Source organism: Micromonospora sp. NPDC048909 (assembly GCF_040649635.1).
Classification (GTDB): domain Bacteria; phylum Actinomycetota; class Actinomycetes; order Mycobacteriales; family Micromonosporaceae; genus Micromonospora.
Map to the genome: position 1 here is coordinate 57,286 of NZ_JBEZFU010000016.1, position 48,112 is coordinate 105,397.

The window sequence follows — 48,112 nt, forward strand, 5'->3', positions numbered from 1 at the left end:
TCCACAGCTCACCGTCGATCTTGACCATGCCGTGCTCGGCGTCCACCCGTTCCAGCACCAGCGCGGTGGAGCCCTCGATCGCCTCCACCCCGAACGGCTGCTCGCCGCTCTCCAGCGCCGAGCGACGATGCCGCTGGATGATCGGCCGCACCCCCACCACGGTCAGCGTGGAGACCACGGCGAAGACCAACGCCTGCACGGCCGACGGCGCGCCGAGCGCGGCCGCGCCGGCGGCAGCGAACGCGCCGGTGGCGAACATGATCAGGAACAGCGTCGTCGTGAAGACCTCGGCGACGGCCAGCACCACACCCAACACGATCCACAACACGGCGTCCACCCCACGATCGTGACACGCAAATGCACGCGCGGCCGCCCCGCGATGATCGATAAGCTCGGCGGCACCCGCCGCCCGCCCCCGACGGGCCGGCACGGCACCGCACCACACCGAGGAGAGGACGCCCGTGTCCCTGCTGCCCGAGACCGCCCGCCAGGTCGACGCCCTGGTCGCGCAGGCACAGTCCGCCGGCCGTACGCCGTCACTCGTGATGGGCGTGGTCCGGGCCGGCGAGCTGGCCCACCTCGCCACCGCGGGCGAGCACCCGCGACCCGACGCGGACCTGCAGTACCGGCTCGGCTCGATCAGCAAGACGATGACCGCGACCCTGGTGATGCAGCAGCGCGACGCCGGCCGGCTGGCCCTGGACGACCCGCTGGAGCGGCACCTGCCCGGCACCAGCGTCGGCACGCTCACCCTGCGCCAACTGCTCGGGCACGCCAGCGGCCTGCAACGGGAGCCGGAGGGCGAGTGGTGGGAGCGGGCCGAGGGCTCCGACCTGGCCACCCTGCTGGGCGCGGTGACCGCGGACAAGATCGCCTACCCGGCGCACCGGACGTACCACTACTCGAACCTGGCGTACGGGCTGCTCGGCGGGGTGCTCGAGCGGATCACCGGGACGCCCTGGGCCGAGCTGCTCCGGGAGCGGATCTTCGAACCGCTGGGCATGCGCCGCACCACGTACGCGGCCACCGAGCCGTTCGCCCGGGGCTACGTGGTGCACCCGTGGCACGGCACGCTGCGCGAGGAGCCGCGGACCGACACCGGCGCGATGGCGCCCGCCGGGCAGCTGTGGGCGAGCATCGAGGACCTGGTTCGGTGGGCGGCCTTCCTGGCCGAGCCGGCGCCGCGGGTGCTCGCCGCCGACACGCTGACCGAGATGTGCGCGCCGGTGGTGATCAGCGACCTCGACTCGTGGAGCGGCGGGCACGGCCTCGGGGTGGAGCTCTACCGGGCAGGCGAGCGGGTGTACGTCGGGCACGGCGGCTCGATGCCCGGCTACGTGGCCGCCCTGGCGGTGCACCGACCCACCCGCACCGCCGTGGTCGGCTTCGCCAACTCGTACGGCTTCGGCATCGGCCGCGTCGGGCAGCGGATCCTCACCACCGTGCTCGACGCCGAGCCGGCACTTCCGCAGCCCTGGCGCCCGACCGCCACCGCCCCGCCCACCGAGATCGCCGAGCTGACCGGCCGCTGGTGGTGGATGGGGGTCCCGCTCGACGTGACCTGGGACGCGGCCGGCGGTGAGCTGGCCGCCCTGCTGCGCGGCGAGCGGGCGAGCCGGTTCAGCCCGGAGGGCCCGGACCGCTGGCGCGGCCGGTCCGGTCCGGAGAACGGCGAGATCCTCTCGGTGCTGCGCGACGAGGCGGGCGGCGTACGGGCGCTCGACATCGCCACGTTCGTCTTCACCCGCACTCCGGACCAGGAGCCCTGACCGCCGGGCGGCGTTCTAGCCCGCGGGCTCGGTGACGAAGTCGATCAGGCGTTCCATCGCGTTGATCAGCGGGGTCTCCACGTCGGCGAAGCTGTCCACCCGGGACAGGATCCGTCGCCACAGGTCGGCCGGCTCGGCCACCCCGAGCGCCGCGCAGACCCCCTCCTTCCACGGCCGTCCCGGGGGCACCACCGGCCAGGCCGCGATGCCGAGCGCCGCCGGCTTCACCGCCTGCCACACGTCCACGTAGGGGTGCCCGGTGACCAGCACGTGCGGGGAGGTGACCCCGGCCACGATCCGGCTCTCCTTGCTGCCCGGCACCAGGTGGTCGACGAGCACGCCCAGCCGTCGTCCCGGCCCGGGCCCGAAGGTGCGCACCTCCGCGGCCAGCGCGTCGATGCCGTCCAGCGGCTCCACCACCACGCCCTCGATCCGCAGGTCGTCGCCCCAGATCCGTTCGACCAGCGCGGCGTCGTGCACCCCTTCAACCCAGATCCGGCTCGCCTTGGCGACCTGGGCGCGTACCCCCTGCACGGCGATCGAACCGGAGGCGGTCCGGCGGCGCGGCGCCGGCGCCGTGGTCCGGGTCGGGCGGCGCAGCGTCACCGGCCGGCCGTCGAGCAGGAACGCCGCCGGCAGCAGCGGGAAGTTGCGCCGCCGGCCGTGCCGGTCCTCCAGCACCACCGCACCCTGCTCGAAACCCACCACCGCGCCGCAGAAGCCGGAGTCCGCGTCCTCGACCACCAGGTCGGGCTCGGCATCGACCTCCGGCACGGCCTTGCGCCGCCGCCAGTCCCCCGCCAACACGTCGTTCTCGTACCGCCGCCCCATGTAGATCAAGCTAACCGCCGTCGCCTCCCCCGACACCCCGACGCGCCGCCGACCCGCTGTGTCGATCACGCAGGTGTGGTGCCTCACGAACCGTCACGATCTGCCGAGAACGCCCACCACGACTGCATGATCGACGCTGGGCTGGGTAGCGCGACGGGGGCGAAGCGGGCAGTTGGGGGCACGCGGCGCGGCCGGGGCGGCAGCCGAGACACGGCCGGTGGTGACCACGTACCCTTTCGGCATGTCCACCCCCGCAACGGGCGCGGCGACGCTGGCGCCCCGCCGGTCGAGCCGGTTCGTTGCCTGGATACGCGCATGGCGCGCCGGGCTGGTGCCCTACGACGAGGTCGCCGACGCGATCGCCGGCGACGAGGAGCACCTGGTCGCCGACGCCCCCGGCACCTGGACCGACGTCCCGCTCGGCGACGCGCTGCCCACCCTGGCCAAGCTCTCGCCCGACGAGATCCGCCTGGTGCTGCCCGCCCCGGGCGACCCGCGCGGGCTGCCCGGCCCCGGCGACTTCGCCGGCGCGGCGCTGCTCGCCGGTGAAGCGGTGGTGGCCGGCACCCTGGGCCTGATCCCGCAGGTCCGCATGCACACCTCCGGCTCCGGCGACACCTTCGAGACGGTGCTCTGGCGGGTCTACCCACTGCCCCCGAACGCCCCGGCGGCCTCGCTGACCCTGCCCGGCGCCGCCGAGGCGGAGGCGGAGCTGGCCGCCGCGCTGGCCGAGACGACGGCAGCACTGACCCGGCTCGACGTCGCCCAGTGGCGGCCCGAGTTGGCCGGGGCGCTGGAGGCGCTGCGCCGCCCGGACGGCGCCACCGACCTTCCGCCCGGCTTCGACCCGCGGGCCCGCCGGCTCTTCGCCCGGGCCGCCGTGCTGGATCGGGTGCTCGCGCTGGCCGGGCACGCCGCACCCGGCGGCGCGATCAACAACTACGAGGCCCAGCAGCGCGACGCGGCGCTGCGGCCACTCACCACGGCGTGCCGGCAGGCGCTGGTCGCGGCCTGCAACGCCCCGCTGCGCCCCTGACGGGAGGCACCGCGATGCGGGCCGCGCTCGCCTGGGCCCTCGCCGTCGTCGAGGTCCTGCTCCTCGGCTGGATGATCAGGCGCCGGCAGAGGCCGAACCGGTAGCGACAGGCGCTGGTACGCGCGCCAAACCTTGGGCTGCCGGAAGGGCGCGTCAGTCCACGATCGAAAGTCTCCGAGCTGCCGGGAAACCCTCAGCGGCCAACGCCTGTCCGCCCAGAGGAGGCGGGCCAGGTCACCCGACCGGGTTCCGTGACAAGGTCTCACAAACTCGGACAAACCTCTCGTATTACCGTCGGTAGCGCGCCGGCTGGAAGACAAGAGTCCTCTTGGTCGCAGACCGGCGAAACCCGATCGAGAGGATGCGGACCATGCACGACCTTTCTCGTCGCGAGCTGCTCAAGGCGACGGCAGCCGTTGGCGCCGGAGCGGTCGTTCTCCCGGGCCTGGTGTCCGGAGGCACTCCGGCCATTGCGGACGGACCAGGCTGGTCCTCCACCGAGAAATGCCCACCGGCGCAGTTGACCGGCCGCATCGTCCGGCCGACCGACCCTGGATATGCGCGGGCGAGCCTCGGCTGGGACGAACTCTTCGTCCGCTATCCGCTGGTCATCGTCTTCGCCCAGGAGACCCAGGACGTGGTCAACGCCCTCACCTGGGCGCGGCAGAACGACGTGGCGCTGCGGGTACGGAGCGGCCGGCACAGCCTGGAAGGCTGGTCGAATGTGGACAACGGCATCGTCATCGACGTCAGCGAGCTGAAGTCGGCCCAGATCGACCCTCCCAGCCGCACCGCGAAGGTCGGCGCCGGGCTCAACCAGCTGGAGGCGGTGACCGCGCTCAGCGATCAGGGTTTCGCGGTGACGACCGGAACGGAAGGCAGCGTGGGCCTGTCCGGTGCCACCCTCGGCGGCGGCTTCGGCTTCCTCACCCGCTACCTCGGCATGGCCTGCGACAACCTCATCGGGGCGGAGATCGTCGTCGCGTGGGGAGCCGACGGCGCGCGGGCGACCGAGGTGGACCTCGGCAATCACTCGGACCTGCTGTGGGCGCTCCGCGGAGCGGGAAACGGCAACTTCGGGATCGTCACCTCACTCACCTACAAGGTGGCTCCACTGAAAGAGGTCGCCTACCTGCAGGCGACCTGGGAAGGCCTCGACAACCTGCACGAGGTCTTCGACACCTGGCAGCGCACCGCACCGTTCAGCGATTACCGCCTCGGCACCCAGCTCGAGATCCACAAATCCCAGATCCTGCTCTTCGGCGTCCTCGCGGACGGACGGGACGCAGAGGTGCGAGAACTACTGGAACCGCTGCTCTCGATCGGCAACCCCGCCGTCACGCTGCAGACCGGGGCCTGGGGCGACGTATATGCCGGATTCCAGATCCCGACCGAGGACGAGCCGGCGAACTGGAAGTTCTTCTCGCAGTTCACCAACGAGCCCTTCCCGAAGCAGGCGATCAGCCTGATCCGCGAATTCATGGAGAAGGCCCCCTCGGAGGACAGCAACTTCTTCACCCAGGCCTTCGGCACCGGGGCCCAGACGAGGGAACCGCGCGGCGGCGCGGCGTTCCCGCACCGCGACGCGCTCTTCTACTCCGAGCCCGGCGCCGGCTGGGGCACCCGCGGAGAGCCGGACAGCGGCGACGCCCTCACCCCGATCGCCCAGACCTGGATCGCCGAGTTCAGCCAGGCGCTGCGACCCTATGTGGACGGGGCCTACGTCAATGTGCCGAACATCGGCATGGCGGAATGGGAAACCGCCTACTGGGGATCCAACTACGACCGGCTGCGCAAGATCAAGGGCAAGTACGACCCGCACAACGTCTTCCAGTACGAGCAGAGCATCCCACCGGCGTCGTGCTGACCCGCCGTCACCCTCGACACCCGGTCCTGGCCAGGGCGCGAGCCTCGTGAACTGGCCAGGCCGGAGACCGACCGACGGCCCGGCCGTGGCCGCCGGCGCGCCGCGTCACGACGGTCGAGCCACGTACGCCGTCTTGACGTCGTCGGAGAACCCGCAGGCTTTGTAGAAGGCGTGCGTCGCCGGCCTGCGCGAGCCGGTCATCAGCATCGCCTTGTAACAGCCCGCATCCCACGCGGCTTGAAGCGTGCCTGCCATGATCTCCCGACCCAGGCCTGTTCCTCGCCGCGATTCCTCGACGACGACGTTCTCGATGACGGCGTAGGGCGACGCCGACCGGGTGATGTTGGGGATCACGTTGAGGTACGTCGTGGCGACGACGGCCCCATCCCGTTCGAGCACGAAGAGATGCAGCGCTGGAGAGCCCAGGATCTGCTGGAAGGCCGCCGCATCAGAGCCGTCCTTGAGAACCGGATCGTCGGGCTGCAGTTGCCGGTAGAGGCGGATGATCTGCTCGAAGTCGCCAGGCCGAGCCGCACGGAACATGCCTGCAGCGTAAGCGCAGACCCTAGGCGGCCTGAGCCAGGGCAGCTCGGGCCGCCGTGACGAACGAGTCCCTGCGCCTTGTCCGCTCCTCGATCGCGGTGAGCCGCTCCGGCGGGAACAGGGCGGACAAGGGAGCATCCGCCGAATCGGAACGCGCATCGCGGATCAGTCGGAGTTGTAGCCGCCACTCGTCGTTGATGCTTCTCATGACAAGCTCCGCTTCCCGGGCGAGTTCGTCCGGCCCCTCGAGGAGGACGAGGTTGTAGGCCTCGTCAAGGGTCCGCAGGGCCAGATACGTCTCGCTGGGCGTCGACCGGATCGCATCGTGATCCTGCTGCAGCCAGTTCCCGTCGAGACGTCGATAGGCCTGATCACAGGCGCTGAGAAAGCCCACGTACGAATCCCGGCGAAGTTGGTCCCTGCGCGCCGTGCGCTGCTCCGCTCGCTCGGCACGAGCGACGGCGAGGCTGTTGGCCATCTGCAGCCGCGAGGCCCACACACCGATCAGCCCGGTGATGGCGGCTGCGGCAAGCGTGGACAGGGATGCGACCAGCGCGACGGCGACGGTGTCCTGCATGCGATACATCATCGCCAAGAGCGGCAAGCCCTCTGTAGCCCGGAACGTCCTAACTGGACGGCTCGACAACAGGCTGCCGTGGCCGGTCCGCCCGTCCGCGAGCGGGGCAGTGCCGACATCCAACGGATGCCATAGTGGCGCCATGAAGGAAGACCTGCACAGTTACCTGAAGGGTGGCCGCGACGCGCTGCTGTGGAAGCTCGACGGGCTCAGCGAATACGACATCCGCCGCCCGCTGACCCGGACCGCCACCAACCTGCTCGGTCTGGTGAAACACTCGGCGGCCTGCGAGATCCTCTACTTCGGCGTCGTGTTCGGCCGGCCGTTCGGGCAGGAGCTGCCGTACGTCGGCGAGGAAGCGGAAACCAATGCCGACATGTGGGCGACCGCGGATGAGACCCGCGAGGAGATCGTCGCTCTGTACCGTCGCGCGAGCGCCCACGCCGACGCCACCATCGAAGCCCTCGCGCTGAATGATGTCGGCCGCGTGCCGTGGTGGGGCGATCCGGCGGTCACCTTGCACCACGTCCTGGTCCACGTCATCGCGGAAACACAACGGCACGCCGGCCACGCCGACATCGTGCGCGAACTCATCGACGGCGCGGCCGGGCTGCTGCCCAGGAACGACAACCTGCCCCCCGCCGACGAGTCATGGTGGCTGGACTACCGCCAGCGCGTGGAGCAGGCCGCCCTCGACGCCAGCAAACGCAGCAATTAGGTTTCTGTCGATCATCGCCGTGCCGCCGTCGACGAACGTAGGTCGTCGACCAGCACGATCCGCGACAGGTCCTCGGTGACCACCACGCTCATCCTTCGGCCGGCGCCTCGGGCCGGGTCAGAGCTCGTCGATCAGGTCGGCGACGGAGTCGACGATCCGCGACGGGCGGTACGGGTAGCGCTCCGCCTCGGTCCGGGTGCTGATCCCGGTGAGCACCAGGATGGTCTCCAGCCCGGCCTCCAGGCCGCAGAGGATGTCGGTGTCCATCCGGTCGCCGATCATCGCGGTGCTCTCCGAGTGCGCGTTGATGGTGTTCAACGCGGATCGCATCATCATCGGGTTGGGCTTGCCGACGAAGTACGGCTCGACGCCGGTCGCCTTGGAGATCATCGCGGCCACCGAACCGGCAGCGGGCAGCGCGCCCTCGACGGAGGGGCCGGTCACGTCCGGGTTGGTGCAGATGAAGCGGGCCCCGTCGTTGATCAGCCGGATCGCCTTGGTGATCGCCTCGAAGCTGTAGGTGCGGGTCTCCCCCAGCACCACGTAGTCGGGGGCGAAGTCGGTCAGCACGTAGCCGACCGCGTGCAGGGCCGTGGTGAGCCCGGCCTCGCCGATGACGTACGCGGTGCCGCCCGGCCGCTGGTCGCCGAGGAACTGCGCGGTGGCCAGCGCGGACGACCAGATCGCCTGCTCCGGCACGTCCAGCCCCATCCGGCTGAGCCGGGCCTGGAGGTCGCGCGGCGTGTAGATCGAGTTGTTGGTGAGCACCAGGAACGGCTTGCCGGAGGCGCGCATCCGCTTGATGAACTCGGGCGCGCCGGGAACCGGCTGCCCCTCGTGCACCAGGACGCCGTCCATGTCGGTGAGCCAGCTCTCCACGGGCTTGCGGTCATGCATCGGTCATCCCAAGGGGTCTGAGGGTCGGGTCGGTGTCACGGGCGGCGGGGCGGCACGCAGCAGACCGCCGGGCAGGTGTCCCAGAGCGGCAACTCGCCGAGGCGTCGGCGCAGCCGTACCCCGTCCGGGTCGGTCCGTTCGGTGACCAGTTCCCGGACCATCGCCACGAAGCGCGGGTCGGTGCCGGGAGTGCCCGCCCGGACGAAGTCCAGGCCGAGCTGCTTGGCCGTCTCCAACGCCTCGGTGTCCAGGTCCCAGACCACCTCCAGATGGTCGGAGACGAACCCGATCGGGCTGACCACGACGCTGGTGGTGGCGCCCGCCTGGGCCAGCGCCGCCAGGTGGTCGTTGACGTCGGGCTCCAGCCACGGCACGTGCGACGGGCCGGAGCGGCTCTGCCAGACCAGGTCGTACGGCAGGTCGGGCGCCGCCGCGGCGGCCACCAGCCGGGCCGTCTCGCGCAGCTGCGCCTCGTAGCGGCCGCCGTGCGGGCCGGCGCTGGCGGCCATCGAGGTGGGCACCGAGTGGGCGGTGAAGACCAGCCGGGTGCTGTCCCGCTTCGCCGGGTCGAGCTGCTCCAGCGCCGCCCGCACCGCGTCAACGTGCGGCTCGACGAAGCCCGGGTGGTCCCAGAACTGGCGGAGCTTCTCGATCATCGGAGCGTCCGGGCCGACCGCGGCCCGGGCGGCGGCGATGTCCTCCTGGTACTGGCGGCACGAGGAGTAGCCGCCGTAGGCGCTGGTGACGAAGGCGAGCGCGTTGGTCACCCCGTCGTCGCGCATCTGCGTCACCGTGTCGGCGAGCATCGGGTGCCAGTTCCGGTTGCCCCAGTAGACCGGCAGGTCGAGGCCGTGCGCGGCGAAGTCGGCCCGGATCGCGGCGAGCAGCTCCCGGCTCTGCTGGTTGATCGGGGAGACCCCACCGAAGTGCTGGTAGTGCTGGGCGACCTCGGCCAGCCGCTCCGGCGGCACGCCGCGTCCCCGGGTGACGTTCTGCAGGAACGGCATCACGTCCTCGGGCCGCTCCGGCCCTCCGAAGCTCACCAGCACCACCGCGTCGTACGCCATGGCCTCATTCTTCCCCGCGGCCGATGCCGACCCGGCGACGGCCCCCGGATTGCCCGGGGGCCGTCGACGGGCGCGGCTCAGGCGCCGAGGGCGTGGTAGCCGCCGTCGACGTGCACGATCTCGCCGGTGGTGGCCGGGAACCAGTCGGAGAGCAGGGCCAGGCAGGCCCGGGCGGCCGGCTCCTGGTCGGTGAGGCTCCAGCCCAGCGGGGCCCGCTCGGTCCAGGCCTCCTCGAACTGGTCGAAGCCGGGGATCGACCTCGCGGCCATGGTCCGCAGCGGACCGGCGGAGACCAGGTTGCTGCGGATGCCCTGCTTGCCCAGGTGCAGCGCCAGGTAGCGGGAGGCCGACTCCAGCCCGGCCTTGGCCACGCCCATCCAGTCGTAGACCGGCCACGCCTTTGTCGCGTCGAAGGTGAGCCCGACCACCGCGCCGCCGGCGGACATCAGCGGCAGCGCGGCCACCGCGAGGGACTTGTACGAGTACGTCGAGACGTGCAGGGCAGTGGCGACGTCCTCCCACGGGGCGTCGAGGAAGCCGCCGCCGAGGCAGCTCTGCGGCGCGAAGCCGATCGAGTGGACCAGCCCGTCGAGCCCGTCGACGTGCTCGCGGACCTTGTCGGCGAGCCCGGCGAGGTGCTCCGGGTTGGTCACGTCGAGCTCGATCACCGGGGCGGGCTCGGGCAGCCGCTTGGCGATCCGCTCCACCAGGGAGAGCCGCCCGAAGCCGGTCAGCACGACCTGCGCCCCGTTCTCCTGGGCGAGCTTCGCCACCGAGAAGGCGATCGAGGCGTCGGTGATGACGCCGGTGACCAGCAGCCGCTTACCGGCCAGGAGTCCGGACATGCAGGAGTTCCTCCGTCTGAGTCGTGGTGATCTGCGTCAGTGGCCCATGCCGAGGCCGCCGTCGACCGGGATGACGGCGCCGGAGATGTAGCCTGCGGTGTCGCCGGCCAGCCAGGTGACCACGCCGGCCACCTCGTCCGGGGTCGCCATCCGGCCCGCCGGGATCGACTTGCGGATCTCCGCCTTGCGCTCGTCCGTCAGCACGGCGGTCATGTCCGTGTCGATGAAGCCCGGCGCGACCACGTTGGCAGTGATGTTGCGGCTGCCCAGCTCCCGGGTGATCGAGCGGGCCACACCGACCAGGCCGGCCTTGCTGGCGGCGTAGTTGACCTGACCGGCGCCGCCGGACAGCGCGACCACCGAGGAGACGAAGATCATGCGGCCCCACCGGGCCCGGAGCATCTTGGCCGAGGCGCGCTTGGCGCAGCGGAACGCGCCGGTCAGGTTCGTGTCCAGCACCCGGGTGAACTGCTCCTCCGACATCCGCAGCAGCAGCGTGTCGTCGGTGACCCCGGCGTTGGAGACCAGGACCTCGACCGGCCCCAGCTCCCCCTCGATCGCGGTGAACGCCGCGTCCAGCGACTCGGCGTCGGTCACGTCACACCGGACGCCGAAGAAGCCCTCGGGGGCCTCGCCGCTGCGGTACGTGACCGCTACCCGGTCGCCCTGCTTGGCGAAGGCCTGCGCGATGGCCAGGCCGATCCCCCGGTTACCTCCGGTAACCAGCACTGTACGAGCCACGGTGGTTCCTCTCCAGAGATCGCTGCGGCTTGGAGACTAGGCGTTACCGCAGGGTAATCACTAACCACCCCGACGTCGTACCGTGGTACGACCCGCGGGATGTCCGGAGCCGGCCGGCACGGGGGGGCCTCGGCCACCGGGAGGGGGCGCGGTAGGCCGGTCGGCCGAGTGCGCGGCGGGGCATCCCCGGGTGTACGATCATCAACGTTCCGGGCCCCGCCGACCGCAGGAGGTGATCGCTGTGCGAGATAGCGATCCTCCTAGTCGTGGCCGGGCCGATCGTCAGCCCCGCTGAGCCACGGCTCCAGCAGGTGAGCTGACTCAGCTCCGCTCCCGCCCGTTCCGCTCCCCGGCCCTGCGCCGGGGATCGTGAGCTGCGCCGCCCACACCCCGGGCGGCCCCGGGAGCCGCCCGGTCACGACTTCGTGTGCGCGTCCTGATCCATTCAACGGACCGCCCCTGCCCATGGGCCGTCCAGTCGCCACCCGGAGCCCCCTCATGAGCCGCTACATCGCCCCGCTCGGATTCACCCTCGCCGCCGTCTGGGTGGCCATCGTCTTCGTCCTCGCCGGTCACTGACCCGCACACCGCGCCGTTCCCCGACACCGACCCGCCGCCCTCGCGGTCGACCGAGTTCAACCCGGCCGGCCACGAGGACGGCCGGCCGTCACAGCATCCGGGACGACCAGAGCAGGCTGAGCGCGCCGGCGCAGAGCGCGAGCAGCAGCGCCACCCCGGCGTACCACTGGGTGACCTCCCGAGGTTCGGTACGGAACCCGATCGAGCTGCCCATGTCCTGGTAGACCTGCTTCAGCTCGCTCACCGACGCCGCCTCGTAGAAGAACCCCTCGGTGGTCTCGGCCAGCTCCGCCAGGGCCAGCCGGTCCACCGGGACGCGTTGCAACTGCCCGCCGATGTCGACCTGCCCGCCGTCGGTGCCGAACGCGATGGTGGAGACCGGCACGTTGGCCGCCTGCGCGGCGGCAGCCGCCTCCTCCACCGCGCGGCCGGAGGTCCGGTAGCCGTCGGAGAGCAGCACGATCCGCGCCGGCGGGATCTCGGCCGCGCCGTCGGCGGGCACCGACCGGATCGCCTCCAGGCAGGTGAAGACGGCCTCCCCGGTCGCGGTCGCCTCGGCCAGCACCAGCCCGTCGATCGCGCTGGTCACCGCACCCCGGTCCTTGGTCGGCGGCACCAGCACGTTCGCCGACTTCGCGAACGAGACCAGCCCCAGGTTGTAGCTCTCCGGCAGCTCGCCGACGAACTGCTTGGCCGCCTCCTGGGCGGCCTCCAGCCGGTTCGGCGCCACGTCGTCGGCCTGCATGGAGAGCGACACGTCGATGGCGAGCATCACGGTGGCCCGTTCCAGTGGCTCCCGGGTGTCCACCGCCGGACGGGCCAGGGCGGTGGCCAGCACCAGCAGGCAGAGCAGGAACGCGGTGGCCGGCACGTGCCGGCGCCAGCCCAGCCCCTTCGGGGCGAGGGTGCGCAGCAGGTCCACGTTGGTGAACCGCATCGCGTACGCCCGGCGGTGCAGCTGCCGCCACACGTAGAGCGCGGCGAGGGCGAGCACCGGCAGCACGGCCAGCAGCCACCACGGTTGCAAGAAACGGATCATCGTGTCGTCCCCCTGGTGCGGGCGTGCCGCTGCGCGGCCACGAAGCGCACCATGTCCAGCAGCCAGTCTCGGTCGGTACGCAGGCGCAGATGCGCGGCGCCGGCGGCGCGCAGCGCGGCGGAGATCGCGGCCCGCTGGGCCGTCGCCGCCTCGGCGTAGCGGCGGCGCAGCGCCGGGTCGCCGGTCTGCACCTCGTGCAGCTCGCCGGTCTCCGGGTCGACCACCGGCAGCACCCCGACGTCGGGCAGCTCCAGCTCGCGCGGGTCGACCACCTCGATGGCCAGCACGTCGTGACGCACCCGCAGCTTGCGCAGCGGTCGGGCCCACTGCTCCGGTGGGGCGAGGAAGTCGGAGATGACCACCGCCACGCCGCGTCGCCGGGGCGGCCGGTTGAGCATGTCGACCAGGGCGCCCAGGTCGCTGCGGCCGGGCCGCACGTCGGTGCCGGCGATCGCGCGCAGCAGGCCCTGCGCCTCCTTGCGGCCGTTGCGGGCGGCGAGCCGGGTCAGCACGCCCGGCCCGGCCGCCGGCGGTACGCCACGGCGGCGGCCGGTCGGTGGGGCGGCGCCGCCGCCGGTGCCGACCACCGCGCCGATCCGGTTGCCGCCGCGGACGGTCAGGTGGGTGATCGCGGCCACGGCGGCCACCACCACCTCCCGCTTGAGCCACTGCCCGGTGCCGAAGTCCAGGCTGGCCGAGAGGTCCACCGCCAGCCACGTCTCCAGCTCCCGGTCGGCGACCGTCCGCCGGACGTGCGGCATGGTGGTACGCGCGGTCACCGGCCAGTCCATCCGGCGCACGTCGTCGCCGGGCCGGTACTCGCGCGACTCTCCCGCCTCGCTGCCCGGGCCGGGCAGCAGGCCGGCGTAGTCGCCCTGGAGCAGGCCGTCGAGCTTCCGGGTGACCAGCAGTTGGAGCCGGGAGAGCACGACCTCGGACCGGTCGCCGGTGGCGGGGCGAGGGGTGGCTGAGGTCACGGGCGCGGCCCGGGCCACCCGGCGCCCGGCGGCGCGACGGTCGGCGTCGGCGTGGCCTGCTGCCGGGGCGCGACCGAGGGCAGCGGGATGGTGGACATCACCCGGTGCACGATGTGGTCGGCCGGCACGTCGTCGGCGAGCGCGTCATAGCTGAGAACCAGGCGGTGGCGCAGGATGTCCGGGGCGATGTCCTGGACGTCCTGCGGCAGCGCGTAGTCCCGGCCGCGCAGCAGCGCCAGCGCCCGGGTGGCCCGGACCAGCCCGAGCGAGGCGCGCGGGCTCGCGCCGTACTGGATCAGCTGCGCGACGTCCGGCATGCCGTGCTCGGCCGGGGCGCGGGTGGCCAGCACCAGCCGGACCGCGTAGTCGACCAGCGCGTTGTGCACGAAGACCTGGTCGGCCTTGCGTTGCAGCGCGATCAGGTCGGGGGTGCTGAACACCGCCGACGGTTCCGGCGCGGCGACGCCCATCCGGTAGACGATCTCCCGTTCCTCGGCGTCGGTCGGGTAGCCGACGACGATCTTCATGAGGAAGCGGTCCCGCTGCGCCTCCGGCAGCGGGTAGACACCCTCCTGCTCGATCGGGTTCTGGGTGGCCATCACCAGGAACGGGTCCGGCACCCGGTGGGTCTCCCCGCCGATGGAGACCTGCCGCTCGCTCATCACCTCCAGCAGCGCCGACTGGACCTTGGCCGGCGCGCGGTTGATCTCGTCCGCGAGCAGGAAGTTGACGAAGACGGGACCGAGCTCCACGTCGAACTTCTCGCTGGACTGCCGGTAGATCCGGGTGCCCATGATGTCGGCCGGCACCAGGTCCGGGGTGAACTGCACCCGGGCGAACGAGCCGCCGACCACCTTGGCGAGGGTCTCCACGGCCAGCGTCTTGGCCACCCCGGGGACCCCCTCCAGCAGGCAGTGACCGCGGGCGAGCAGGGCGACGACCATCCGCTCCACCATCCGGTCCTGCCCGACGATCACCCGCTTGATCTCGAAGAGCGCCCGTTCCAGCAGGGTCGCGTCCTCGGCGGGAGTGGTCGCCGGCGCGGGCGGCTGCGGTGCCGCCCCGTTCGGTGTCGGGGCGTCGGGCGTGGTCGGCTGGGCCACCGGTCCTCCACAGCATGATCGGTTGTCGCGGCGTGGTGCGTATCAAGACTCGCATGCCCGGCTGAGTGCCGAGGTGGGGAGAAGCCGATTTTCGCCACGCCGTCCCAGCCGGTCGAGTCGCCATTCTCGGGGTGGACAGGTACCGGTTGACCGCGTGTACGATTCACCCCGTCGCCGGGCGGCTCCCCCCGTGGCCGCCCGGCGCTCAACTTCTCTCCCCGCCGACCTAGACTGGCCGGGATGAGCTCCCCCTCACCCGCCGACGAGCCGCTGATCTGCTCGGCCAAGGGATGTCGCGCACCGGCTGTCTGGGCGTTGCGGTGGAACAATCCCCGCCTGCACGACGCCGACCGGCGCAAGACCTGGCTCGCCTGCGCCACCCACCGCGAGACGCTCGGCGACTTTCTCGACGCCCGGGGCTTCCTGCGTGCGGTCGCACCGCTGTCCGGATCGCCTACGCTCGAAGCGTGAGCGCGCAGAACGGATCTCTCCGGTGACCGGAGCGGAGTCCACCGGGCGGCCGGCCGCCGCCGGACCGCCGCCAACGTCGACGCCCGGCCCGCCGTCCGGCCCGCCGGGGCCGGTCCCCGGGCCGCTGGAACCCTGGCCGGAGACCGTCCGGTGGCAACCGATCTCCCGGGACCTGATCTGGGTGGAGCTGGTCCGGCTCGCCGTGGTGCTGGCCGTCGTGGTGCTGGTGGCGGTGATCGGCTGGGCGCTCAGCGGGCACTGGCTGTTCGGCGTGGGCCTCGCCGTCGCCCTGCTGCTCGGCGCCGTCCGGGCCTTCTCCATCGTCCGGGCGGTCCGCGCCTGGGGCTACGCCGAACGCGACGACGACCTGCTGGTCCGGCACGGGCTGCTGGTCCGCCGGCTCTCCATCGTGCCGTACGCCCGGATGCAGTTCGTCGACGTCAGCGCCGGGCCGCTGGAGCGCGCCTTCGACCTGGCCACCGTTCAGTTGCACACCGCAGCGGCGGCCAGCGACGCCCGGGTGCCCGGGCTGCGGCCGGCCGAGGCGTCCCGGCTGCGCGACCGGCTCACCGCCCTGGGCGAAGACCGGGCGGAGGGGCTGTGACCGGCCGGCCCGGCTCGCCGCCGGTGACCGTGGGGCCGCCCCGATGAGCGACGCTCCGGCCGAGCCGGGTCCCCGTCCGTCGGCACCGGACCCCGGGACGCCCCGCGAGCCGGGCGCCGCACCGTACCCGGCGGTCCCGTACCCCGGGCCGCCGCCGTACCCCGGGCCGGGGTACGCCGGGCCGCCGCCGCACCCCGGGCCGTCGTACGGCGGCGCGCCGCCGTACCCGGTGGTGGCGTATCCGCCGGGCGGGGCGTCGCAGCCGGCGGGACCGTACGCACCGCCCGCGCCCGGTACGCCGGGTGGCCCCGAGGAGCCGCGGCGGCGGTTGCACCCGCTGAGCCCGGCGCTGCACGGGGCCAAGTCACTGGTCGTGGTGATCGCCGGGCTCTCCTGGTCGACGCTGTCCCGGGTGGGCTTCGGCTGGTTCGCCGCGATGGTCGCCGTCCTGGCGTTGGGTGCGACGGTGCTCTCGGTGATCAGCTGGTACAACACCGGCTACCACGTGGTCGGCCGGGAACTGCGGGTCCACGAGGGGCTGCTCTGGCGGCGGACCCGGGCCATCCCGCTGGAACGGTTGCAGGCCGTGGAGGTGGTCCGGCCACTGCTCGCGCAGCTCACCGGGCTCGCCGAGCTGCGCCTCGAGGTGGTCGGCGGCGGCAAGACCGAGGCGCCGCTGGCGTACCTCAGCGTGGCCGACGCCGCCGCGCTGCGGGAACGGCTGCTGATCCTGGCCGGCCGGGCCGGGCAGCCGGGCGCCGCCCCGGCCGCCGCAGCTGGGACCGCCGCCCCGACGCACCCGCCGTCCGTCGCGGCGGGTGCAGCGGCCGGGCCGGCGGCGGTGCCGCCCGGCCGGCCGCTGCACGCGGTGCGCAACCAGGACCTGCTGGTCAGCCAGCTGCTCACCCCGCAGGCGTTCCTGCTGCCGTTCGGCGTGGCCTTCGTGGTGGCGCAGTTCCTCTCCGAGGACTCCTGGTCGTTCATCGCGGTGGCGAGCACCCTCACCGCGATGGCCGGTGTGCTGCTGCAACCGGTGCGCCGGGTGCTCGACGACTGGAACTTCCGACTGGCCCGCGACGAGGGGACGCTGCGGGTGCGCAACGGCCTGCTGGAGACCCGGGCGCAGACCGTCCCGCTGGACCGGGTGCAGACGCTGCGGGCCACCTGGCCGCTGCTCTGGCGGATGAAGGGCTGGCTCCGGCTGCGCCTGGAGGTGGCCGGCTACTCGATCGGCGAGGCCGACGAGCGCAACCGCCCGGACCGGCTGCTGCCGGTCGGTGGGCTGCCCACCGCCGAGATGATCGTCGCCGAGGTGCTGCCCGGGGTACAGCTGGCCGGGCTGCCGTTCAGCCCGCCCCCGCCGCGGGCACGCTGGCTGCACCCGCTCAGTCGCGGCGCGCTCGGCGCGGGGCTGCACGAGCGGGTCTTCGCGGTCCGGTCCGGGCTGCTCACCCGCCAGGCCGCCGTCGTGCCGTACGCCCGGATCCAGAGCGTGCGGGTGGTGCAGGGGCCGCTGCAACGGCGGCTCGGCCTGGCCACGGTGCACGCGGACACCGCGGGCGGCCCGGGCGCGGCCGCCGAGGACCGCGACGTCGCCGAGGCCTGGGCGATCGCCGCCGAGCTGACGAGGCGGAGCCACGCCGCCCGCCGGGCCGGCTGACCCGACCGGCGCGCTCGGCAGGTCGCCGGCCGGCCCGTCAGCGGGTGGTCGCCGGCCGGCCCGTCAGCGGGTGGTCGCGGAGACCGTCGGTGCGTCGCCGGCCGAAACCGCGTCGCCGGCTGGGGCCGGATCGGTCGCCGCCGCGCTCACCGGGGTCGGGTCGTCGGGCGGCCCACGGCGGGCCCGGCGGGCGGCCCACCAGCGCTCGGCCAGGCCGACCACCAGGAAGGTCATCCCGACGTACGCCCAGCCGACCAGCACGTCGATCACGTAGTGCTCGCCCGAGTAGACGAGGGTGAAGGTCATCGCCAGCGGATAGGCCAGCAGCAGCGGCCACCAGCGCCGACGGGTCGTGTTGAAGAAGAAGAGCACCACGAACAGCGCCCAGGCGGTGTGCAGCGACGGCATCGCGGCCACCGGGTTCGACGCGATCTGACCGGCGTTGAGCAGGTTGCCGGCGCCGTGCATGCCGAACTCCTTCCAACCCCGGGTGGAGATCCGGGCGACCTCCTCGATCAACCCGTTCTGCGCTGCCCACCAGGGTGGGGCCGCCGGGTAGACGAAGTAGGTGACCAGGCCGGCGGCGCAGAGGAAACCCCACCGGCGCATGTACGCCCCCCAGCGCGCCCGGTTACGCAGCCAGAGCACCGCGGCGGCGGCGAGCGCCACCACGAAGTGCGAGAAGTAGACCCAGCTGACGAGCACGTCCCACCAGTGCACCTCCGGCCGGTAGAGGTGCTGCTGCAACCAGATGGTGGGCACCTGCCCGCCGGTCGCCCAGCCGAACATGAACCGGTCGGCGACGACCAGCTCGTAGGCGTGCGGGGTGGCGCCGTTGTCGGCGAAGCCGCGGGAGAGGTTGTAGACCGCGAAGAGCAGCACCACCGGCACCCAGTCCCGGGCGAAGCGCAGATGACTGCGCCACGGCCGGGACGAGTTCCAGGCGATGGTGCCGGCCCAGATCCAGAGGAACGCGTACGCCGGGTCGGTGGGCAGGCCGATGGCCAGCCATCCGACGACGAAGGCGACTCCCCAGATCGCCATGGCGACCAGACGGCGACGCCCGCCGTCGGGCGACGCGGGCGGGTCGGTCCGGGCGGGGGGCTGGGGGTCAGTCACGACGGCCATCGCGGTCAAGGTTAGCGGCGGCCCGGGCATCGACCGACGCCGACCACCAGCGCGGCCGGGCAGCGCCTAGGCTGTGGGCCATGCAGGAGCAGCCGGAGCCCGCGCTCGCCCCGGGGCTGACCGCCGTGGTGGAGTTGACCGTCACCGACGCCGACACCGCGCAGGCGCTCGGCTCGGGCGACGTGCCGGTGCTGGGCACGCCCCGCGTCCTGGCACTCGCCGAGGCCGCGACGGTCGCGGCGACCGCCGCCCGGCTGGCGGCCGGCACCACCACCGTCGGGCTGCGGGTCGAGCTGGAGCATCGGGCCGCCACCCCGATCGGGCGCACGGTCCGGGCGCAGGCCCGGCTGGCCGAGGTCGACGGCCGGCGGCTGGCCTTCGAGGTGACCGTCACCGACGGCGATGGCATCGTTGCCGACGGTCGGGTGGAGCGGATGGTGGTCGACCGCCGACGGTTCGTGGAGCGCGCCGCGCGGCACGCATGACCGGCCGGTTCGTCGAGGTCGCCGACCGGGTGCACGTGCTGCGTGAGCCGCTGCTCGCGGTGAACGTCACGCTGGTGGTCGGCGACGGCGCCGCGCTACTGGTGGACACCCTCTCCACCGCCGGGCAGGCCGCCGAGCTGGCCGCCGCCGCCCGCGCGGTCACCGCCGCGCCGTGGACGGTGGTGAACACGCACCACCACTTCGATCACTGCTTCGGCAACGCCACCCTCGCCGCCGACCCGCCCCGTCCGGTCTACGCGCACGAGCGGGTCGCGGCCCTGCTGCGCGAGCACCCCGAGCGGCTGCGCCGGGAGGCGTACGCCGAGGTGCGTGCCGGGTGGCCGGCGCTCGCCCCCGCGCTGGCCGCCACCGAGCTGCTCGCGCCCACCCACCCGGTACGCGGCGAGACGGTGCTCGACGTCGGCGGCCGGCGGGTGCTGTTGCGTCACCCCGGCCCCGGGCACACCGACGGCGACCTGGTGGTGCACGTGCCGGACGCGGACGTGCTGGTCGCCGGTGACCTGGTCGAGCAGGGCGCACCGCCGGCCTTCGAGGACTCCTACCCGCTGCGGTGGCCGGACGCCGTCGCCGACCTGCTCCGGTTCACCACCCCCGGCACGGTGGTGATCCCCGGGCACGGCACCCCGGTGGGCGCGGAGTTCGTCCGGGCCCAGCACCGGCAGCTGGTCGAGCTGGGCGGGCTGATCCGGTCCGCGCACCGTGCCGGCACCCCGGCGGAACAGATCGCCGCCGGCGCACCGTTCGGTCCCCAGGCTGCCCTGGTCGCCGCCCGCCGCGGCTTCGCCGAACTCGACGGCACCCTCTGACGCCGACCGCTCAGGTGGGTCCGCCCAGCAGCACGGCGAGCCGGTCCAGGTGCGGAACGGCTGCGTTCAGCGCGTCCCGGGCGGCCGGGTCGAGCTCGGACAGCGCCTCGGTGAGCAGCTCGGTGCGGTGCCGTTCGTAGTCGGCCATCCGGTTCCGGGCCGCCGGAGTGAGCCGGAGTCGCACCACGCGGCCGTCCGCCGGGTCGCGCTCGCGCTCCAACAGCCCGGCGGTGGCGAGGTCGCCCACCAGCGTGCTGACCGTGTTCGGCGCCGCGCGCAGCCGCCCGGCCGCCTCCTTGACGCTCACGCCCGGATGGGCGCGGATCACCAAGAGCAGTTCCACCTGCGCCAGCGGCAGCGCGGCGCGGTTGGCCCGCTGGTTCGCCGACCGGCGCAGCAACCGGTAGAGCTCGCCCACGGCAGCACCGAGCCGCGCCGCGTCCTGGCCGTTCGACATGACCTCACCCACTTCGGCGGGAAATACCTCTGAATACAGAGCTAAGGTACCCGAGACGATCATTGTGGGGAGATCTCTCGTGGCACAGACGACCCAACCGACCATGCCGTCGGCGCCGGCCGGGCAACCGGCCACCGGCCCGGCGCGGACCGGCCCGGGCCTGCTGGCGCTGCTCGGCCTGCTGACCGCGTTCGGGCCGCTGTCGCTGGACATGTACCTGCCGGCGTTCCCTGAGATGACCCGGGAGCTCGGGGCCGACCAGGCGCAGATCCAGCTCTCGCTCACCACCTGCCTGATCGGGATGGCCCTCGGCCAACTGGTCACCGGCCCGCTGAGCGACCGGTGGGGACGCCGCCGGCCGGTGCTGGCCGGCGGCGCCGCGTACGCAGTGCTGTCGCTGGTCTGCGCCATCGCGCCGAACGCCCCGGCGCTGGCCGCGGCGCGTTTCGCCCAGGGCTTCGCCGGCGGGATGGGTGTGGTGGTCGCCCGAGCCGTGGTCCGCGACCTGCACTCCGGGCGGGCTGCCGCGAAGTACTTCTCCCGGCTCACCCTCGTCTTCGGGGTGGCCCCGGTGGCCGCGCCCGGCGTCGGCAGCCTGGTGCTGCGGTTCGGCTCCTGGCGGGCGGTCTTCGTGGTCCTCGCGGTGATCGGCCTGCTGCTCGCCGCCGCGGTGGCCTGGCGGCTGCCCGAGACCCTCCCGGTCGAGCGGCGCAACAGCGGCGGTCTGGCCGCCACCGCCCGGACGATGCGATCGCTGGCCGGCGACCGGGTCTACCTCGGCTACGCCCTGACCCAGGGCCTGGCCTTCGCCGGCCTCTTCGCCTACATCTCCGGATCGTCCTTCGTCTTCCAGGACGTGTTCGGCGTCTCCGGCGCCCTCTTCAGCCTGATCTTCGGGCTCAACGCGCTGGCCCTGGTCGCCGCCGGGCAGGCCAACGCACGGCTGCTCGACCGGTCGAGCCCACGCAGTCTGCTGATCCGCGCCCTGACGGTCGGCACGGTGGCCGCGGCCGGCCTGCTGGTCGGCGCGGTGGCCGGCAGCCCGTGGGTGGTGGCGGCGTGCCTCTTCCTCTTCGTCGGCTCGCTCGGCATGGTGACACCGAACAGCACCGCGCTGGGGCTGGACCGGCATCCTCGCCACGCCGGCACGGCGGCGGCCCTGATGGGTACGGTCCAGTCGGTGATCGGCGCGCTCGCCGCCCCGCTCGCCGGGCTCGGCGGCGAGGGCAGCGCGGTGCCGATGGCCGCGGTGGTGGCGGGGGCGGTCCTTCTCTCGCTCACCGCCGTCCGCACCCTCGCGGCGAGCGGGCCGACGGTCAGCGGGTGAAGCGCTGCAGGACGTCGGCGCGGGTGGGCATGGCGGTGGCGCCGCCGGGAGACTCGCAGACCAGGCCGGCCACGCGCAGCGCGAACGCCACCCGCTCGATCCAGCCGGCCGGCTCGGTCGGCTCGCCGTCGACCAGCAGGTCGGCGATGAGCGCGGCCATCACCGAGTCGCCGGCCCCGGTGGTGTCCACCGGGTTGACCCGGGGCGCCGGCACCAGGACCGGGTCGGCCCCGGCGGTGGCGAGCACCGCGCCGTCACCGCCGAGCGTGACGACCACCGTCGCGGCGCCGAGTTCGCGCAGGTACGCGGCGACGCCCTCGACCGGCTCGCCGGGATAGAGCAGCTCGGCATCGGCGCCACTCAGCTTGACCAGGTGCGCCCCGGCGGCGAACTCGGCCACCACGTCACGCAACCCGACGAGCGCGGCCGGACCGTCCAGCAGCCGGGGCCGGACGTTCGGGTCGAAGACCCGCAGGCCGGTCGCGAGCGACCAGGCCCGGCGCGCGGCGGCGAGCACGGGCGGTTGAAGCAGCACGATCGAACCGCAGTAGAGCACGTCGGCACCGTCCACCAGGGCGACGTTCAGGTCCTCGGCGGTGAGCAGGCCGTACGCGGGCGGCTCACCGTAGAAGCGGAAGTCGGGTTCCGCCCCGGCGAAGGTGGCCACCGCGAGCGCGGTGGGCGCCGGCACGGTGACCGCGCCGTCCAGCCCCACGCCGGCGGCGGTCAGGAAGGCGCGGATCCGCCCGGCCAGCGCGTCGTCGCCGAACGACCCGACGAACTGCGCCGCGCCGCCGAGCCGGGCCACCCCGACCGCGACGTTGAGCGGCCCACCGCCGATCGCCTGGCGGTAGACCGGCGCGCCACCGCACTCGGTGTCGAGCAGGTCGACCAGTGCCTCGCCGAGCACCACGGTGTATCCCATCCCGGTCCTTTCTTCGTCGGCGGCTGCCGCGCCGCCCGGTCGCGACGGTCACGAACCCGTCGTCGCGCCTAAAGAGATCCTGTCGCATCTGGCCGGCACGGCGCGCGACAGAACGAGCATCCGCCGTCCCGGCCGCGAGCAGTCGTCGGTCGCTACCCGCCCGGCTGGTCCGGCCCCGACGCGACGGGGTGGTGGATGGGCCCGGCCAGCTCGGCCAGCGGCCGGGCGGTGCCGCCCCAGCGACCCGCGACGATCTGCGCCGCCACGCTCACCGCGGTCTCCTCCGGGGTGCGCCCGCCCAGATCCAGCCCGATCGGTGAGGCGAGCCGGGCCAGCTGGGCCAGGCTGGTCCCCGCCTCGCGCAGGCGTTTGCGCCGCTCGTCGTGGGTGCGTCGCGATCCCATCGCCCCGACGTACGCCAGCGGGTGGCGTAGCGCCAGCGCGAGCACCGGCACGTCGAACTTCGGGTCGTGGGTGAGCACGCAGACCACCGTCCGCCCGTCGACCCGGCCGGCGTCCAACTCGGCCTGCAGGTAGCGGTGCGGCCAGTCGACCACCACCTCGTCCGCGTCCGGGAAGCGCCGGGCGGTGGCGAAGACTCCTCGGGCGTCGCAGACGGTCACCCGGTAGCCGAGGAACGTCCCCATCCGGGCCACCGCCGCGGCGAAGTCGATGGCCCCGAAGACGATCATCCGTGGTGCGGTGGCGTACGCGGCGACGAAGAGGCTGACGCCGCTGCCGCGACGCTCTCCGTGGTAGCCGTACCGGAGCACCCCGCTCTGCCCGGCGGCGAGCAGGCCCAGCGCGTCGTCGGCGGCCGCGGCGTCCAGCCGGTCGCTGCCGAGCGACCCGGTCACCCGGCCGTCGGCCAGCACCAGCCGCCGGCCGAGCCGTCTGGCCGGGTCGGCGGGTGCCGCCGCGCCGGGCGGGTCTCCGGCGTCCGCCTCGACGCAGGTGACCACGGCCGTCGGGCGGCCGGCACGGCGGGTGGCGGCGACCGCGTCGAGCTGTGGGAAGCCGGCGGCCTCGATCCGCTCCACGAAGACGTCCAGCACTCCACCGCAGGTCAGGCCGACCGCGTACGCGTCATCGTCGGTGACGCCGTAGCGGGTCAGCTCGGGGACGCCGGTGTCGAGCACCGCCCGCGCCCGCTCGTAGAGGTCGGCCTCGACGCAGCCGCCGGAGACGCTGCCGGTGACCGTGCCGTCGGCGGCCACCAGCATCGCGGCGCCGGGTGGCTGCGGCGCCGACCGCCAGGTCGCCACCACCGTGGCCATTGCGACCGGCTCGCCGGCCCGCCAGTGGCGGTGCAGCTCGTCGAAGACGTCCCGCACGCGTCCCGCCCCCCGTTCCGGCGCGTCGTCCGGCCGGGCGTTCCCGGCCGAGGCAAGTCCGACCATATGCCGTAAGGCGCGACGATTCGGAATATATGGTCGGGCCGAACACGAGGGGGTGCGAGGTGGCGAAGTCGTTCCAGGCGACGCGGACCGCGCCGGCCCCGGACAGCGCGGTGGTCCGGGGGCCGGGCGAGGTGGAGGTCCGGCTACGGGTCAACGGGGCGGCCCGCAGGATGCTCGTCGAGCCCCGGGTCAGCCTCCTGGACGCCCTGCGGGACCGACTCGATCTGACCGGCACCAAGAAGGGGTGCAACCAGGGGGCCTGCGGAGCCTGCACGGTCTGGGTGGACCGACGCCGGGTGCTGGCCTGCCTCACGCTCGCGATCAGCTGCGAGAACCGCGAGGTGACCACGATCGAGGGACTGTCCGACGGGGACACGCTGCACCCGATGCAGCAGGCGTTCCTGGACGCGGACGCCTTCCAGTGCGGCTACTGCACCCCGGGGCAGATCATGTCGGCGGTGGCGCTGCTGGACGAGGGGCACGCCGGCGACGACGCGGAGATCCGGGAGTGGATGAGCGGCAACATCTGCCGCTGCGCCGCGTACCCGCACATCCGCACCGCGATCCGGCGGGTCCGCGACGAGGAGCGCAGCCGTGCGGCCGATTAGCTACTCGCGGGTCTCCGACGTCGGCACCGCGATCGGCACGGTCGCCGCCGACCCGGAGAGCGCCTTCCTGGCCGGCGGCACGACCCAGGTCGACCTGCTGCGGATCTACGTCGAGCAGCCCCGCCGCCTGGTCGACATCAACGACCTGCCGTTGAACCAGATCGAGGAACTACCGGACGGCGGGCTGCGGCTCGGCGGACTGGCCCGGATGAGCGACGTGGCCGAGCAGCCGGCGGTGGCCCGGCGCTACCCGGTGGTGGCCGAGGCGCTGGTGCTCGGCGCCTCCCCGCAACTGCGGCACATGGGCACCCTCGGCGGCAACCTCCTGCAACGGGTGCGCTGCAGCTACTTCCGGGACACCGAGGCGCCCTGCAACAAACGCGCCCCCGGTACGGGGTGCAGCGCCCTGGACGGGGTCAACCGGGGACACGCCGTGCTGGGCACCAGCGACTGCTGCATCGCCACCCATCCGTCCGACCTGGCGGTGGCGCTGGTGGCGTTGGACGCGGTGGTACGCACCGAGGGGCCGGGCGGGTCACGCGGCATCCCGATCGACGACTTCTACCTGCTCCCGGGGCAGACCCCGGAACGGGAGCACCCGCTGAGCCACGGCGAGCTGATCACCGGCATCGACCTGCCGGCGCTCCCGGTGGCGGCCACCTCCCGCTACATCAAGATCCGTGATCGTGAGTCGTACGAGTTCGCGCTCGCCTCCGTCGCGGTGGCCATGTCGGTGGCCGGCGGTCGCATCGCGGAGATCCGGCTGGCCCTGGGCGGGGTGGCCACCAAGCCGTGGCGCGCCCGCGCGGCCGAGCAGGTGCTCGACGGCGCCCCGGCGACCGTCGAATCGTTCACCCGCGCCGCCGAGGCCGAGCTGGCCGGGGCGGTGCCGCACGGCATGAACGCGTTCAAGATCGAACTTGCCCGGCGGACCATGGTCCGCGCCCTGACGGCGATGGCGCAACGGGAGGAAACGGCATGAGCCCGGCGATCGGCGCCACCCTGAACCGGGTGGACGGCCGCTTCAAGGTACGCGGCGAGTCGCGCTACTCCGCCGAGGTGCCGGTGCCCAACCTGACCCACGCGGTGCTGGTCAACGCGAAGATCGCCAGTGGTCGGATCACCACGATCGACACCAGCGAGGCGGAGCGGGCCGAGGGGGTGCTGGCCGTGCTCACCCACCGCACCCTGGACCGGGTCGCCACCGTGCCCCGGCTGCTGCCGTCGCTGGCCGGGTTGGCCGCACCCGGGCAGACCTTCTTCCCGATGCAGGACGAGACGATCCACTACGCCGGCCAGCCGATCGCCGTCGTGGTCGCCGACACCATCGAGCGCGCCGACCACGCCGGCACCCTGGTCCGCGTCGAGTACGAGACCAGCACCCCGACCACCCTGCTCGACCAGGGCCGTGACCGCGCGTACGTGCCGGAGCGGATCTTCGGTGGCCTGCTGCCGGGGCAGGCGTCGCGCGGCGACGTGACCAAGGCGCTGGCCGACGCGGAGATCCGCGTGGAGGCGAGCTACCGGTTCGCGCCCAACCACCACAACCCGATCGAGCCCTCGGCCAGCACCGCGGTCTGGGAGGACGCCGACCGACTGACCGTCTACGACTCGACCCAGGGCCCGAACTCGGTCCAGTTCACCCTCGCCGAACTGCTCGGCCTGCCGCCGATCTCGATCCGCGTGGTCAGCCACGCGGTCGGTGGCAGCTTCGGTTCCAAGGCGATGGTCTGGCACCACCCGGCGCTGGCCGCGCTGGCCGCCCGGCAGGTCGGCCGCCCGGTGCGGCTGGCGCTGACGCGGGAGCAGATGTTCACCTCGTGCGGGCATCGGGAGGAACAGGAGCAGCGGATCACCATCGGCGCCCGCGCCGACGGGCGGATCACCGCCCTGCGCCACCACAAGTTCGCCCTCACCTCGCCCTTCGACGACTGGGCGGAGCCGTCGCTGCAGAGTCCGGCGGTGGCGTACACGAGCCCGAACTACGAGGGGATCTACCACCTGGTCCGCGGCAACACCATCACCCCGACCTTCATGCGCGCGCCCGGCGAGGCGACCGGGATGTTCGCGCTGGAGTGCGCGATGGACGAGCTGGCCGAGCGGATCGGCATCGACCCGCTGGAACTGCGGATGCGCAACTACTCCGACACCGACCCGGAGAGCGGCCAGCCGTGGTCCAGCAGCGGGCTCAAGGAGTGCTACCAGCGCGCGGCCGACCTGTTCGGCTGGCGGGACCGCGACCCCCGGATCGGCTCCCGCCGCGAGGGACAGTGGCTGATCGGCACGGGCATGGCCAGTGCGCTCTACCCGGTGACGCAGCCGGTCAACCCGCAGCGCGCCCGCGCCCGGCTCTACAACGACGGCACCGCCGTCGTCGAGGCCGGCGTCTCGGAGTTCGGCACCGGCGTGTTCACCGCGATGACCCAGGTCGCCGCCGACGCGCTCGGCCTGCCGGTGCAGCGGGTGCGGTTCGTCGGGGGCAGCAGCGACCTGCCCAACATCACCGCCGCGGTCGGCTCCGCCGGCACCAGCGCCGTCGGGTCCGCCGTACACGTGGCGGCATGCCAACTGCGGGACGAGCTGATCCGCCGCGCGGTGGGCGACGACCACTCGCCGCTGCGCGGCGCCGACCCGGCCCGGGTGGAGGTCCGCGACGGCAAGATGGTGCTCTGCGACCGCCGCGACGTCGGCGAGACGTACGCCGACCTGATGCACCGGACCATGACCCCGGACGTGGAGGTGCTCGGCACCTGGAACCCGCCGCCGCAGGACGCCGGTTACGGCGTGCACACCTTCGGCGCGCAGATGGCCGAGGTGGCGGTGGACGCCGACCTCGGCGTGGTCCGGGTGCGCCGGATGGTCGGCGTCTTCGCCCCCGGCCGGGTGCTCAACCGCAAGATGGCGCACAGCCAGCTGATGGGCGGGATGCTCTGGGGGCTGGGTCAGGCGCTGCTGGAGGCCACCCGGATGGACCCGCGGATGGGGCGCTGGGCCAACGCCAGCCTCGCCGACTACCTGGTGCCGGTCAACGCGGACGCCCCGGACGTGGTGGTGGACACCATCGAGATGCACGACGAGGTGGTGAACCCGATCGGGATCAAGGGCGTCGGCGAGATCGGCGTGGTCGGCGCGGCCGCCGCGATCGCCAACGCCGTGCACCACGCCACCGGCCGCCGCCAGTACGAGCTGCCGATCACCCTGGAGAAGCTGCTCTGAGGGTGGACTGACACATCGAGGAAGGGCTATTGCGTCACCGCTACGGCGCGTGGTGGGATGGCGCATGCCGGGCGGTGCGGTGGGCTGCCGCTGCCGCCGGCTGCCGGGTTCCACAGCACGCGAGGGCGCCGGTCCGCGAGGCGGACCGTGGGTGGCGCTCGCCCGTCCGGGCGGTGCGCCGCAACCGTCGCATCCGCTCGTCGAAGCGGGGCGGTCGGGCCATCCCGCATCGCGGGAGGCGGTCCGCAGGGCGCGCCCCGCGAGTCAGGAGAACCCGTGAACCGTTCCCGTACGGCCGCGTTGCTCACCGCGGCCGCGACCCTCGTGGTGGGGGCCGTCGCTCTGGTCAGTGGGCCGCAGCCGGCCGCCGCGCACGGCGCCGCGATGACCCCGGGCAGCCGGACCTTCCTGTGCTGGAAGGACGGCCTCAGCCCGACCGGTGAGATCCGGCCGAACAACCCCGCCTGCTCCGCCGCCGTGGCGCAGAGCGGCGCCAACTCGCTCTACAACTGGTTCAGTGTGCTGCGCTCGGACGCCGGCGGCCGGACCGTCGGCTTCATCCCCGACGGGCAGCTGTGCAGCGGCGGCAACCCCGGCTACACCGGCTACAACCTGGCCCGCACGGACTGGCCGCTGACCCACCTGACCGCGGGTGCGCGGATGGAGTTCCGGTACAGCAACTGGGCCCACCACCCCGGCACGTTCTACTTCTACGTCACCAAGGACAGCTGGAGCCCGACCCGCGCGCTGGCCTGGAGCGACCTGGAGGAGCAGCCGTTCCTGACGGTGACCAACCCACCGCAGCGGGGCGCGGTCGGCACCAACGACGGGCACTACTACTTCAGCGGCAACCTGCCGACCGGCAAGAGCGGCCGGCACATCATCTACTCGCGCTGGGTGCGTTCGGACAGCCAGGAGAACTTCTTCGGCTGCTCGGACGTCACCTTCGACGGCGGCAACGGTGAGGTGACCGGGGTCGGAGCGGGAGGCACCCTGCCGCCCGACCCGACCACTCCCCCGCCCGACCCGACCACCCCGCCGCCGCACGGCGGGGACTGCATGGCGGTCTACCGGGTGGTCAGCGCCTGGCAGGGCGGCTTCCAGGGCGAAGTCACAATCATGAACCACGGCAGCACGCCGTTCGCCGGCTGGACGGCGAGCTGGACCTGGCCGGGCGGGCAATCGATCAACCAGATCTGGAGCGCCACCCAGAGCACGTCCGGCACGTCGGTGACAGCCGGCAACGTCTCCTGGAACGGCACCGTCCCACCGGAGGGCACCACCACGTTCGGCTTCCTGGCCACCACCACCGGCACCAACCCCCTACCAACAGTCACCTGCACCCGCACGTGACCGCAGGCCTCCACCTGACCGCAGGCACAAAATGATCAAGAGGTTTGCGTCATCCGGAGGCGTTCCGGTGACGCAAACCTCTTGATCAACAAGGGGCGGGGCGGGTGGTCAGCGGACCATGGAGCCGACCACGGGCTTGGTGAGCAGGGCGGACTGGTTGCGCTGGATGCCCGGATCGAGGGTCTTCGCCACGAAGATGGCGTGCCAGATGCAGAAGATCAGCACGGTCCACACCTTGCGGGAGTGGTCGGCCTCCTCCCGCTTGTGCTCGTCGAGCAGCCGCAGCGCGTACGACAGGTCGAGCAGGTCACCGGCGCCGGAGGTGGCGATCACGTGCCGCGCCCACTCGTACATCTCGCCGCGCAGCCACACCCGGGTCGGGGTGGGGAAGCCCAGCTTCTTGCGGTTGACGATCGCCGGTGGGACCACACCCTGCAACGCCTGACGCATCGCGTACTTGGTGGCGTCGGAGCGGGGCGGCAGCTTCAGGTCCACCGGGATCTTCGCCGCCACGTCGAAGACCTCGCGGTCCAGGAAGGGCACCCGCACCTCGAGCGAGTGGGCCATCGAGATCCGGTCGGCCTTGACCAGGATGTCGCCCCGCAGCCAGGTGTAGAGGTCGACGTACTGCATCTTGGTGACGTCGTCCAGCTCCGTCGCCTCGGCGTAGATCGGCGCGGTGACGTCGGTGTAGCGCACCGACGGGTCGTAGCGGCGCAGCAGGTGCTGCTTCTCCTCCTCGGTGAACATCCGGGCGTTGCCGTAGTAGCGCTCCTCGATCGGCGTGGTGCCGCGCTCCAGGAAGCTCTTGCCCTTCACGCCCTGCGGGATCGCCTTGGAGACCGCGCGCAACCCCTTCTGCACGCCGCCGGGCAGGCCGTTGACGCCGCTGAGCGAGAGCGGCTCACGGTAGATGGTGTAGCCGCCGAAGAACTCGTCCGCGCCCTCACCGGAGAGCACCACGGTGACGTGCTCGGCCGCCTTCTTGGCCACGAAGTAGAGCGGCACCAGCGCCGGGTCGGCCACCGGGTCGTCCAGGTGCCAGACGATCTTCGGCAGCGCCTCCATCATGTCCTGCGGCCCGATCTTGGTCGGGATGGTGGTCACGTCGAGGTGCCGGGCCGAGTCCTGGGCGACGTCGATCTCGGAGTAGCCGGGCACGTCGTAGCCGACGGTGAAGGTGAGGATGTTCGGGTTGAAGTCCCGGGCCAGCGCCACCACCGCGGTCGAGTCGATGCCGCTGGAGAGGAACGAGCCGACCGGCACGTCCGAACGCATGTGCATCCGGACGCTCTCCCGCAGCGTCTCCCGGATCTCGTGGAAGAGCTTCTGCTCGTCGTCGACCGGGGCGGGCCGGAACACCGGCCGGTACCAGCGGCGCACCTCGATCCGGCCGCCCGGGGTCCAGGTGAGGTACTCCCCGGAGCCGATCCGGTTGATCCCCTTGTGCAGGGTCCCGGGCTCCGGGACGTACTGCAGGGTGAGGTAGTGGCTGAGGCTGGCGGTGTCGATGCCGGCGTCGCCCTGGTAGTTGGCGTGCGCGAAGGGCAGCAGCGCCTTCTTCTCCGAGGCGAGGTAGAGCCCGTCGGCGGTCTCCAGGTAGTGCAGCGGCTTGATGCCGAAGTAGTCGCGGGCGCCGAACGCCCGCCGCTCCTGACGGTCCCAGATCACGAAGGCGAACATGCCCCGCAGCCGGGTGAGCACCTGCTCGCCCCAGTAGTGGTAGCCGGCGACGATCACCTCGCCGTCACCGGCGGTGGCGAACCGCGCCCCGAAGGTCCGGACCAGCTCGTCGCGGAGCTCGATGTAGTTGTAGATCTCACCGTTGAAGGTCAACAGGTAGCGGCCGTCGGCGTAGGGCAGCGGCTCGTGGCTGGACGCCACGTCGATGATCGCCAACCGCTTGTGGGCGAACACCCCGTCGGCGTAGCGGCCGGAGGCGTCGCCGACCACCTCGACGCCGGTCTCGTCCGGGCCGCGGTGGTGCAGGCACTCCAGCGCGCCGGCGATGTGGTCGCGGTGCGCGCCGGCGTCACCGCGCGCGCTGAAGAAGGCCAGGAGTCCGCACATGGTGGTCATCTTTCCACGGGTGCCGAACGCCCGTCGCGGCCGTCCGGCGATCCGGCGGGGGCCGCCCGCCGGGTCCACCGACCTCCGCCCGGGAGGTACGGTCGGGACCAGCAATGACGCGGAGGGAGCGAGCATGACCGAGGAACGCACCGACGGCACGCCGGCCGACGGCACCGAATCGCACGACCCGGACTTCCCGGAGGCGTTCCTGTCCTTCATGCGGCAGGGCTGGCGGGACTCCGAGCTGCCGGTCTCCCCGCGCCCGGAGGCACCCAACTACGCCAAGCGCCGGGCCGCGCTCTCGGCGGCCTTCCCCGGCGAGACGCTGGTGATCCCCACCGGCAAGGAGAAGGTACGGGCCAACGACACCGACCACCCGTTCCGGCCGGGCAGCGACTTCGCCTACCTGACCGGTGACCACGACCCGGACAGCGTGCTCGTGCTGCGCCCGACCGGCTCGGGGCACGACGCGACGCTGTACATGCGGCCCCGCTCGTCGAAGCTGACCGACGAGTTCTTCCGCAGCCGGCACGGCGAGCTCTGGGTCGGCCGGCGGCACACGCTGGCCGAGAAGTCGACCGAGCTGGGCCTGCCGACCGGGGACCTCGCCGAGCTGGACGCGGCGTTGGCCGACCTGGCGCCGGGGCGTACCCGGGTGCTGCGCGGTTTCGACCCCGGGGTGGACGCGGCCGTGCGCGCGTACGACGGCGCCCGCGCGGAGGGCCAGCCGGCCCGGGACCGGGAGCTGGCGATCGCCATCTCGGAGCTGAAGCTGGTCAAGGACGAGTGGGAGATCGCCCAGCTCCAGGACGCCATCGACGCCACCGTGCGGGGCTTCGAGGACGTGGCCCGGGCGTTGCCGGCGGATCGCAGCGTCTCCGAGCGGCTGCTGGAGGGGATCTTCGCGCTGCGCGCGCGGCACGACGGCAACGACGTCGGCTACAACTCGATCGTCGGTGCCGGCGAGCACGCCACGATCCTGCACTGGGTGCACAACCACGGCGCGACCCGCCCGGGTGAGCTGCTGCTGATGGACATGGGTGTGGAGAACCGCAACCTCTACACCGCCGACGTGACCCGGGTACTGCCGGTCAACGGTCGGTTCACCGCGCTGCAGCGCCAGGTCTACGACGTCGTGTACGCCTCCCAGCAGGCCGGCATCGACGCCATCAAGCCCGGGGTGAAGTTCCGCGACGTGCACCTGACCTGCATGCGGGTGCTGGCCGAGGGCCTGGCCGACCTGGGCCTGTTGCCGGTGAGCGTGGACGAGGCGATGGACGAGAAGTCGACCGTCTACCGGCGCTGGACGCTGCACGGCTTCGGGCACATGCTCGGCATTGACGTGCACGACTGCGCCAACGCGCGCAAGGAGGTCTACCGCGACGGCAGCCTGGGCGAGGGCTACGTGCTCACCGTCGAGCCCGGGCTCTACTTCCAGCCGGAGGACGAGCTGGTCCCCGAGGAGTTGCGCGGCATCGGCGTCCGGATCGAGGACGACGTGCTGGTGACCGCGACCGGCGCGGTGAACCTCTCGGCCGGGCTGCCGCGCGCGGCCGACGAGGTGGAGACCTGGCTGGCCGAGCAGCGTGAGGCGGGCCCCCGCCTGCCGGGCTGACCTGCCCCATCCCCTGTGCCGAGCCCCGTCATCGGCCTGCGACGTCTGCGACGTCGCGGTTGCCGGAGGCGGGGCTCGCCGCGTTTGCGCTGCTCGCCCGCTTTCTGCCCGGCGTGTCGGGTTGCCCGTTCACTGCCTTATGTGAGGTGAATGCGGGGTTTTCTCGGATACATCCTCGTCGCGAGGATCCTTCTCATACGGTGGATATCAGAGGCTGCAACCTATTTGTAGCTGGTCGCGCCGTCTTCGGCTGGCGCGGCCCCGTCTGGTAGCAGGAAAGGGCGGAAGGCTCTGATGTTCAATGACGTAACGAATCCCGACGGTGGAGCCACTGCGGCCCCACCGAGATCAGGGCGGCGGAAACTCTGGGTGGCCGCTGGGGTCGCCGGGCTGACCGGCGTGGTCGCCCTGGCGGCCCTGGGTGGCCTGGCCGCCCGCGATGACAAGTCCCCGGGCCCGGACCGGCTCTCGGACGCGCAGGCGTCCACCCCGAAGCAGAACGTCAGCGACGCCGGCAAGGCGGACGAGGGCGGCAAGGACGAGGGCAAGGGCAACGACGAGGGCAAGGACGAGGACGAGGGCAAGGGCAAGGACGAGTGGTCCGGCGGCGACTGGAGCGGCCAGGACGACGCCCGAGGCGAGAAGGGCAAGGACTCGGACCACAAGGACCGGGCAAAGGAGGTGCCCTGCGACACCGACAAGCTGATCCAGGCGATCACCTTCGCCAACCAGAACCACGGCGCGACGCTGGAACTGGCCAAGGGCTGCACGTACAACCTGACCCGGTACGACCAGTACGGCAACGGCCTGCCGGTGATCACCCAGGAGATCACCCTGAAGGGCCACGACACCAAGATCGTCCGGGACGCGACCGCGAGCTACTTCCGGATTCTCAACGTCGGTACGGGCGGGCACCTGACCCTGAAGGGCCTGACCATCAAGGGCGGCCAGACCCTCAGCCGGGGCGCGCCGACCCAGCCGGCCACCGTCTGGTCCCACTACTCGAACTCGGTCCAGGCGACGGCCGCGGCCAAGGCGGGCACGTTCGCCACGGTCGAGGCCGACACCCTGAAGGCGACGGCCGCCAAGGCGACCGCCACCGCCAAGCCGGCGACCGAGACGCCCGCCACCGCCAAGCCGGCGACCGAGGCGCCCGCCACCGCCAAGCCGGCGACCGAGGCGACCGCCACCGCCAAGCCGGCGACCGAAACGCCCGCCACCGCCAAGCCGGCGACCGAGGCGCCCGCCACCGCCAAGCCGGTGACCGAGGCGCCCGCCGTCGCCAAGCCGGGTGCGGCGGTCGCCCCGGCCGCTCCGGCCACCGCCGACGTCGGCACCCTGGTCGAGGAGCCGGAGTTCAACGACGGCGCCGGGATCCTGGTGCAGCCGGGCGGCCGGGCCGACATCGAGTACACCGAGATCGTGCAGAACCAGTCCGGCGGCAAGGGTGGCGGCCTGGCCAACTTCGGCAACACCCGGCTGAGCAAGAGCACCGTCACGAAGAACACCGCCTTCCTCTACGGCGGCGGCATCTTCAACGCCGGGGTGCTCCAGGTGGACGAGTCGAAGATCAAGGACAACGAGGCCGGGATCGGCGGCGGTGGTATCGCCAACGGCGCCCCGGGCATCCTCTTCGACGACGTCGACGGGGGCTCGCTCTGGCTCTACAAGAGCGAGGTCACCGGCAACAAGACGATCGGTTTCGGCGGCGGCATCCTCGACGTCGAGGGTGAGACCAAGCTGGAGCACTCGAAGGTCACCGGCAACACCGCGGTGCTCGCCGGCGGCGGTCTCGCGGTGGCGGACAGCCAGCTCACGCTCAAGCACACCACGGTCGCCAAGAACAGCACGGTGGGCGTCGGCGGCGGCCTGGCGGTCGCGTTCGACAGCGTGGCCACGATCGAGGACAGCAGCATCAAGGAGAACGTCGCCGGCTTCTTCGGTGGCGGGCTGTTCAACGAGGACAGCACCACCACGCTGCGCAACAGCGAGGTGGTCGGTAACCGGGCCGTCGGGCCGCTCGGCATCGGCGGCGGCATCTTCAACATCTTCGACGGCACGGTCACGTTGACCAAGACCAAGGTGGCGGACAACTTCGCCACCCTGCCGCCCGGCGGGATCTTCAACTCGCCGAGCAGCGAGGTCGAGCTGGACGACAAGTCAGCGGTCAAGGGCAACCGACCGACCAACTGCTTCAACGTTCCCCGCTGCTTCGCCTGAGAGGTGAGTGGCTGATCCACATAACGGAAGGCCCCTCCGCGCCGTATCGGACGGCACGGAGGGGCTCTTCCGTTTGCACCGGATCTGGGCTCCCGCCTGCCCGCCCGGGTTGCTCCGCCGGGTCCGCGCCTCGCCGGGCCGCCCGTCCCCGCTCGACCGGAACGTGTACCTAATGCGGGGTTCTCTCAGATTTGACCGCGAGACGAAGAACATTCTCATACGTTGGGTTTCGGGAGCTACAACCGATTTGTAGCAGGGGACGGCCGTCTGAGGCGGCGCGACCCTGTCTGGTACGAGGAGAGGGCAGAGAGCTCCGATGTCCAACTACCTAACCAACAATGAAGCCGCGGAGCCGGCTGCGGGGGCGAAGCGCCGCCGCAAGCTGTGGCTCGTCAGCGGCGTGGCCGGGTTGACCGGCGTGGTCAGCCTTGCCGCGGTCGGTGTCGCCACCGGCGCGGGCGCGGTCGGCGCCGACGGCCTGAAGTGGGCCACCGCCCAGGTCAGCCGGGACGGCGACCAGGGCGCGGACCGTGGCGACGAGGGCCGCGACCGGCACGACCACGACAAGGACCGGGACAAGAACAAGGACAAGGACAAGAAGGACCACGACGACCGGGCGAAGGAGGTGCCCTGCGACACCGACAAGCTGATCCAGGCGATCGTCTTCGCCAACGACAACCACGGCGCGACGCTGAAGCTTGCGGAGAAGTGCACCTACAACCTGACCCGGACCGACGAGTACGGCAACGGCCTGCCGGTGATCACGGAGGACATCACCCTCAAGGGTGACGACACCAAGATCGTCCGGGACGCCACCGCCGACTACTTCCGGATCCTCAACGTCGGCCCCGGCGGACACTTGACGCTCAAGGGCCTGACCATCAAGGGCGGCCAGACCCTCAACCGGTTGATGGCGCCGGAGCCGGCAGCGGTCTGGTCGGCGTACTCGACCTCGGTCGAGACGACGGCGGCGGCGACCAAGGCCGGCAAGGCCGTGGCTGTCACGCCGCGGACCGAGCTGAAGGCCGTGCCGAAGGCGACGCCGAAGGGCGGCGTCTCGACGCTGGTCGAGGAGCCGGGCTTCAACGACGGCGCCGGCATCCTGGTGCAGCCGGGTGGCACCGCCGACCTCGAGCACACCGAGGTCGTGCAGAACCAGTCCGGCGGCAACGGCGGCGGCGTGGCCAACTTCGGCACCACCAAGATCACCAAGAGCACCGTGACCGAGAACACCGCCTTCTTCTTCGGCGGCGGCATCTTCAACGCCGGTGTGCTCAAGGTGTACGAGGCCAAGGTGAAGGACAACGAGGCCGGCATCGGCGGCGGTGGTATCGCCAACGGCGCCGCGGAGATCTTCACCGACGACATCGACGGCGGCACGGTCTGGGTCGAGAAGACCGAGATCACCGGCAACAAGACGATCGGCTTCGGCGGCGGCATCCTCGACATCGAGGGCAACACCACCGTCAAGCACTCGACGATCAGCCACAACACCGCGCTGGTCGCCGGTGGCGGCATCGCCGCGGCCGAGAGCTCGCTGAACCTCTACGGCGTCAAGGTCGAGAGCAACAGCACCATCGGCGTCGGCGGTGGCCTCGCGATCGCCTTCGGCAGCCGGGCGACGATCGAGGACAGCTCGATCAAGGACAACGTGACCGCCTTCTTCGGCGCCGGCCTGTTCAACGAGCGCAGCATCACGGTGCTGCGCAAGAGCGAGGTCGTCGGCAACCGGGCGGTCGGCCCGATCGGCATCGGCGGCGGCATCTTCAACGTCGCGGGCCAGGTCAACCTGGACAAGACGAAGGTGGCACACAACTTCTCCACGCTGCCGCCGGGCGGCATCTTCACCACCAACTCCGGCGTGATCATCGACGACAAGTCGGCGGTCACCGCCAACCGGCCGACCAACTGCCTCGGCAGCCCGGCCACGCCGCCCAACTGCTTCGGCTGAACACCCTCGGGTGACGTACGGCCGCCACCGGCGGCACGACGGGTCGAGACAGGGACCGGCCCCCTTCCGCAGCAGCGGGAGGGGGCCGGTCCGCGTTTCCGCTCAGCGCTGCACGAAGACCGCCACGCTCCGGGCCGGCACGGTGAACGTGCCGGTCGTCGCGTCGAACGAGGCGCTCCGCAGCACCGGGTCGGCCGACGCGCGCAGCACCGGGTGAAGCGACACGTCGGCGCCGCGCAGCCCGGGCAGCCGCTGGGTCGCCGCTTCCGGGGTCGCGTTGAACACCACGGTGACCGACGACCAGTTCCGGTCCAGCCCGCGACCGTCCAGCGTCATGGTGAGCACGCCGGGCGTCTCGGCCGGGCCGGAGAGCGGGAACGCCACCCGCCGCTGCACCTGCTCGGCGGTGGCGATCCCGAAGACCGGCGAGGAGGCGCGGACCTTGAGCAGCTCGGCGTAGCGGGCGTCGGTGGTGTCGATCGCCGCGCAGTCCGGCACCAGCGCCGGATCGGCCAGCAACGGCTTCGCGTACGACCACTTGTCCTGGTTGTCCGCCGCCGGTGGCAGGCCGGCGCCGAACCCGTTGCCCTGGGCGCAGTCCCAGCGGATCTGGTTGAACCAGTCCCCCGAGTTGAACGAGTTGCGGTCCAGCGACTTCGACCGCAGCCGCTCGCTGCCGGCGGTGACGAACCCGGTGCCCTGGCCCAGCACGACGGTGCTCAGCGCGAGCACCTGCATCCGGGACCGGTCGGCCGCCGGGGTGTCCTGCGGCAGCTTGTACGCCAGCGCGTCGTACAGGATCTCGTTGTCGTGCGCGTCGACGTAGGTGACCGCCTCCCCCGGCGCGGCGGTGTAGCCGGCGGGCGAGCCGTTGTAGTCGACCTGCGCACCGGTGACCTGCGCGCCGGTGGAGTCGGTGAACCGGTAGCCGCGCAGGTTCCCGGTCAACCCCACCTTGATCAGGTCGTGCTGGTGCAGCAGCCGGGCACGCTGCTCCGCGGCGGTGCCGTTGACCGGGTCACCGTTCGGGTCGGTGAAGAGCCCGGACGCGAAGCCCTGGACCCGGGGGTTGGCGTCGAACGGGCCGCCGCCGCGGACCGCGTCCCGGAGCCGGTCGTTGAAGGTGCCCACCCCGGTGCCGGCCATGTTCGCCTGGGTGGCCTGCACGAACCGGGCGCCGTCGGCGACCTCGCCGAAGTTCCAGCCCTCCCCGTAGAGCAGGATCGACCTGCCGTCCACCCCGTCGCGCGCAACGGTCAGCTCGTCGAGCGCCTTGCGCACGGCCAGGATGTTCGCCTTCGGGTGGTGGCCCATCAGGTCGAACCGGAAGCCGTCCACCTTGTACGCCCGGGCCCAGGTGACCAGCGAGTCCACCACCAGCTTGCCCATCATGGCGTGCTCCGGCGCCGTGTTGGCGCAGCAGGTGGAGTTGGCCACCGCGCCGTCGTCCAGCAGCCGGTGGTAGTAGCCGGGCACGATCTGGTCGAGCACGGACTTCGGGTCGGTGCCGGCGGCGGAGGTGTGGTTGTAGACCACGTCCATCACCACCCGCAGGCCGGCGCCGTTGATCCCGGCGACCATCTGGCGGAACTCGGTGGTGCGCTTCGCCCCGGCCGGGTCGACGGCGTAACCGCCCTCCGGCACGGTGTAGTGCAGCGGGTCGTACCCCCAGTTGTAGCCGTCGGTCTCGGCCACCGCCGCCACGCACTCCTGCTGCTCCGGCGAGTCGGGCGGCAGCGCGGCCAGGTCGCAGGCGGGCTGGCGCTGGTCGGCCCGCCGCTCGGGGATGGTGGCGAAGTCGAACGCCGGCAGCAGGTGCAGGTGGCTCACCCCGGCCGCACCGAGCGCCTTCAGGTGCGTCATCCCGGCGGTCGCCGGGTCGGTGAAGGCGAGGAAGGTGCCGCGCCGCTCGGCCGGCACGGTGGTGTCGGCGATCGAGAAGTCCCGCACCGACAGCTCCGAGATCTGCGTCCGGCCCGGTGGCACGGCCGCCGGCTTGCGCAGCCTCGACCAGCCGGCCGGGGCGAGCGCCGGGTCGGTGAGGTCGACGAGCTGGCTGTGCGTGGAGTCGGGCGCGAGCGCCACCGAGTACGGGTCGGTCACCGAGGCGGTCACCAGCTTCTGGCTCGCCGGCTGCCAGGCCCGCACCTGGTACCGGTAGTACCGGCCGGTCCAGGCCCGGCTGCCGCGCACCGACCAGACGCCGGTGCGGTCGTCCCGGCTCATCGCCACGGTCTTCGGCTCGGCGGTGGGCGAGTCGAAGAGCTGGAGCGACACGTCCCGGGCGGTCGGCGCCCAGACGGACAGGGTGGGCACCCCGCGGGCGAAGGTCGGCCCGAGGCGCGCCTGGGTGGCCCCGGCGTACAGGTCGTCGAGCACTCCGGGGATCTGCACGCCGGTGGCGGTGAGCAGGCTGCCGTCGGCGTCGCGCTCGGTCACCAGCAACTGCCCGCGCAGCGCCGCCGGCACCTTGGCCAGGTCGCCCCGGCCGAGGGTGAAGGCGCGGTACGCCCACAGGTGCGGGAAGGCCCTGCGCTGGTCCTCGGTCAGCCCGTTGCGCTGCGCGGCCAGTGGCAGGGTGGTGTACGTCCCGGCCAGTTCGCCGTCGACCACGCTCACCCCGCCGGCCGGCGCGGCCACCAGGGCGTACGTGCGTCCGTCGGTGGGTCCGACGCGCCAGGCGACGGTGGAGCGGTCGATCCAGTGCGCCTGCTGCTTGCCGATGTCCAGATCCGCCCCGGGTCCGCTGGCGGTCGACGGCAGCAACCGGCCCGGGGTGGCCGCGAGCAGCCACACCTCCCGCCCGGCGCTGGCGAAGTCGAGCCGCTGGTCGTCCGGGAGATCCTTCTCGTCGCCCTTGTGGATGATGTAGTTCAGCCCGGTCGCGCCGGTCGCGAGCGGCACCCGGAAGACCGCGCCGAAGGCGTCGATGCTGGTCGGCTCCAGCGGGTCGGACCACTCGGTGGGGTTGGCGGCGCCGTCCCAGAGGTGCAGCCCCCAGCCGTCGTAGTTGCCGTCCGCCCGGCGGTAGTGGATCAGGGCGGTGCCCTCCTCCACCGCCGGGTCGGGCTCACCGGTGGCGGCCTGCCGGGTCGGGTAGGTCGCCGGGTCGCCCTGCTTGACCCAGACCTCGCCGGTCTGCGTCACGTCGATGCTCCGGTCGTTGCCGACGTCCTTGTTGCCGTCGGCGTCGACCACCAGGAAACCCACCGACTTCGCGCCGGGCTTGAGCTTCACCCACGCGAACCGGCCGTAGGAGTCCTCGCCGGCGAACGGCTGACCCTTGGGCCACTCCGTGGCGTAGGCCGGGTCGATGTCCCCCCAGGCGTAGAGGCCCCAGTCGTCGTACCCGCCGGCGGGGCGCTGGTAGTGCACCACCGCCCAGTCCCGCGACGCGCCCTGCGCCGGGGTGCCCACGGTGGCGGTGGAGCGGGCGGTGGCGGTCCGGCCACGGCCGTCGCGGACCACCGCCTTGTACTCGACGCGGGTTCCGCCGGCCAGCCCGGTCAGGTCGTGGTGCACCGTGTACGGCGCGTGGTGCGCGCTGCCCAGCAGGGTCCACTCGCGGCCGGCGACCCGGGCGGCGACGGTGACGGTGGCCAGCGGGTCACCGACGACCTGGGCGGTGACCGCGGCCCTGGTGGCGACCGGGGCGTCCGGCGCCGGGGCGGTGATGGTGATCGTGGGGACGCCGGCGGGCGCCGCGATCGGCGTGCCGGCGCGGTGCACCACCGCGGCCAGCGGCGGCACCGTCAGGGTCAGCTTGCCGTCGGCCCCGGCGGTCGCGCTGCCGGAGCCTCCGTAGACGCCGGCGAAGGTGGCGCCGGGCGACCAGGTGTCCACCGTGACAGTCTGCGGGGTGTCGGCGTTGTTCACCGCGGCCACGTACTCGGTGCGCTCCCCGGGCGCGATCCGGGAGAAGGCGAAGACGCCGGGGCCGTCGGCCGCGTACCGGGTGACCTGGACGCCGTCGCGCAGCGCCGGGTGGGCCTGGCGCAGCGCGCCCAGCTCCGCGATGGTGCGGTAGAGCGGGTGCGCCGGGTCGAACTGGTCGCTGGCGTGGGTGCGGTCGGTGCCGAGCAGGTCGTCGTCGAGGTAGTCGGGCACCCGCGAGGCGAACATGTCCTGCCGGGCGTCCTTGTCCCCGCCCGGGCCGGTGAAGCCCTGCTCGTCACCGGAGTAGACCACCGGCTGGCCGCGGGTCAGGAACATCAGCTGGTGCGCGAACTGGTCGCGGCGCAGGTGGCTGGCCGGGTCGCTGCCGCCACCGGCGATGAACGAGCCGATCCGGCCCATGTCGTGGTTGCCGAGGAAGGTGGTGAGCCGGTTCGCGTCGGTGTCGCGGGCGGCGTAGAGGTCGTCCCGGGCGTACACGTCGGCGAGCGCCCGGGCCGAGCCGGCCCCGACGGTGTAGCCGCGGGCGGCCTCCTGGAAGGCGAAGTCGAGGGTTGCCGGCAGGCCGCCGCGCCGGACGTAGTCGGAGGTGATCTCCGGGTCGGCGCTGTAGACCTCGCCGAACATGAAGAAGTCCTCCTTGCCGGCGCGCTCGGCGGCCCGCTCGACGCCCTGGCTGAACTGCGGCCAGAAGTCGAGGTTGGCGTGCTTGACGGTGTCCAGCCGGAAGCCGTCCACGCCGGTCTCGGTCACCCAGTCGGCGTAGACCTTGGTCAGGCCGCGGACCACCTCGGGGCGCTCGGTCCACAGGTCGTCGAGGCCGAAGAAGTCGCCGTACTCGCTGTTCTCGCCGGTGAAGGTGGAGTCACCGCGGTTGTGGTACATGGTCGGGTCGTTCAGCCACGCCGGGACCTTGACCTTGGCGTCCGCCGGGGTGGCGAACGTCGGGGTGTACGGGAAGGACGTCGCGCCGACCGCCGGGAACTTCCGGGTGCCGTCGGCGTAGTTGCGGTCCTCGAAGGCCCGTCCCTGCGCGTCCCGGTACGGCGAGGTGGCCTTGTCCACGTAGGAGTACCTGTCCTCGGCGTACTTGATCACGTCGGCGGTGTGGTTGACGATGACGTCAAGGTAGATCTTGATGCCGCGCTGGTGGGCGAGCCGGACCAGCCGCTTCAGGTCGGCATTGGTGCCGAAGTGCGGGTCGACCTGGGTGAAGTCGGTGATCCAGTAACCGTGGTAGCCGGCGGAGACGTCGTCGCCGCTGCCCTGCACCGGACGGTTCTTGAACACCGGGGCGAGCCAGATGGCGGTGGTACCCAGTCCCTGGATGTAGTCGAGCCGGTCCATCACACCCTTGAGGTCGCCGCCGTGGTAGAAGCCCTTGTCCTTCGGGTCGAGGCCGGTGCTCAACCGGTCACCGGTCAGCCCGCCGCGATCGTTGCGCTGGTCGCCGTTGGCGAACCGGTCCGGCAGGACGAAGTAGAACTGCTCCGCCCGGGCGGTGTCGTCGCCCGCCTTGAGCAGAGCCTCGGCGGAGGGCTCGGAGCGCCACTGTGCCGCGCCGACGGCCGACACCGGCTGAGCACCGGTCGAGCCGCCGGTCGCGTCCGCACCGAGCTGGTGGACGGCGACCGGGGTACCGACGAGGGTGAGGGCGAGCATGCAGACGAGGGCGAGCAGGGCCTTGCGCGGTATCGGCGGGGGTTTCATCGACGGCCTTCCTCTGGTCGCTGATTGGCCCGCACGCTAGCCCTTGCCGAAACATTCTGCAATACCTTGCAAACATCGTCGTAACACGACAGTGAGCTTGCGTAAGAGACCGACCGTCCGGCCCGCCGGCCGCGGATTCAGAGACCGGCGCAGCCCGCGTCGTTGACCGTGCACAGCACCGGGCGGGTGCTCGCCCGCTCCACATGGAACTGCAACCGCACCGACCCCCCGGCCGCCACGTCGACCCCGCCGGTGTACGTGTAACCGCCGTCGTCCGTCGCGCGCAGCGTCCCCTGCGGCGCGCCCGCCACCCAGGCGGTGACCACCCGCCCGCCGGAGAAGGTCAGCCGGACCGTCCAGGCGCGACCGGCCCCGGATCCGTTGCTGATCAGCACCGTGCCGATGAAGCCGCCGTCAAACGCCTGGTCGACCTGGTAACGGCCGGTCACCGCGGGCGGGCTCGGCGGGGGCACGGACCTTCGCGGAGTCACGGTGGCCGGCGGGGATCCGGTCGGGGACGAACCGGCCCGGCTCGTCGCGGCCGGTCCCGAGGGTCGCGGCGAGCGGCTCGGCACCGTCACCGACCGCGTGGCACTCGGGCTCGGGCTCGGGCCGGCGGTCGACGGCACGGGCAGCGGCACGGCCGGGTTCGGCCCCGGCGGCACCTGCGCCGCCGGACTGCGGCCACGGTAGGCGCTTAGCGCGACGAGCAGCAGCACCACCATGACGACCACACCGGCGAAGACCACGATCCAGGGCGAGGACGCGACGGCCCTGCCGTGGGACGGTCGCGGGGCGCGACTGGTGCCGGACATGTCCCTCCCTCCGCGGGCCGCCCGCTCAGGGTAGCGAGCGCCGGCGGGTGGCCGACGGCTCAGGCGAGGGTGCAGTCGCGACCGTTCACCGTGCAGCCGGTGAGTCCGTCGTCGCTGTCCCTGCGACTGAACTGCACCTCCAGCTCCATGCTCCCGCCGTCCTGGAGCGGATCGCTGCCGCGCAGCTCGTACCGGTTGTCGCCGCGGTAGATCAGCATGGGCCAACTGCCGCCGGAGACCCGGACGCCCCAGACCCGGCCGGTGAACGTGAACGACACCGTCCACTCCTCAGCGCGGCCGCTCTGGTTCTCGACCAGCAACTCCGCCTCGACGTCGTCGCGGTCGGCGTCCCGTACCCGGTAGGTGGCCGTCAGCGCCCCGCCGCCGACCAGCGGCTGCCCGGTCGCCGGGCTGGACGGCGGACGGGAGGCGGGCGTCGTGGCGGGCGCGGAGCGGGTCGCCGACCGGGACGGCCGGGCGCTGGCGGTGACCCGGCTCCGCGACGGGCTCGGCGATCCGCTGGCGGACGGGCTCGGCTCGGCCGGCGGGATCGGCAGCGCCAGCGGTGGCACCGAGGCGGCTACCGGTTTCGGCTCGCGGCCGCGGAAGGAGAGCGAGGCGACCAGCATGATCGTCGCCAGGGTCGCGACGCCGAGCAGGACCACGATCCACGGCACCGATGCCAACACCCTGGGCCCGTTCCCCGGTTCCGTCGCGCCGGCAGGCCGCACAGGCATCTGGTCCCCCCTCGTCTGCGCCGGTCCGCCAGCGTAGTCAGCCCCAGCCACGGCCGGAACAGCGGGCGGCGGGAACGGACCGACCGGCCGGTGCGGCACGGAAAACGGCCGCCCGGAAGGCGACGCTCCGGTCAGCCGGTACGCACCACGGTGCAGATGATCGGCCCGGCGTCGGTGGTGCGCAACAGGTAGCGGTAGTGCTCGCCGGGCACCCGCTCGCCCCGGCTGTCCAGGAACTCCCACTCCACGGCGACCATGGTGAGCAGCGCGGAGACCGGCGCCACGTCCTCGATGAGCGCGTGCGCGGCGATCAGCTCCCGCTCCTGGTAGTCCGGTGCGGCGCCGACGAAGGAGAGCGCCACCGCGGCCAGCGAGGTGAACGAGAAGCTGTACGTGTCGGCGACCACCAGCCCGGGCAGGGCGTAGCAGCCGGTGAGGGCGGGCAGGTCGCCACCGGTCAGCGCGACGCCGTACCGGTCGAAGAAGTCGGCCAGCATGTCCAGGTCGGTGGAGGCTCTCACGGCGCAAGCAATTGCCGGTCGCCGAGCTGGCCAAACCTCAGCGCGGCGGAATGCGTACCTCGATCTCGGCGCCGAGCCGGGCACCGGCGGCCAGGTCAAGGTCGTCGCCGCTCCAGAACCGGCCCGGGTCGTACCAGTTCGGACGGCGGCCCGCCGGCAGCAGCCCCATCGCCTCGTAGGTCACCGCCACCACCTCGGCGCAGTACGCCGTCTCCAGTGCCCGGTCGGGCACCGCCACCGCGGGCCGGGGCGCCGGCCGGGCGGCCCGGGGCAGCTGCGGCACCCGGCCGCGCAGCCACCGCCAGGCGAGCTGGGCGGTCGACGGAAACGGCGTACCGTCCAGCCGCGCGATGGTGCGCAGCACCGCCTTCTCCATCTCCCCGTCGGCCGGCGGGTCGAGCTGGCGCACCCAGGCGCGCTGCCCGTAGCGGTTGGCCCAGACACAGACCGCGTCCCGCAGGTCGTGCAGCTGGACACCGCGCTGGTGACTGCCGGACCACAGGTCGCGCAGGGACTTTCCCAACTCGGCGTGCCACATCAGCGGCGGCATGTCGTCCAGCACCACGGCCATGCCGACATGGTTCACCGGGCTGTTGGTGGTCAGCTGGATGGCGCGGTCGGGCATGCTGCGCCCGCGGAACACCCACACGTCCCCGGTGCGGGTCAGCTCGACCGCCTCGTCCAGGCTGATGCTCATAACGGTCTACCCTAAGCCGATGCGGCTACGGATGCGGTGGTGGAAGGTACTCGGGTTGGCCGGGCTCGCCGGCGTGGCAGCGTCCGGTGTGGTCATCGCCCGGGCCGAACGGCGTCGTCGGGCGTACACCCCGGAGGAGATCCGGGCGCGGCTGCGCGACCGGCACGCGGAGGCGACGGCGAACGGCGACGACGCCGGCTGAACGGCGCGCGACGCGCGGCGCTCAGTCCTCGTCGTAGTGGTTGCGGTCCCACCGCCCGCCGACCGGCGGGGTGTCCAGCCGGACCGGTCCGGTGACGTTGCCGGTGAGATCGTTGTCCTCGATGCGACAGTCCACACAGCTGCCCTGCGGGGTGACCCACAGGCCGTAGCTCTGGGTCTGCTCCTCGCGGTGGTCCCAGATCCGGTTGCCGCGCACAGTGGCCGAGTCGAACGCGGCGTTGATCGTGATGCCGGCCCGGGCCTCCGGCGGATCCGACAGCTCGTACCGCGTCCCCGGCGCCGGAGTGTCCGCGTTCCAGGCAGTGGAGGCGTCCGGGCGGATCTCGGCGAGCGCCAGTTCGGTGTCGGTGTTGCTCGCCACCACCGCCACCCGGGAGTCGACCCGCAGCACCTTCCCCCGGTGCCCGTCGACCGGCCAGTGCGCCGAGCGGTCCGTCATGGCCCGGTGGCCGTAGCGCACCGACTCGCCCCCTCCGGACGCCGCCGGGGCGCACCGCCGGCCGTTGTTGCGGATCCGGTTGTTGACCACGATGGCGTCGGACATCGGCCGGTCGACCCGGATGCCGTCGAGGCCGTTGTCCCAGAAGTCGTTGCTGTCGATGACGACGTCCGCCGCCGACTCCCCGCGCCCCTTGCCCAGGTGGTGCTGGTGGTACCCGTAGGCGCCGTTGCCACTGATCCGGTTGCCCCGGATGGTGTACGGGCCGGGCGTATCACCGATGCTGACCCCGTCGTGCACGTTGCGGTCGATGACGCAGTCGCTCACCAGCCCGCCCCGGCCGGCGATCCCGGCGGTGCCGTTGGCAGAGACGTCGAAGCCGGCCTCCAGGTTGCCGGTGAGGGTGCAGCCCGACACGATCAGGCCGTCGGCGCCCCAGTCCGAGATACCGAAGCGGTTGGCCTGGCTGTGGCAGCCGATGATGCGGTAGCCGCGGGGCGGCGGCCAGTAGTCCTTCTGCAGTTCGAGGAAGATCCCGTTGGTGCCGTTCGCGACCGTGGTGCAGTTGGCGATGGTGAGCCGCTCGACGTCCCCCCAGCCGCCGATGCCGACGCCTATCCCGGCGCCGCCGATCTCCTCGCCGTTGTCCAGCCGGCCGCAGCCGACGACCACGCACCCGTCGATCAGGCTGTCCTGCAGGAAGTCGCAGCCGAGCCCGGTCGCCCCGGTGTGGTGGATGTAGAGGTTGCGGAACACGCCCCGCACGACGTACTGCAGGCCGAGGCCCTTGGCGAGGTAGCTGTACTCGGCCATCGCCACGCCCGAGCCGTCGATCTCGAAGTCGGCGAAGGTGCAGTCGGCGATGTGCCGGTCCCGGTCCGCGCCGTGCTGCACAGTGGTCCAGAACGCCAACGGCGTCGGGTCGGCCCGGTTGCCCACGTTGCTCAGCAGGAACCGGGTGGCGTGCGGCCCCGCCCCGATCAGCGACACACCGCTGCGCCAGATGGTGCCGGCGTCCCGGATCGAGTAGATGCCCGGCGGGCAGTAGATGATCCGGGCGCGGCCGTCGGCGGCGTACCCGTCGCCGAGCCGGTCCACCAGGGCGGAGAGCGCCGGCTGGTCGTTGGTCACCCCGTCGCCCTGCAATCCGAAGTCGCGCGCGTCGCAGTACAACGGCGCTCCGGCGACGGGCGTGGGCCGCTGCGCGACACTCGGCAGGCCGTACTGCGACACCCGGCACTCCCCTCGCGGCTCGGATGGACCGCCGCGCGCATTCCCGCTCCCCCCGCCCGGAAACGCCGGGCCCGCCGCACCTGAGGCGTCTGCCAGGCCAGCGCGGGGTGCGGGTCAGTCCTGTTGCGCGGTGGACCGGTCGACCGCCGCGCGCAGCGCCTCCGGGGTACGACCGACCAACGCGCCGCCGTCGTCGAGGAGCAGGATCGGTCGCTGGATCAGCTCCGGGTGGGCGACCATCGCCTCGATCCAGCGCAACTCGCTCGCCTCGTCCCGGGGCCAGTCGACCATTCCCAGCCCGACCGCGGCCGGTTCCTGGGTCCGGCACTGCTCCCACGGCCGTGCCCCGAGCCGGCGCAGCACCTCGGTCAGCTCCGCGACGCTGGGCGGCTGCTCCAGGTAGGCCCGCAGCCGGTACGGCACCCGCGCCTCGTCCAGGGTCTCCCGCGCACCCGCGCATTTGGAACAGGCCGGGTTGTTCCAGATCTCCATGCCCGTCATGGTGACAGCCCACTCATCCGCCCCACCCACGCCGCCCCGGTCATCCGGACACGCTGGGGTGGAGCCGTGTCCGGTTCGTGGCCGCGCGTGTGGGCCGGCTGTCCGGTTTGGGGGTGGCCGTCCGGTGGCTCGGGTCACCGTGGCGGTGGAATCATGGGCGGGCCCGGGTCGTTGAACATGATGTGCCGCGCGGCCTCGCCGCCGGCCCCGGGGACCGACCCCCGGCCGCCGGGAATGACCGGCCGCCCGGGTCGGTTGAGTCCCCGGTACCGCGCAAGACCCGGGCCCCGCCGCCGGAATGGCTGGCCGGCCCGCACGGTTACATCCCCCCGGGACACCCCTGAGCAGGTCACCACGATCGCCGGGACCCCTTTCTTACTTACGGGCACACCGCACCCCCTTATGCGCGTGCCTGTGCACTGACACCCCCGAACAGA

General features: G+C 72.6%; 43 protein-coding genes (1 of these 43 cut by a window edge). 20 read left to right on the top strand and 23 right to left on the bottom strand.

Features of this window, described 5'->3' with window-relative positions; all coding sequences use genetic code 11:
• Positions 1-337: the 5' portion of an NfeD family protein gene (locus tag AB0C04_RS29590; RefSeq protein WP_357060964.1), read on the bottom strand. Its footprint begins 137 nt before the window's first position; only the first 337 of its 474 coding nucleotides appear in the window; its start codon is at positions 335-337; its stop codon lies off the left edge, out of view.
• Between the two features lie 124 nt (positions 338-461).
• On the opposite strand from AB0C04_RS29590, the gene AB0C04_RS29595 reads away from it, so the two are divergent.
• A complete protein-coding gene (locus tag AB0C04_RS29595; protein WP_357060967.1) occupies positions 462-1,769 on the top strand; it encodes a serine hydrolase domain-containing protein in 1,308 nt (435 codons plus the stop codon).
• A gap of 15 nt (positions 1,770-1,784) precedes the next feature.
• Here AB0C04_RS29595 and AB0C04_RS29600 read toward each other — a convergent pair whose 3' ends face one another.
• On the bottom strand, positions 1,785-2,600 hold the full coding sequence (locus AB0C04_RS29600) for a DUF3097 domain-containing protein (protein ID WP_357060969.1): 816 nt from the start codon (positions 2,598-2,600) through the stop codon (positions 1,785-1,787).
• A gap of 241 nt (positions 2,601-2,841) precedes the next feature.
• On the opposite strand from AB0C04_RS29600, the gene AB0C04_RS29605 reads away from it, so the two are divergent.
• Together AB0C04_RS29605 and AB0C04_RS29610 are read left to right on the top strand one after the other, a co-directional pair.
• A complete protein-coding gene (locus AB0C04_RS29605) occupies positions 2,842-3,636 on the top strand; it encodes a hypothetical protein (RefSeq protein WP_357060971.1) in 795 nt (264 codons plus the stop codon).
• Between the two features lie 370 nt (positions 3,637-4,006).
• Positions 4,007-5,503, top strand: coding sequence for an FAD-binding oxidoreductase (locus AB0C04_RS29610; protein ID WP_357060974.1), 1,497 nt, complete (start codon positions 4,007-4,009; stop codon positions 5,501-5,503).
• Between the two features lie 105 nt (positions 5,504-5,608).
• Here AB0C04_RS29610 and AB0C04_RS29615 read toward each other — a convergent pair whose 3' ends face one another.
• Both AB0C04_RS29615 and AB0C04_RS29620 read right to left on the bottom strand, forming a co-directional pair.
• Positions 5,609-6,046: a GNAT family N-acetyltransferase gene (locus tag AB0C04_RS29615; protein WP_357060977.1), complete on the bottom strand. Its 438-nt coding sequence runs from the start codon at positions 6,044-6,046 to the stop codon at positions 5,609-5,611.
• A 22-nt stretch (positions 6,047-6,068) separates the two neighbouring features.
• Complete coding sequence (locus tag AB0C04_RS29620) at positions 6,069-6,623, bottom strand: hypothetical protein (protein ID WP_357060979.1); 555 nt, start codon at positions 6,621-6,623, stop codon at positions 6,069-6,071.
• Positions 6,624-6,765: 142 nt separating this feature from the next.
• Here AB0C04_RS29620 and AB0C04_RS29625 point away from each other — a divergent pair, with 142 nt between their 5' ends.
• Positions 6,766-7,341 (top strand): DinB family protein, encoded by a 576-nt coding sequence (locus AB0C04_RS29625; protein WP_357060982.1) that lies wholly within the window; start codon positions 6,766-6,768, stop codon positions 7,339-7,341.
• A 117-nt stretch (positions 7,342-7,458) separates the two neighbouring features.
• On the opposite strand, the gene AB0C04_RS29630 is transcribed toward AB0C04_RS29625, so the two are convergent.
• The 7 genes from AB0C04_RS29630 to AB0C04_RS29660 form a co-directional block, all read right to left on the bottom strand.
• The gene (locus tag AB0C04_RS29630; protein WP_350872822.1) at positions 7,459-8,238 is read right to left on the bottom strand and encodes an HAD-IIA family hydrolase; all 780 of its coding nucleotides are present in this window, start codon (positions 8,236-8,238) and stop codon (positions 7,459-7,461) included.
• Positions 8,239-8,273: 35 nt separating this feature from the next.
• Complete coding sequence (locus tag AB0C04_RS29635; protein ID WP_357060985.1) at positions 8,274-9,305, bottom strand: ferrochelatase; 1,032 nt, start codon at positions 9,303-9,305, stop codon at positions 8,274-8,276.
• Between the two features lie 77 nt (positions 9,306-9,382).
• The gene (gene fabI, locus AB0C04_RS29640) at positions 9,383-10,150 is read right to left on the bottom strand and encodes an enoyl-ACP reductase FabI (protein WP_357060989.1); all 768 of its coding nucleotides are present in this window, start codon (positions 10,148-10,150) and stop codon (positions 9,383-9,385) included.
• 36 nt (positions 10,151-10,186) lie between these two features.
• Positions 10,187-10,891, bottom strand: coding sequence for a 3-oxoacyl-ACP reductase FabG (gene fabG / locus AB0C04_RS29645; RefSeq protein ID WP_281573264.1), 705 nt, complete (start codon positions 10,889-10,891; stop codon positions 10,187-10,189).
• Between the two features lie 667 nt (positions 10,892-11,558).
• A complete protein-coding gene (locus AB0C04_RS29650) occupies positions 11,559-12,509 on the bottom strand; it encodes a VWA domain-containing protein (RefSeq protein WP_357060992.1) in 951 nt (316 codons plus the stop codon).
• Positions 12,506-13,504, bottom strand: coding sequence for a DUF58 domain-containing protein (locus tag AB0C04_RS29655; protein ID WP_357060994.1), 999 nt, complete (start codon positions 13,502-13,504; stop codon positions 12,506-12,508). Before AB0C04_RS29655 ends, AB0C04_RS29650 begins: the two co-directional genes overlap by 4 nt.
• Positions 13,483-14,589, bottom strand: a complete 1,107-nt coding sequence (locus AB0C04_RS29660) for a MoxR family ATPase (protein ID WP_350872805.1) — start codon at positions 14,587-14,589, stop codon at positions 13,483-13,485. Before AB0C04_RS29660 ends, AB0C04_RS29655 begins: the two co-directional genes overlap by 22 nt.
• Positions 14,590-14,829: 240 nt before the next feature.
• Between AB0C04_RS29660 and AB0C04_RS29665 the strand changes: the two genes are divergently transcribed.
• Genes AB0C04_RS29665 through AB0C04_RS29675 form a run of 3 tightly spaced genes read left to right on the top strand, consistent with a single transcriptional unit; the run spans position 14,830 to position 17,324 of the window.
• The gene (locus AB0C04_RS29665) at positions 14,830-15,060 is read left to right on the top strand and encodes a hypothetical protein (RefSeq protein ID WP_357060997.1); all 231 of its coding nucleotides are present in this window, start codon (positions 14,830-14,832) and stop codon (positions 15,058-15,060) included.
• Between the two features lie 22 nt (positions 15,061-15,082).
• Positions 15,083-15,664, top strand: a complete 582-nt coding sequence (locus tag AB0C04_RS29670) for a PH domain-containing protein (RefSeq protein ID WP_357060999.1) — start codon at positions 15,083-15,085, stop codon at positions 15,662-15,664.
• 43 nt (positions 15,665-15,707) lie between these two features.
• On the top strand, positions 15,708-17,324 hold the full coding sequence (locus tag AB0C04_RS29675) for a PH domain-containing protein (protein ID WP_357061003.1): 1,617 nt from the start codon (positions 15,708-15,710) through the stop codon (positions 17,322-17,324).
• 63 nt (positions 17,325-17,387) lie between these two features.
• Here AB0C04_RS29675 and AB0C04_RS29680 read toward each other — a convergent pair whose 3' ends face one another.
• Positions 17,388-18,452, bottom strand: a complete 1,065-nt coding sequence (locus tag AB0C04_RS29680; RefSeq protein WP_357061006.1) for a phosphatase PAP2 family protein — start codon at positions 18,450-18,452, stop codon at positions 17,388-17,390.
• A gap of 80 nt (positions 18,453-18,532) precedes the next feature.
• Between AB0C04_RS29680 and AB0C04_RS29685 the strand changes: the two genes are divergently transcribed.
• Together AB0C04_RS29685 and AB0C04_RS29690 are read left to right on the top strand one after the other, a co-directional pair.
• On the top strand, positions 18,533-18,937 hold the full coding sequence (locus tag AB0C04_RS29685; protein ID WP_357061008.1) for a hotdog domain-containing protein: 405 nt from the start codon (positions 18,533-18,535) through the stop codon (positions 18,935-18,937).
• Positions 18,934-19,764 carry an MBL fold metallo-hydrolase gene (locus tag AB0C04_RS29690; protein WP_357061011.1) on the top strand — a complete coding sequence of 277 codons (831 nt, stop codon included), beginning with the start codon at positions 18,934-18,936 and terminating at the stop codon, positions 19,762-19,764. Before AB0C04_RS29685 ends, AB0C04_RS29690 begins: the two co-directional genes overlap by 4 nt.
• Before the next feature lie 10 nt (positions 19,765-19,774).
• Here AB0C04_RS29690 and AB0C04_RS29695 read toward each other — a convergent pair whose 3' ends face one another.
• A complete protein-coding gene (locus AB0C04_RS29695) occupies positions 19,775-20,221 on the bottom strand; it encodes a MarR family winged helix-turn-helix transcriptional regulator (protein WP_357061013.1) in 447 nt (148 codons plus the stop codon).
• Positions 20,222-20,300: 79 nt separating this feature from the next.
• On the opposite strand from AB0C04_RS29695, the gene AB0C04_RS29700 reads away from it, so the two are divergent.
• Entirely contained in the window at positions 20,301-21,548 is a 1,248-nt protein-coding gene (locus tag AB0C04_RS29700; protein ID WP_357061016.1) for a multidrug effflux MFS transporter, read from the top strand.
• Here the strand turns inward: AB0C04_RS29700 and AB0C04_RS29705 are convergent.
• Both AB0C04_RS29705 and AB0C04_RS29710 read right to left on the bottom strand, forming a co-directional pair.
• On the bottom strand, positions 21,538-22,473 hold the full coding sequence (locus AB0C04_RS29705) for a carbohydrate kinase (RefSeq protein WP_357061019.1): 936 nt from the start codon (positions 22,471-22,473) through the stop codon (positions 21,538-21,540). The two genes, AB0C04_RS29700 and AB0C04_RS29705, sit on opposite strands and share 11 nt — an antisense overlap.
• Before the next feature lie 152 nt (positions 22,474-22,625).
• Positions 22,626-23,807: an XdhC/CoxI family protein gene (locus AB0C04_RS29710; RefSeq protein WP_357061021.1), complete on the bottom strand. Its 1,182-nt coding sequence runs from the start codon at positions 23,805-23,807 to the stop codon at positions 22,626-22,628.
• Positions 23,808-24,004: 197 nt separating this feature from the next.
• Between AB0C04_RS29710 and AB0C04_RS29715 the strand changes: the two genes are divergently transcribed.
• The 4 genes from AB0C04_RS29715 (at position 24,005) to AB0C04_RS29730 (ending at position 29,050) form a co-directional block, all read left to right on the top strand.
• Positions 24,005-24,481, top strand: a complete 477-nt coding sequence (locus tag AB0C04_RS29715; protein ID WP_357061077.1) for a (2Fe-2S)-binding protein — start codon at positions 24,005-24,007, stop codon at positions 24,479-24,481.
• Positions 24,468-25,463 (top strand): xanthine dehydrogenase family protein subunit M, encoded by a 996-nt coding sequence (locus AB0C04_RS29720; RefSeq protein WP_357061024.1) that lies wholly within the window; start codon positions 24,468-24,470, stop codon positions 25,461-25,463. Before AB0C04_RS29715 ends, AB0C04_RS29720 begins: the two co-directional genes overlap by 14 nt.
• Entirely contained in the window at positions 25,460-27,697 is a 2,238-nt protein-coding gene (locus tag AB0C04_RS29725; RefSeq protein WP_357061026.1) for a xanthine dehydrogenase family protein molybdopterin-binding subunit, read from the top strand. The genes AB0C04_RS29720 and AB0C04_RS29725 overlap by 4 nt, the downstream gene beginning before the upstream one ends.
• 276 nt (positions 27,698-27,973) lie before the next feature.
• The gene (locus AB0C04_RS29730) at positions 27,974-29,050 is read left to right on the top strand and encodes a lytic polysaccharide monooxygenase (protein ID WP_357061029.1); all 1,077 of its coding nucleotides are present in this window, start codon (positions 27,974-27,976) and stop codon (positions 29,048-29,050) included.
• Between the two features lie 108 nt (positions 29,051-29,158).
• Here AB0C04_RS29730 and asnB read toward each other — a convergent pair whose 3' ends face one another.
• Positions 29,159-31,120 carry an asparagine synthase (glutamine-hydrolyzing) gene (gene asnB, locus AB0C04_RS29735; protein ID WP_357061032.1) on the bottom strand — a complete coding sequence of 654 codons (1,962 nt, stop codon included), beginning with the start codon at positions 31,118-31,120 and terminating at the stop codon, positions 29,159-29,161.
• 133 nt (positions 31,121-31,253) lie between these two features.
• Between asnB and AB0C04_RS29740 the strand changes: the two genes are divergently transcribed.
• The 3 genes from AB0C04_RS29740 to AB0C04_RS29750 all read left to right on the top strand — a co-directional run bounded on the left by AB0C04_RS29740 (position 31,254) and on the right by AB0C04_RS29750 (position 36,906).
• The gene (locus AB0C04_RS29740; RefSeq protein ID WP_357061035.1) at positions 31,254-32,735 is read left to right on the top strand and encodes an aminopeptidase P family protein; all 1,482 of its coding nucleotides are present in this window, start codon (positions 31,254-31,256) and stop codon (positions 32,733-32,735) included.
• A 369-nt stretch (positions 32,736-33,104) separates the two neighbouring features.
• The gene (locus tag AB0C04_RS29745; protein WP_357061038.1) at positions 33,105-34,955 is read left to right on the top strand and encodes a hypothetical protein; all 1,851 of its coding nucleotides are present in this window, start codon (positions 33,105-33,107) and stop codon (positions 34,953-34,955) included.
• 316 nt (positions 34,956-35,271) lie between these two features.
• Entirely contained in the window at positions 35,272-36,906 is a 1,635-nt protein-coding gene (locus tag AB0C04_RS29750) for a right-handed parallel beta-helix repeat-containing protein (RefSeq protein WP_357061041.1), read from the top strand.
• A gap of 102 nt (positions 36,907-37,008) precedes the next feature.
• Here the strand turns inward: AB0C04_RS29750 and pulA are convergent, their stop codons facing one another.
• Together pulA and AB0C04_RS29760 are read right to left on the bottom strand one after the other, a co-directional pair.
• A complete protein-coding gene (pulA, locus tag AB0C04_RS29755) occupies positions 37,009-42,510 on the bottom strand; it encodes a pullulanase-type alpha-1,6-glucosidase (protein WP_357061043.1) in 5,502 nt (1,833 codons plus the stop codon).
• Between the two features lie 137 nt (positions 42,511-42,647).
• A complete protein-coding gene (locus AB0C04_RS29760; RefSeq protein ID WP_357061046.1) occupies positions 42,648-42,959 on the bottom strand; it encodes a cellulose binding domain-containing protein in 312 nt (103 codons plus the stop codon).
• A 43-nt stretch (positions 42,960-43,002) separates the two neighbouring features.
• Here AB0C04_RS29760 and AB0C04_RS29765 point away from each other — a divergent pair, with 43 nt between their 5' ends.
• A complete protein-coding gene (locus tag AB0C04_RS29765; protein ID WP_357061049.1) occupies positions 43,003-43,203 on the top strand; it encodes a hypothetical protein in 201 nt (66 codons plus the stop codon).
• 30 nt (positions 43,204-43,233) lie between these two features.
• Entirely contained in the window at positions 43,234-43,359 is a 126-nt protein-coding gene (locus AB0C04_RS29770) for a hypothetical protein (protein ID WP_357061051.1), read from the top strand.
• Between the two features lie 25 nt (positions 43,360-43,384).
• Here the strand turns inward: AB0C04_RS29770 and AB0C04_RS29775 are convergent, their stop codons facing one another.
• The 3 genes from AB0C04_RS29775 to AB0C04_RS29785 form a co-directional block, all read right to left on the bottom strand.
• The gene (locus AB0C04_RS29775; RefSeq protein ID WP_357061054.1) at positions 43,385-44,002 is read right to left on the bottom strand and encodes a hypothetical protein; all 618 of its coding nucleotides are present in this window, start codon (positions 44,000-44,002) and stop codon (positions 43,385-43,387) included.
• 191 nt (positions 44,003-44,193) lie between these two features.
• On the bottom strand, positions 44,194-44,583 hold the full coding sequence (locus AB0C04_RS29780; protein ID WP_357061057.1) for a hypothetical protein: 390 nt from the start codon (positions 44,581-44,583) through the stop codon (positions 44,194-44,196).
• Positions 44,584-44,620: 37 nt separating this feature from the next.
• Entirely contained in the window at positions 44,621-45,280 is a 660-nt protein-coding gene (locus AB0C04_RS29785; protein ID WP_357061060.1) for a hypothetical protein, read from the bottom strand.
• Positions 45,281-45,299: 19 nt separating this feature from the next.
• Between AB0C04_RS29785 and AB0C04_RS29790 the strand changes: the two genes are divergently transcribed.
• Positions 45,300-45,482, top strand: coding sequence for a hypothetical protein (locus AB0C04_RS29790; protein ID WP_357061080.1), 183 nt, complete (start codon positions 45,300-45,302; stop codon positions 45,480-45,482).
• 21 nt (positions 45,483-45,503) lie between these two features.
• Here the strand turns inward: AB0C04_RS29790 and AB0C04_RS29795 are convergent, their stop codons facing one another.
• Together AB0C04_RS29795 and AB0C04_RS29800 are read right to left on the bottom strand one after the other, a co-directional pair.
• Complete coding sequence (locus tag AB0C04_RS29795) at positions 45,504-47,174, bottom strand: right-handed parallel beta-helix repeat-containing protein (RefSeq protein ID WP_357061062.1); 1,671 nt, start codon at positions 47,172-47,174, stop codon at positions 45,504-45,506.
• Between the two features lie 114 nt (positions 47,175-47,288).
• Positions 47,289-47,666: an ArsC/Spx/MgsR family protein gene (locus AB0C04_RS29800; protein ID WP_357061065.1), complete on the bottom strand. Its 378-nt coding sequence runs from the start codon at positions 47,664-47,666 to the stop codon at positions 47,289-47,291.
• Between the last annotated feature and the right edge of the window lie 446 nt (positions 47,667-48,112).

Bases quoted from the DNA above. Each gene is read 5' to 3' on its own strand.
- AB0C04_RS29600 (WP_357060969.1), bottom strand. From the start codon at position 2,600: ATGGGGCGGCGGTACGAGAACGACGTGTTGGCGGGGGACTGGCGGCGG.
- AB0C04_RS29605 (WP_357060971.1), top strand. From the start codon at position 2,842: ATGTCCACCCCCGCAACGGGCGCGGCGACGCTGGCGCCCCGCCGGTCG.
- AB0C04_RS29610 (WP_357060974.1), top strand. From the start codon at position 4,007: ATGCACGACCTTTCTCGTCGCGAGCTGCTCAAGGCGACGGCAGCCGTT.
- AB0C04_RS29615 (WP_357060977.1), bottom strand. From the start codon at position 6,046: ATGTTCCGTGCGGCTCGGCCTGGCGACTTCGAGCAGATCATCCGCCTC.
- AB0C04_RS29620 (WP_357060979.1), bottom strand. From the start codon at position 6,623: ATGCAGGACACCGTCGCCGTCGCGCTGGTCGCATCCCTGTCCACGCTT.
- AB0C04_RS29625 (WP_357060982.1), top strand. From the start codon at position 6,766: ATGAAGGAAGACCTGCACAGTTACCTGAAGGGTGGCCGCGACGCGCTG.
- AB0C04_RS29630 (WP_350872822.1), bottom strand. From the start codon at position 8,238: ATGCATGACCGCAAGCCCGTGGAGAGCTGGCTCACCGACATGGACGGC.
- AB0C04_RS29635 (WP_357060985.1), bottom strand. From the start codon at position 9,305: ATGGCGTACGACGCGGTGGTGCTGGTGAGCTTCGGAGGGCCGGAGCGG.
- fabI (WP_357060989.1), bottom strand. From the start codon at position 10,150: ATGTCCGGACTCCTGGCCGGTAAGCGGCTGCTGGTCACCGGCGTCATC.
- AB0C04_RS29650 (WP_357060992.1), bottom strand. From the start codon at position 12,509: ATGATCCGTTTCTTGCAACCGTGGTGGCTGCTGGCCGTGCTGCCGGTG.
- AB0C04_RS29665 (WP_357060997.1), top strand. From the start codon at position 14,830: ATGAGCTCCCCCTCACCCGCCGACGAGCCGCTGATCTGCTCGGCCAAG.
- AB0C04_RS29675 (WP_357061003.1), top strand. From the start codon at position 15,708: ATGAGCGACGCTCCGGCCGAGCCGGGTCCCCGTCCGTCGGCACCGGAC.
- AB0C04_RS29680 (WP_357061006.1), bottom strand. From the start codon at position 18,452: ATGGCCGTCGTGACTGACCCCCAGCCCCCCGCCCGGACCGACCCGCCC.
- AB0C04_RS29685 (WP_357061008.1), top strand. From the start codon at position 18,533: ATGCAGGAGCAGCCGGAGCCCGCGCTCGCCCCGGGGCTGACCGCCGTG.
- AB0C04_RS29690 (WP_357061011.1), top strand. From the start codon at position 18,934: ATGACCGGCCGGTTCGTCGAGGTCGCCGACCGGGTGCACGTGCTGCGT.
- AB0C04_RS29695 (WP_357061013.1), bottom strand. From the start codon at position 20,221: ATGTCGAACGGCCAGGACGCGGCGCGGCTCGGTGCTGCCGTGGGCGAG.
- AB0C04_RS29705 (WP_357061019.1), bottom strand. From the start codon at position 22,473: ATGGGATACACCGTGGTGCTCGGCGAGGCACTGGTCGACCTGCTCGAC.
- AB0C04_RS29725 (WP_357061026.1), top strand. From the start codon at position 25,460: ATGAGCCCGGCGATCGGCGCCACCCTGAACCGGGTGGACGGCCGCTTC.
- asnB (WP_357061032.1), bottom strand. From the start codon at position 31,120: ATGTGCGGACTCCTGGCCTTCTTCAGCGCGCGCGGTGACGCCGGCGCG.
- AB0C04_RS29740 (WP_357061035.1), top strand. From the start codon at position 31,254: ATGACCGAGGAACGCACCGACGGCACGCCGGCCGACGGCACCGAATCG.
- AB0C04_RS29750 (WP_357061041.1), top strand. From the start codon at position 35,272: ATGTCCAACTACCTAACCAACAATGAAGCCGCGGAGCCGGCTGCGGGG.
- pulA (WP_357061043.1), bottom strand. From the start codon at position 42,510: ATGAAACCCCCGCCGATACCGCGCAAGGCCCTGCTCGCCCTCGTCTGC.
- AB0C04_RS29770 (WP_357061051.1), top strand. From the start codon at position 43,234: ATGACGACCACACCGGCGAAGACCACGATCCAGGGCGAGGACGCGACG.
- AB0C04_RS29785 (WP_357061060.1), bottom strand. From the start codon at position 45,280: ATGAGCATCAGCCTGGACGAGGCGGTCGAGCTGACCCGCACCGGGGAC.
- AB0C04_RS29790 (WP_357061080.1), top strand. From the start codon at position 45,300: ATGCGGCTACGGATGCGGTGGTGGAAGGTACTCGGGTTGGCCGGGCTC.
- AB0C04_RS29800 (WP_357061065.1), bottom strand. From the start codon at position 47,666: ATGGAGATCTGGAACAACCCGGCCTGTTCCAAATGCGCGGGTGCGCGG.